The sequence below is a fragment of the Methylobacterium sp. Leaf93 genome, assembly GCF_001422345.1.
In the GTDB taxonomy this organism is placed as follows: domain Bacteria; phylum Pseudomonadota; class Alphaproteobacteria; order Rhizobiales; family Beijerinckiaceae; genus Methylobacterium; species Methylobacterium bullatum.
The window spans coordinates 786-57967 of sequence record NZ_LMMS01000031.1 but is presented as its reverse complement, the minus strand read 5'-3'; the positions used below and the strand labels follow the sequence as shown (position 1 = coordinate 57967).

The window sequence follows — 57182 nt, the reverse complement described above, 5'->3', positions numbered from 1 at the left end:
AACCGGCGCAACACGGCGGGCTCGTCGGAATACATCGACAGCACCTACGGCATGGCCGCCGGCCGGATGGAATACGACATCCTCCCGGAGACGACGCTCTACGCCGCCGGCGGCATCAGCCGTTACCGCGAGGATTCGCTGAGTTCCTATTACCTGATCACCGGAGCCTCGGGGCAGGCCACCAACACGCTCGCCATCGCCCCCCTCGAATTGCAGGGTCTGACCGGCGAGATCGGGCTGCGCTCGCATTTCCACACCGGCTTCATCGGGCATCACGTCGCGATTTCGGCGACCGAGGCCGTGAACAAGAACTTCTCGCGCGGCTACTTCCCGCCAAGCCTGCCGAGCTTCCAGACCAACATCTACGATCCGACCTATCTGCCGTTCGGATCCGTCGCCACGGGCATCTATCCCCGTTCCAGCCGGCAGCCGCTCTTCAACGCGCTCACCGCGCGCAGCGTGGCCGTGGCCGACACCCTGTCGCTGGGCGAAGATCGCTTCATGCTGACGCTCGGCGGGCGTTTCCAGGACATCGCGCTGAACAGCTACTACACCCGTCCGGCGGCCAATCAAGGTGAGCTGGCATCGAGCTACGACAAGGGCCGGTTCAGCCCGGCCATCGCCCTGGTGATCCGCCCCTTCGAGAACCTGTCGTTCTACGGCAACTACATCGAATCCCTCGACGCAGGCCCGAGCGCGCCGGTCACTGCGGTCAATGCCAACGAGGTCTTCGCCCCCACCGTGAGCCGGCAGAAGGAGGTCGGCGCCAAATACGATTTCGGCGCCGTCTCGGTCACCGCCTCGCTGTTCGAGATCGAGCAGCCGAGCGCCTTCACCGATCCCGGCACGAGACGCTTCTCCGTGAGCGGCCTGCAACGCAACAGGGGCGCCGAACTCACCGTCTTCGGCGAGCCCTTCGCGGGCGTGCGCCTGCTGGGCGGCATCACCTTTATTGATGCGCAGCTGGTCAACACCGCCGGAGGGCAGTTCGACGGGAACACCGCTCCCGGCGTCCCCGACATGGCGATCAACCTCTACGGCGAGTACGACCTGCCGCCGTGGCTCGCCCCCGGCCTGACCCTGACCGGGCGGGCCATCCATACCAGCCGCCAGTTCTACAATCAGGCCAATACCCAGTCGGTCCCCGACTGGACCCGCTTCGATGCCGGCCTGCGCTACGCCTTCGAGGGCGTCACGGGCAAGCCCGTGGTGCTGCGGGCCACCGTCGAGAACCTGTTCGACGATTCGTACTGGGCCTCCGCCGCCCGCGGGTTCCTCGCCGTCGGCGCACCCCGGACCTTCATCGTGTCGGCGTCCGTGGACTTCTGACGCATCGCACCGGGGCGGGGGACGCGATCGGCCCCCGCCGGATGTCCTCGATGCCCGCGATCCGAACTCGGCCTACGAGCCGAACTTGTAGTTCAGCCCGACCCGGACGACGCTTCCCTCCGACCGGAAGCGGGAGGTCGCCTCCACGAGAGACTGACCGAGTCCGCTGGAGCTCGTCAGCGGGACGCTGCGCCTGCCGAGATCGTAATGCAGGTATTCCACCTTCAGCGTCACCGCGGAGGAGCGGAAGACGTTGAGGACACTCTCGGTGGGCAGGGCGTATTCGATGCCCCCGCCATAGGCGAAGCCCGACTCTAGACGGTCGATCCCGCCGGCGAAGAGGTCGAGGGTCGGAACCCCCGCCACCTGGAAGCTCGACGCGTTCTGGTAGTTCACGTTGCCGTAGGCGAGACCGCCGGTGCCGTAGACCAGGACGCGGTCGAGCGCGTAACCGAGCCGGCCACGCACGGTGCCGAGGAAATCGAGGCTCTGGCGCGTGGTGGTGACCACGGCCGAATCGCTGCCTGAACCGAAGATGCCGCGCGACCTGCGCTTGGTCTCATCGAGATCGGTATAGGCGATATCGGCCTCGATGCCGAGGACGAGGCCCGCGCCGGGGGTGAGCTGGTAATTGTACCCGGCCTGACCGCCGGCCACGAAGCCCTGCTGACGTGAGGACAGCGAGGCGATGCCGGAGCGCTCGATGAAGAAATCGGTGCCGCTGCCATTCACCGAGGTCGCCGCCGTGCGGACGGTCTGCCGGTCGGTGAAGCCGTATCCGGCCTGCACGCCCGCATAGAAGCCGGTCCAGCTGAAAGCCGGGACAGGCACGAAGACGGGCGGCGGTGCGGAACGACGGGGCAGGTCCGCCGCAGCCACGGTTCCGGTCATCAGCCCGATCATCGCGCCGACACCCAACACAATCTTCGCCATCGTCCCCTCACCGCCTCCACTGAGGCAGCGACGTGAATCAAAGGCGTGATCCTGGGATAGTGCCGGGAAGACACAATTTCGGAACGACCGTCCGAAATTCTTAACCAAGACACGACGTGGCTGACTCTCCCTCGTGGCGGTACAAAAATGCCACTGTCATGTGCCCGGCGACCGGTTTCCACAGCCCGTTAGAGCCGCTCCTCGACGAAGGCGCGCATGAGCAGATGCGCGATCGCCATGGGCGGCGGCACGGTCAAACCCTCGCCATGGGTGCCGGCGATCATCGCGGAGACTTCGTCGCGGGTGAACCAGCGGGCATCCGCGAGCTCGGCCGGATCGATGGTGATCGCATCGTCCAGGGAGTCGGCCGCGCAACCGATCATCAGCGACGACGGGAACGGCCAGGGCTGCGAGGCGTGGTAGGCCACCGCGCCGATCCTCAGCCCCGCCTCTTCGAGGGTCTCGCGGCGGACCGCGTCTTCGATGGTCTCGCCGGGCTCAAGGAAGCCGGCGAGGCAGGAATACATGCCCTCCTTGAAGCGCGGCGAGCGCCCGAGCAGGCAGGATTCTCCCCGCCGGATCAGCATGATCACCACGGGATCGACGCGGGGGAAGTGATGCGTCTCGCAGGTCGGGCATTCGCGGCGGAAACCGCCGGCGGCGAAACGGGTGGCGGTTCCGCAATTGGCGCAGAAGCCGTGGCGGGCATGCCAGGCCAGGATCGATTTCGCCGTGGCGAGAAGGCCGAGCTCGTGCGGCGCCACCGCGTTCTCGGCGGCGAGGCTGCGCAGGTCGGTGGTGCGGAAGCCGGGATCGGACTCGTACCCGTCGGCGGCCTCCGGCGAGACCGCGCAGGCGAAGACGGGGGCACCGTCGAGGCGGCCGAGGAACAGCGTGAGATCGGCGTGGCAGGCGCTCGCCGCCTGCCCGGAGGGGAGGAGCGCCGTATCGCCGGCAAGGACGATGCGGTCCCCCGCCACGAGCACGATCCGAGCCTCCGGCGCGTCCGGCTTCGGCACGAGGTCGCTGCTCTCGGCCGAATGGCGGACGAGCCGGCTCTCCGCATAGCCGAGTTGGTCGAGGCGCGCGCTCATCAGGCGGCCGCGAACAGGGCGCCGATGCGCTCGATCATCTGGGCGCGGGCGTGGTGCGGATAGGGCTGGCCCGTGCCGACGCCCCAGACCGGCGAGGGCCAGGCCGGATCGGACAGGAAGCGCCCGATCACGTGGACATGGAGCTGCGGAACGACGTTGCCCAAGGCGGCGACGTTGACCTTGTCGGGCTTGGCGAGGGTCAGCATCACGCCGGTGGCGATCCGGATCTCGTCCATGAGGTCGCGCGCATCCTCCGCCGACAGGTCGGTGAGTTCGCTGGCACCCGTCCGGCGCGGCACCAGGATCAGCCAGGGAAACCGGGCATCGTCCATCAGCAGGACGCTGCACAAGGCGAGGTCGCCCACCGGCACGGTGTCGGCGACGAGGCGCGGGTCGAGGGTGAATTCGTCTGTCATCGCCGCTCAAGCTGGGATGCGTCGGGAATGCGGAGTTCTCGCCGGTTCGGCCTCGTAAGTCACGCGGGCGCGGGCCGCTCGGTGTCGAGGAAGCGGAACAGGGCCGGCGCGTTGGCATGCGCCACGTTGAAGCGCAGCCACGGGGTCGGCTCCTGATCGGCGCGGAACAGGTGTCCGGGAGCGAGCATGATGCCTTTGGCGGCAGCCCTTTGCGCGAGGCCGGCCGTGTCCGGATCGCCGCCGAAGCCGGCCCAGAGGAAGAGCCCGTTGGCGGGGCGGTGGAACAGCGACAGGCCTACCGAGAGCAGGGCGTCGGCCACAATCTTCTGCTCGGCGGCGAGCTTTTCGCGGAGCCGCGCGATGTGGAGGCGGTACTGGCCTTCAGTCAGGATCGAGTGGACGATGCTCTCGGAAATCTCCGAGCTCGTCAGGCTCGCCGCCATCTTCATGCGCAGGAGCCGCTGCGCATTCTCGGGGTTGCAGGCGAGATAGCCGACCCGCAGGGCGGGCGAGATGGTCTTCGAGAAGCTGCTGATGTGGATGACGCGCGCGAGCTGGTCGAGGCTGGCGATGCTGGGCGCCGTCTCCTCGACGAAGCTCGCATAGATGTCGTCCTCGACGATCTGGAAGTCGTGTTTCTCGGCGATGCGGAGGATCTGGTAGGCGGTGGCCGGGGAGCAGGACGTGCCGGTGGGGTTGTGGAAGCTCGTATTGGTGAAGAACAGCTTCGGCTTGTGCCGCTCCGCCAGTGCCTGGAGCGCGGGGATCGACGGCCCCTGGAGGGTCCGCTCGACGCCGACGATGGTCACCCCCATGGCGTGGAGCGAGGGGTAGAGGTTGCAATAGCCGGGATCGTCCACGAAGGCGACGTCGCCCGGCTGCAGGAAGGTCCGCATGGTCAAATCGAGGGCCTGGCTCGCCCCATGCGTCAGCAGGATCTGGTCCGGCTCGCACTCGATGTTGCGCTGGGCGAGGAGCAGCTGGATCGCCCGGCGCAAGGGGGCGTGGCCGAGGGGATGCCCGTAGCGCGAGACCAGCCGGTCGGGGCGCCGCGCCAGGGCGGCGAGGGCCTGCTTGATCCCGTCGGCGAACAGGTGGCTGTCGGGCAGCCAGCCGCAGCCGGCTTTGACGGTGAAGGCGTCCTCCTCGTAGACCCGCTGGAGCAGCCAGCCGGAATCCACCGAGATCTGCACGGGTTTCCGCCGAGGGACGACGGATTTGCGATCAAGTAGCCGGGCCGAGACGAAGTATCCGCTGGCGCGCCGGGCTTCGAGCAGGCCGTCCGCCACCAGCCGATTATAGGCGTTCGAGACGGTGAGCGTGCTCACGCCGCACTGAACGGCGAGCTTGCGCACCGAGGGCAGTCGGGCGCCCGGCGCCACGCTTCCGCTGCGGATGCGCTCGGAGACGGCCTCCACCAGCTGAGCGACGAGGGGGGCGGTGCTGGCGGGGTCGAGGCTGATCATGGGCCGTCATCCACGGGCGAGGCCGGACTCGGCGATCCGACTGTATGGGCGGGTGAACAGATACAGCTGCGCGTGCCAACCCGCCAACTGTCGATAGTCGGTGAGCCTGGGCCGGGCGATAACGCAGCGCGGCGAGGGTCGGGTTCTTGCATCGCGGATCGGCGGAGAGACACATGGACCATGCGATCATCGACCAGGCGGCGGACCGGCAGCTCAATGTCGAGCCGTACTGGATGCCGTTCACGCCCAATCGTCACGTGAAGGCCGACCCGACGCCGCGCATCATCACCTCGGCCAAGGGCGCCTATTACCGCACCGCCGAGGGACGCGAGCTGTTCGACAGCCTGTCGGGCCTCTGGTGCTGCCCCCTCGGCCATGCCCAGCCGCGGATCGTCGAGGCCCTGCGCCGGCAGGCCGAGACCCTCGATTACTGTACCGCCTTCCAGATGAGCAACCCGGTGACGCTGCGGCTGGCCGAGCGCATCGCCGACATGGCGCCGGCCGGGCTCGACCGGGTGTTCTTCACCAATTCCGGCTCGGAGGCCGTCGATACCGCCCTCAAGATCGCCCTGGGCTATCACCGCCTGCGCGGCGAGGCCGGCCGCTTCCGCATGATCGGCCGCGAGAAGGGCTATCACGGCGTCGGCTTCGGCGGCATGTCGGTGGGCGGCATGGTGGCCAACCGCAAGATGTTCGCCACCGCCATGATCCAGGGCGTCGACCACCTGCGCCATACCCACGATTACGCCGAGATGGCCTTCTCGAAGGGCCAGCCCGCCCGGGGCGCGCATCTCGCCAACGACCTCGAACGGATGGTGGCGCTGCATGACGCCGGCACGATCGCCTGCGTCATCGTCGAGCCGCTGCAGGGGTCGGCCGGGGTCATCGTGCCTCCGCTCGGCTATCTCCAGCGCCTGCGCGAAATCTGCACGCGGCACGGCATCCTGCTGATCTTCGACGAGGTGATCACCGGCTTCGGGCGGCTCGGCGCTCCCTTCGGCGCGGACCGTCTCGGCGTGATCCCGGACATGATCACCTTCGCCAAGGGCATCACCAACGGCATCGTGCCGATGGGCGGCGTGATCGTCCGCAAGGAGATCTACGACACGTTCATGACCGGGCCGGCCGCGGCGGTGGAGCTGTTCCACGGCTACACCTATTCGGGCCATCCCCTGGCCGCAGCCGTCGCCCATGCCTCCCTCGACCTGATGGAGGAGGGCGACCTGTTCGCCCGCGTGCGCGAGTTGGAGCCGATCCTGGAGGGGGCCGTCCATACCCTCCGCGACGAGCCGGGCATCAAGGACATCCGCAATTTCGGCCTCACCGCGGCCGTCGATCTCGAGCCGACACCGGGCCAGCCCGGCGCACGCGCTCTGCGGATCTTCGAGCGCGGCCTGCGCGAGGGCATCCTCCTGCGCTTCACCGGCGACACCATCGCCATGGGTCCGCCCTTCATCTCGACCGCCGCCGAGATCACCGGCATGATCGAGATGCTGCGCGGCCTCATCCGCGCCGAAGCCTAACCGGCGGACGGCCCACGACCCTTCCCATCCCCCTTGAAGGTTGAACCGACATGCCCCTGATGCGCTTCGATATCCTGGAAGGCCGCACCGATTCCGAGCTGAAGACGCTCCTCGACGCCGCGCACGAGGCGATGCTGGAGGCGTTCAACGTCCCGCCGGGCGACCGCTACCAGATCGTCACCGAGCACAAGCCCTCGCGAATGATCGTCGAGGATACCGGGCTCGACATCCCGCGCACCAAGGACGTGGTGGTGGTCCAGATGATCACCCGGCCGCGCGGCAAGGAGAAGAAGCAGCTGTTCTACAAGCTGCTGACCGAGAAGCTCGAAGCCGCCTGCGGCATCGCCCCGGCCGACGTCATGGTTTCCACGGTGGAGAACACCGACGAGGATTGGTCTTTCGGCCACGGCCGGGCGCAGTTCCTCACCGGCGAACTCTGACAACCGGTTGATCGGATTTCTCAGCGGCTGCTCAAACCCAAGTCGATCATCCAATCCGACCACCTCATCCTGAGGTGCCCTTTGCGCGAGCAAAGGGCTTTGAGGGAGCCCTCCAGTCATCGCGCGATCTCTGGAGGGCTCCTTCGAGGCCGCTACGCGGCACCTCAGGATGAGGTTAAGCCTTGGAAAAACAACTCAAACAGGCCCTGGCCGGGTTTCGCAACGAGGGTCGCCGCTTCCGCGGCCTGAAACCTGCGACACGCCATGAGGACTGACCCAGGTGACGTGTTGGCCCGCCAATGCGAACCCGCTCCGAGCGCCAAGCTCATTCCGGACCCTGCCCCGACCCTCTACGGAACGCCGGCCATGCATGTCCTCATTCTCGGTGGCGGTGTCGTCGGCGTCACCTCGGCCTATTATCTGGCCAAAGCCGGCCACCGGGTGACCGTGCTGGAGCGTCAGCCGGCGGCGGGGCTCGAGACGAGCTTCGCCAATGCCGGCCAGGTCTCGCCGGGATATTCGGCGCCCTGGGCGGCGCCCGGCATTCCCCTCAAGGCGATGAAGTGGCTGATGATGCGCCACCGGCCCCTCGTGGTCTGGCCGAGCTTCGAGCCGCGTTTCTACGGCTGGCTCGCCCGCATGCTGGCGAATTGCACGGAGGAGGCCTACCAGCGCAACAAGGGCCGGATGGTGCGTCTGGCCGAATACAGCCGCGACGTGCTGCGCGACCTGCGCGCCGAGACCGGCATCGCCTACGATCACCGCGTGCAGGGCACGCTCCAGCTGTTCCGGACGCAGAAGCAGCTCGATCATGTCGGGGACGATACGCGCGTCCTCGACGCCTATGGCGTTCCCTACGCGGTGCTGGACCCTGCCGGCTGCATCATGGCCGAGCCCGCCTTGGCGCGGGTGGCCGGGACCTTCGTCGGCGGGCTGCGGCTGCCCGGGGACGAGACCGGCGACGCCCACCTCTTCACCCAGCGCCTCGCCGCGCTCTGCGAAGGCCTCGGCGTTGTCTTCCGCTACAGCACGGCCATCACCGGCCTGCGCAGCGAGGGTGACCGGATCGGCGGCGTGGCGACTGCAGGCGGCGATGTCCTGACCGCCGACGCCTATGTGGCGGCCATGGGCAGCTACACACCGGCTCTGCTCCGGCCCTTCGGCATCGATCTCCCGATCTATCCGGTGAAGGGCTATTCCCTCACCCTGCCGGTCACCGATGTGGAAGCGGCGCCGGTCTCGACGGTGATGGACGAGACCTACAAGGTCGCGATCACCCGGCTCGGCGACCGCATCCGGGTCGGCGGCACCGCCGAGCTCGCCGGTTTCAGCGCGGTCCTGCGCGGACCGCGCCGGGAGACCCTGGTCCGCTCCGTCGGCGACCTGTTCCCGGCGGGTGGAGACCTCTCGCAGGCAACGTTCTGGACCGGCCTACGGCCGATGACGCCGGACGGCACGCCCATCGTCGGCGGAACGCGCCTGTCGAACCTCTACACCAACACCGGCCACGGCACCCTGGGCTGGACCATGGCCTGCGGCTCGGGGCGGGTGCTGGCCGACCTCATCTCCGGCCGCACGCCGGACATCGCCACCCCGGACCTCGCCGTCAGCCGATACGCCGCCGGCGCATGACGATGGGGTGATGCCCCCTCGCGCCGGGGCGCGAGAGGGCGGAGCGAGGCGGCCTATTCGGCCGCCTCCACGTAGAGCTTGCCGCCCTCGGCCTGGAATTCGGCGGATTTCGCCGCCATTCCCGCCTCGCGCTCGGCTTGGCTCATGGGAGTGGCCTCGCCGAGCACCTGTCCGGCCGCCTCCATGGCGAGCACCTCGGCGCGCAGATCCTGCGTGATCTTCATCGAGCAGAATTTCGGCCCGCACATCGAGCAGAAATGGGCGACCTTGTGGGCGTCCTTCGGCAGGGTCTCGTCGTGGTAGGCCCGCGCCGTATCGGGATCGAGGGACAGGTTGAACTGGTCTTCCCAGCGGAAGTCGAACCGGGCCCGCGACAGGGCGTCGTCGCGCAGCTGCGCCGCCGGATGGCCTTTGGCGAGATCGGCGGCATGGGCCGCGATCTTGTAGGTGATCACGCCTTCCTTGACGTCGTCGCGGTTGGGCAGGCCGAGATGCTCCTTCGGGGTGACGTAGCAGAGCATGGCGCAGCCGAACCAGCCGATCATGGCGGCGCCGATGCCCGATGTGATGTGGTCGTAACCGGGGGCGATGTCGGTGGTCAGCGGGCCGAGGGTGTAGAACGGCGCCTCACCACATTCCTCAAGCTGCTTTTCCATGTTCACCTTGATCTTGTGCATCGGCACGTGGCCGGGGCCCTCGATCATGGTCTGGCAGCCCTTGTCCCAGGCGATCTTGGTCAGTTCGCCGAGGGTCTCGAGTTCCGCGAACTGCGCCGCGTCGTTGGCATCCGCGATGGAGCCGGGGCGCAGACCGTCGCCCAGCGAGAACGAGACGTCGTAGGCCCGCATGATGTCGCAGATCTCATCGAACCGCTCGTAGAGGAACGATTCGCGGTGCCCGGCGAGGCACCAGCGCGCCATGATCGAGCCGCCGCGCGAAACGATGCCGGTGACCCGGCGCGCGGTGAGCGGCACATGGGCGAGGCGGACGCCCGCATGGATGGTGAAGTAATCGATGCCCTGCTCGGCCTGCTCGATGAGCGTGTCTTTGAAGACCTCCCAGTCGAGTTTCAGCGGATCGCCTCCGACCTTCTCGAGCGCCTGATAGATCGGTACCGTGCCGATGGGGACCGGTGAGTTGCGCACGATCCACGAGCGGATGTTGTGGATGTTGCGGCCGGTGGACAGGTCCATCACCGTGTCGGCGCCCCAGCGGGTCGCCCAGACCAGCTTCTCGACTTCTTCCGCCGCCGACGAAGTGACGGCCGAGTTGCCGATATTGGCGTTGATCTTGACGAGGAAGTTGCGGCCGATGGCCATCGGCTCCACCTCGGGGTGGTTGATGTTGGCCGGGATGATGGCGCGGCCGCGCGCCACCTCGTCACGCACGAATTCCGGCGTGATGAAGGCGGGCAGCGACGCGCCGAAGCTGTTGCCGTCGGCCAGTGCGGTCTGCGCGCCTTCCAGCATCGTCTCGCGGGCGAGGTTTTCGCGGTGGGCGACGTAGATCATCTCCTCGGTGATGATCCCGGCTTTGGCGAATTCGTACTGCGTCACCATCTGGCCGGGGCCGGCCTTGCGGATCTGGCGTGTGGCCGGACAGGGGGCGACGAGCTTGTCCTCCGGTACGAAGCCGTTGTCCTCGGGCTTGACCGCGCGCGGCGTGATCGTGGCGTAGCCGCGCTTGGCGATCCACGGGTCGCGCAGCAGGGGCAGGCCGGCATTCAGGTCGATCCGGGCATCGGTCTCGGTATAGGGGCCAGACGGATCGTAGACCCGCACCGGGGCTTCCTTCGGATCACTCAACGTGACCTCGCGGAACGGCACCCGGATGTCGTCACGGCCGGCCACGCTCGCATAGACCTTGCGCGAACCCATGATCGGTCCGGTGGTCACGGCTTGCGGCTGGCCCTTGGCGGGTTCTTGTCCGGAAAGGTCTTTGGGGAGGACGGGTGCGTTCATATCGGATTCGCTCCTGGCGTGGGAGGCGATCCGGTTCGCAACGGTACGTTAGGACGACGGGCACCCGCTCGTTCGGAGCAGACAACCCAAGCGTAGTTCCCGTCCCTCCGCCGGTATGAGCCGGATCAGGTTCAAGGGTCAGGGCTGCGGCCCTATCTCAGCCCCCTGAACGGGGCCCCCCTCGGAACGATTCGAAAGTCTGCGTTCGCCGCGCCTTTGTCAATCGCCCTGAGAAACATCCCCGCCGGAGTGAATTGTCGCCTGTCTCGAGCGAGCCTCGTGCCGCCCGGATCGCGGCTCTTCCGATTCATGCGGTCATTCCGCCGTTGATCGAAGTCTCGTATTTAGTTCGTTAGGACTGATCTATTTTGGCGTGACTTTTGTCGGACGGTAAAACGGTCTCGAATAATGGAGCCATCCCGATCGGCGACGCGTTGTCGATCATAATCTCTTCCAGACGATCAGGTTGGTGTTCCATGAACAAGCTTATTCTCGCATCCGCCGCATTGCTCGGCGCCGTCACATTCTTTCCGGATACGGCCGATGCGCGTGGCGGCGGACATGGCGGCGGACATGGCGGCGGCGGTCACGGTGGCGGCATGAGTCGTGGCGGCGGTGGCGGTGGCGGTGGCTTCGGCGGCGGCGGCTTCGCACGCGGCGGTGGCGGCGGCGGTGCCTTCGGCGGTCATGGTATCGGCGGCGGCGGACGCGGGCACGGCGGTATCGCGCACGGGCCGAATGTCGGCGGCGGTGGCTTCGGTGGGGGCGGTGGCTTCGGCCGGGGCGGCCACCACCATCATCACGGCCATGGCTACAATCGCGGATATGGGCGGGGCTATGGTGGGCTTGGCCTCGGCCTGGGCCTCGGTCTGGCGGGCGCCGGGATCGGCTATGGCTACGGTAGCGGGTACTACGGCAACGGCTACGACAACGGTTATTACGGTGGCGGCTATGCGCCGGCCTATTACGGCGGCGCCGTGGACGTTCAGCAGGATGTCGGCGGGTCCGACCAGGATGTGGCCTACTGCATCCAGCGCTTCCGCTCCTACGATCAGCGGACGGGCACCTATCTCGGCAATGACGGCCTGCGTCATCGCTGCCCGCAATAAGCTCTTTCGCCCTGACACTCTGCGCTCGGGCGGGATCGCCTGAGCCTCCTCGCTTCGAGAAGCCCCGCAGCCCCCCGCTGCGGGGCTTCCTCGCATTTGGGGCCGGGCGTTCGCTTGGTCGATGAGGAATGGCCTTGAAACCGGAGGCCATGCCACTGCCCCCGGCATCTCGAACCCATGGCCACGCCCAAAACGGCGCATCTTCCGGTGCCGGGCAGCATGGCGTAACGCCCTGTCATGGTCGCCTCCGGTCCCTCCCTCGCTCCCGACGACATCGCCCATGTCATTCAGATCGCGCTCGCGCCCGCCTTCCTGCTGACGGCGCTGGCGACGCTGCTCAACGTCTTCTCCACGCGCCTGGGGCGGGTGGCCGACCGGGTCGATGACGCCGCCGACCGGCTGCAGAAGGCGGATGCGGACGAGGCCGCCCGCCTGTCGTACCAGTTGGCCTATCTGCGTCGGCGTTCCTTCGTGCTCGACGTTGCGGTGGTCCTCGCCTCCCTCGGCAGCATCATGACCGGCATCGCGGTGCTGACGCTGTTCGTGGGGGCCTTGCGCGATGCGGCCACGGCCTCCGTCCTGTTCGGCTGCTTCGGAATCGCCCTGGTCTGCACGGTTGCGGCCATCGTCGCCTTCCTCATCGAGATCCTGATGGCGGGCCGCCGCGTCCGGGACGAAGTCGACCGTCAGACGGTGGAGGCCTCGGACCGTGAAGCGGGCGGACCCGAGATCTCCCACCGCTCACCTCGACCGGGCCGGTTTTGACTAAGCAGGTTTAGCAAAAGTGGTCACCGGTTTTGCGTTCCAAAACCTGCGACACGTCAAAGACCTAAGCGAGGTGAAGCGTTGGCTTGCCAATGCGAACCTGCTTAGGGCCGGCGACCTCACGCCCCGGCGGGCGCGGCGGCGTGCGTGTCGAGCCATTGCACGGCGCCGCTGAGGTCGAAGCCCCGCTCCCGGCCATAGGCCATGAGGTCGTCGCGGCGCAGCCGCCCCGCCAGCACGTCGGACAAGGCCCACAGGGTGAGCGAGCGCGTGCCGCTGCGGCAATGGGCGAGGACCGGGCCGGGTGCGCCCTCCACGGCCTCGCGGAAACGCGCGATGTCCTCATGGGTGATGCCAGGGCCGGTAACGGGAAGGTGCAGATAGGCGAGACCCGCCGCCTCGGCCGCCGCCGCTTCGGCCTCGCTGCCCAACTGGTCCGGCTCCTCGCCTTCGGGACGGTTGTTGATGAGCAGGGCAAAGCCCTTGGTGGACAGGTCCGCGATCTCCGTCTCGTTCGGCTGGCCGGAGACCGACAGGCGCGGCTCGATGGGCGTGATCGTCATGTGGTCTCTCTCGTTGGCTGCCTTCGCGCCGTGCAGGTTCCCCTTGCCGGGGGAGGGCGCTCTGCCGGGGACGAACGGGGCATGTTCATTCCACCGCACCGCCCATCGTGAACCCGCGACGGGGCTCGTCCGTTTCCAATCCGATCCCTCAACCCGCCTTCAGGACGACTACCATGGCCGATGCAAGACAGATCGTCGATGCGCTCGTGCGCTCACGCAAGGGGGGAATCGCCGCCACGGCCGCCCTCGGCGGCCTCGCCCTCGTCGCGGGTCTGGCCCTGCGGGCACTCCGTCCCTCTGCGGCGTCCGAGACCCCCGATCTGAGCCAGGTCGACGAGGACGAGGCGCGCATCATGCTGCGCGCCATGGTGGCCGCGACCCTGGCCGACGGCATCGTCGACCAGCAGGAGCGCCGGCGCCTCGACGCAGCGGTGGAGGCGGCCGGTATCGACCGGGATGGGCGCGCCTGGCTCGAAAAGGAACTTACCGACCCGGCCGAGATCGACGAACTCGCCGAGCGCGTCGAGTCGCCGGAGCAGGGCGCGCGCCTCTATGCGGCTGCGCGTCTGGCCATCGATGCCGATACACTGCAGGAGCGGGAGTTCCTGAAGCGATTGGCCGAGGCCCTGGACGTCTCACAGGACGTGGCCGCGCGGGTCGATGCCGGGCTGGAGGAGGCCTGAGACCGGAGCGGGATTACTTCCCCACCCATTCGTGCCCGGCCACCAGCGCCTCCACCGAGCGCGTCCAGGTGCCGGGCTGGTCGGTGGAGCCGGTGCCGAGCGCCCGCTGGACCATGACGCTGTCGCTCCAGCGGCCGTACTTGTAGCCCACCGCCGGAAGCAGACCGACGCGGACGAAGCCGCAGGCTTCGTGGAGCCGCAGGGACGCCTCGTTCTGCGCGTCGATATAGCCGATCATCTGGCGGTAGCCGCCGGCGGCGCAGGCCTCGATCAGCGCGGGGAGCAGGCGCCGGCCGATGCCGGCGTTCAGGTGCTCGTGATGGACGTAGATCGAGTGCTTGAGCGTGTAGCGATAGGCCGGGCGCTTGCGAAACGGGACGGCATAGGCATAGCCCGCCACCACCCCGTCGCGATCGGCCACGAGATGCGGCAGGCGCCTCTTGCGCATGGCCTTTCGGCGGCGCTTGAGGTCGTCGGGATGGAGCGGATCCTCCTCGAAATCGCCGACATCCCCCACGCCCCGCCGGATATGGTGGGCGTAGATCGCCACCATGGCCGGCACGTCCGAATCCGAGGACGGCCGGATGATCACTTCGGGATCGGAGGCGGTGGGCGGCCCGTCCGGACTCACGGGCGGTTCTCGCGCATGACGTAGGTGTAGAACCGGATCGTCCCGTCGGGGTCGACGTTGCGGAACACGCCCTGGATCTCGGCTTCGAAGCCCGGGAACAGGTTCGCCGAGCGTTCGAACATCTTGAAGTAATCCAGCATGGGTTTCGCCCGCTCGTCCAGTCGCTCGCCCGGCAGCACCGTGCCGATGCCCGGCGGGTAGACCAGAAGCAAGGTCGTCGCCACACGGCCCTCGGCTTCCGCGATCGGCACGTAATCGACGTTGTTGCGGGTGAGTTGCTGTACCGCCTCCTTCGGGGTCATCACCATCTCGGGCAGGTGCCCCGGCTCGAACTGCTTGCGCTGGAGCGTGCTGGTGCCGTGCTCGCGGTGGAAGGCGTGGAAATCCGCGCAGAGGTCGCGCAGGCGCACGCCCTTGTAGCGGTTGGGCCGGCGCCGGACGAATTCCGGCATGGCATCCTCGAGCGGCACGTTCTCGTCATGCAGGCGCTTGAAGGCCACGAGGCCGGAGATGAGCGTGCCGGCCTTGGAGGATTCGACGCCCGGGGTCAGTAGGAAGAGGAGCGAGTTGAGGTCGTTCTTCTCCGGCACGATCCTGTTTTCACGCAGATACTGGGCGACGATCGGGGCCGGTACGCCGTGATCGGCATATTGCCCCGTGCGGCGGTCGAAGCCGGGGGTGAGCACGGTGAGCTTGTTCGGGTCGGTCATGGCGTAGTTCGGCGCCACATGGGTGAAGCCGTGCCAGGCGGCACCGGGGGTCAGCTCCCAGTATTTCGCGTCGCTGGCGAGCTCGTCCGTCGAGACGCTCTCCCACGGCACCTTACCCTCCGGGCCCTTCACCGTGTCCGGCACGAAGGGGTCGAAGAACCAGCGGCGCAGGGGATCGCCCTCCTTCTCCTCGAATTCGCGGCGGATGGCGCGGACCTTCTTGCGCCATTCGATGCCGAGCCGGATCGTGTCGTCCCACAGGACGACGCCCGAGCGGCCCTTCATCATCTGCGCGCCGACATCCAGCGACGCGAAGAGCGGGTAGAACGGCGAGGTCGAGGCGTGGACGAGGAAGGTCTCGTTGAAGCGCCGGTGCTCGATGCGCCGGGTCTGGCCGCGGATATGGCTGTCCTTGGTGTGGATCTGCGAGGCCTGGGAGAAGCTCGCCAACTGCTTGTGGGTCGATTGCGTGGCGATGATGCCCGGCGAGGTCTCGTCGAGGCCCTTCAGTCCCATGGCGAAGCGGCCGGCGAAGAGGGGGTGGAACTTCATGAAGCCCGCCCAGGCCTCGTCGAACAGGATGTAGTCGCAGAGATGCCCGATCTTCTCGAGGATCATCTGCGCGTTGTAGATCGTGCCGTCATAGGTGCATTGCTCCACCACCGCCACGCGGAACGGGCGTTCGCGCTTCCAGGCCTCCTTGTCGGTGATGAGGGGGTTGGTGCGGATCTTCTCACGGATGGCCGCCTCGTCGAGGGCCTCGTGATACATCGGGCCGATCAGGCCGAAGCAGTTGCGGTCGGTCTCCAGGAAGACCGGAACCGCGCCGCCGAGGAACAGGGCGCCGTGATGGGCCGCCTTGTGGTTGTTGCGGTCGAACAGGACGAGGTCGCCCTCCGCCACCAGGGCCGAGAGCACGATCTTGTTGGAGGCCGAGGTGCCGTTGAGGACGAAATAGGTCTTTTCCGCCCCGAAGATGACGGCGGCTTCCTTCTGCGCCTTCAAGGCCGGGCCTTCGTGGACCAAAAGGTCGCCGAGATCGAGCACGGAATTGTCGAGGTCGTCGCGGAACACGGCCTCGCCGAGATGCTCCACGAAGATGCGCCCGATGGGGGAGCGGTTGTAGAAGATGCCGCCGTTATGGCCGGGGCAGGTCCAGAGCTGGTTGCCCTGCTCGGCATAGTCCACCAGCGCGCCGAAGAAGGGCGTCTTCAGGGTCTCGGCATATTGCTTGACCCGGCTCACGAGGCCGCGGGCGATGTAGTCCGGGGTCTCTTCCGCGAGGAAGATGTAGCCGTCGATGAAGTCGAGCACTTCGACGGGGATGTCTTCCAGGCGCTTGCGCCGGACCATGATGACGATGGGCATTTCGAGCCCGCGCTTCCGCATCAGGTTGATGAGGGCGGCGGCCTTGCCGTCGAGGCCGCGCTTGCCCCAATCCACCACCATGCAGCCGATGGCGGCATCGGTCTGGACCGCGATGGCCGCGTCCTCCACGCGGCGGGCGCGGACGACCTCGAAGCCGAGCTTTTCCACCGAGCCTATGATCTGCTGGACGCGCACGCCCTCGAGATCGTCCGGGTCGAAGTTCGGCGCGCACATGAGCACGGTGAAGCGGCGAAAGAAGTCCATGCGGGGGAAGGCTCCGGTGGTCGGATGAATCGAGGGGGGTGTGGGCGCGTTCGCGTTCCGGATCAACCGGGCCGGGCGGCGAGACTGAGCCGGCGGATGACGAGGTAGACGGCGAGCGCCGCGAGCGCGCCGATTCCCAGCGCGAGCAGCGACCCATTGTCGGATTCCGAAAAGAACAGGCCCTTGGTGTTCATGCCGAACACGCCCGTCACCAGGGTGGGCGGCAGGAACAGGGCCGTGAGGATCGACAGGGTGAAGAGCTGCCGGTTGGTGAGCGCGGTGGTGCGGGCGGCGATCTCGTCCTGCAGCAAGCGGCTGCGTTCGGACAGGACATGCATGTCGCGGTGGAGGGAATCGAGACGTTGGACCACCCGCGCGGCCATGGCGCCCACCGCTTCGGGCAATTGATCTCCCTCCGTGCCGGCTTCGTCCTCGAGCCGGTGGAACACCGCCCGCAACCCGGCAAGCTGCCGGTGGGAGCGCACGGATTGGCGGCGGATCGGTCCCAGGGGCCTCGGGTCGTCCGCCTTGGCCTCGTCGAGCATGTCGTCCTCGATGGCGTCGAGGGAGGAGGACAGGCGCTCGGCCGTGGCGATCAGCGCTTCGACGGTGCTGCCGACGAAGCGCTCCAGCAGCTTGGCCGGGCCGGGGACGAGGGTGCCGGACAAGACCGCGTCGCGGGCGGCCACCGCGCAGGCCGTGGCGTGGCGACGGCCGCTGACGAGGAAGCGCGGGCCGAGGATGCAATGGAGACGGCCGTTCGGCTCCTCGCTCGACGAACCGTCGAAGGCGCGTTCCCGGTCGGCGATGACGAAACCGGCATGGGGCCCGTCCACGACGACGCGCTGATGCTCGTCGCGGGCGAAGGTCGCGGCGGCGAGCCGGGCCGGGCCGAGGCGCCCTTCGAGGATGAGCGCCTCGGTCCGCGCATCGACGAGGTCGACATGGAGCCAGACGAAGCCGTGATCCGGGTCGTCCAGCGAGGGAATCCCGTCCCCTGGTCCAACCTGGCGTCCCCGTCCCTCCGCGTCGAAGGTGAGGGCGAAGATCAGCCCCGGGAGGGGGGATTCCTCAATGAGAAGGTGCTGCATGGTGCGGTCGCGGCGATCATGGCCGGCAAAATGCCGGCTCACTATCGCGCTGGATCGCAACGCTGGGCGACACTGTGATGACGGAGGGGCACCTCCGCCGATCGATGCTCGACCTGCGGGTCAAGCGATCCGCAGGCGGGGGCGACGACGATTGGCTATCCTCAGCGGGTCACGACGCCCTTGTCGGCTTCCTTGACGCTGCCGTCGGCTTCCTTGCGGTTCAGACCCTTGTCCGCTTCCTTGCGGAGCTCTTGTGTGAAAGCGGTGGCCTGATGTCCGACGAAGACCTTCATATCGGCCGGAACGACGGCCCAGACGACGGCAACGATGAACACCGTCGCCGCCATGCCGTAGGCGAACATTTCCATGATGCCGAGCCAGCCAAGCAACAACGGGATGCTGCTCACGATCAATCCGATGAAGGAACTTCCGGTCAGAAAATAAACTGAGAAGAAGGTGATGACAGCGAGGGATACCGGCTTGACGAAACGGACTATGTAACGTTCCATGGTATTTTATCTCCTATTATGTAGCTGATGAAAGAGCCTTTTGCTCCTCTGGGCATGTATTTGTTACGCATCGACAATGAAGTGCGTCTTCTAAGACCGTTCAAATCATTGTCTTGCCGCTCAGGTGTCGGCGAAACTCGTATCGATTCAATAAACGCCGCATACCAGAAGCTGAGCAGGAGTCCAGCGATTCTTAATCCCCCGGCCTTCGATGCTGAATTAAACGATTCTAATAAAGAAATTTGTTTGCTGCTGCCGGCAGGGTCTCCTCACTGTCATACAGTTGTGATCCAAGCGCCCGGATGATTCCCATTCATCAGGAAGGCAATACTATGGATGGCACGCGCGCCGGGACTCGCCCTTTCGATATCGAGGCTATTCGTCGAGAGATGGCGGACGATTTCGATGAAGAGCTCGAGATGGAGCTCGAAGACGAGCGCCTCGAGCAGCTCGTTAGCGAAATCGATGCCAAACCTCGTCTGCCCACCATGGACCGGAAGATCTATTTCCGGGAGCTGTTCCGGCTGCAACACGAGCTGGTTCGTCTCCAGGATTGGGTCCAGGCCCAGAAACTACGCGTGGTCGTGATCTTCGAGGGACGGGATTCGGCCGGCAAGGGCGGCGCGATCAAGCGCATCACTCAGCGTCTTAATCCCCGCGTCTGCCGCGTGGCTGCGCTCCCGGCTCCGAACGAGCGCGAGCGCACGCAATGGTACTTCCAGCGCTACGTGGCGCATCTGCCGGCGGGCGGCGAGATCGTGCTGTTCGACCGCTCCTGGTACAATCGGGCCGGCGTCGAGCGCGTGATGGGCTTCTGCACCCCGGACCAGTACGAGGAATTCTTCCAGTCCGCGCCGGAATTCGAGCGCATGCTGGTGCGGTCCGGCATCATCGTGCTGAAATACTGGTTCTCGATTACCGACGAAGAGCAGGAGCTGCGCTTCAACATGCGCATCCACGATCCCCTGAAACAATGGAAGCTCTCGCCGATGGACGTCGAATCCCGTCGCCGCTGGGAGGATTACACCAAGGCGAAGGAAGTGATGCTCGCCCGCACGCATATTCCCGAAGCGCCCTGGTGGGTGGTCGAGGCCGTGGACAAGAAGAAGGCCCGCCTCAATTGCATCAGCCATCTCCTCACGCAAATCCCTTATGGCGACGTGGAGCACCCGCCGGTGCATCTGCCCGAGCGCATGCGCCACGAGGATTATGCCCGCCAGCCGGTGCCGCAGGAGATGTTCGTCCCCGCCCTCTTCTGACCAAACGGGGGTACTGCTCGGCCGGATGCGGTTGCCCAAAGCGGCCGGGATGGGCAAGACCCGTATCGGACGGGCCGATTCTCGGCCGGTCCGGCATGGGAATCCCGCATGAGCGCCACCGACGAGATCCTGTTCGCCACCGACGAGGCGGGCATCGCCCGCATCGTTCTCAACCGGCCGCAGGCGCGCAACGCGCTGACCTTCGCGATGTATCAGGGCCTCATCGACCTCTGCGACAGGATCGAGGCGGACGAGCGGATCAAGGTCCTCGTCATCACCGGCGCCGGCGAGAAAGCCTTCGCCGCCGGCACCGACATCAGTCAGTTCCGTGATTTCTCCCGTCCCGAGGATGCCCTCGGCTACGAGCGCTTCATGGACAGGGTCCTGGGCGCGCTCGAGCGTCTGCGCGTGCCCGTCATCGCCGCCGTCGCCGGCGCCTGTACTGGCGGCGGGACCGCCATCGCCGCCTCCTGCGACCTGCGCATCGCCACGCGTGACGCCCGGTTCGGCTTTCCCATCGCGCGGACTCTGGGCAATTGCCTGTCGATGTCCAACCTGCGGCGCCTGTCCGGCCTCATCGGTCCCGCCCGGGTGAAGGACATGATCTTCACGGCCCGCCTGTTCGGCGCGGAGGAGGCGCTCGCGGCCGGCCTCGTCGGCGAGGTGGTGGAGGATGCCGCCGCCCTCGCCGCCAGGGCGACGGAACTCGCGACGCAGCTCGCCGGCCATGCACCGCTGACCCTGCGGGCCACCAAGGAAGGCCTGCGCCGGCTAGACGCCGAGGCAGAGGCGGAGGGCGAGCGCCCCGGCGATGACCTCATCCTGATGTGCTACACCAGCGCCGATTTCCGCGAGGGCATGGAGGCCTTCCTGGCCAAGCGCCCGCCGAACTGGACCGGCCGGTAAAGCGCTGTTTCCAGCGCTGTCCCGATGCGGATGTGGGCAGCGTGACACACCGGACGGGGAAAGCCGCTGGTCGCCCAGCTGCCTCGGCTCGGTTGCAGCCCTGTCATGCTCGTCGTGATAGAGCACGAGCGGGGACGGTCGCCCCGGGACATGCTTTTTTCCGAGGGATGATGCTCCGCTCGTTTCCTCTCGCGGCGTCCGCAGCCCTGTTATCGGGCCTTGCTGTGTCGGGCGCCCACGCCCAGACCGCCGCCGAGATCGCGGCGCGGCAGGCGCGCCTGGCCCTGGAGGGGCTCGACATCGGCTCGCCGCGCGGCGCCGGCGGCGATCCGCAGACATCGGTGGCGCAGTCGGTGACCTCGGCCAAGCCTTCGGCCAACCTCAACACCTCGATCCAGGACCAGCTCGGCCCCTATGGCGATCCCTACGGCCTGCGCTCGTTCCTGAAGACCAAGGGCATCGAATACAGCCTCACTTATATCGGCGAGAGCTTCGGCAATGCGACGGGCGGCGCGCGGCGCGGTGGCATCGTTGAGGGACGGCTCGACGTCCAGTTTGATGCCGACCTCGAAACGCTGGCGGGCTGGTACGGGGCGGCTTTCCACACCAACCTCTACCTCATCCACGGCACCGGCCTGTCGCGCTACTACGTCAACAATTTCATCACCGTGAGCGCCATCGAGGCATTGCCCTCCTCGCGGCTCTACGAGCTCTGGCTGGAGCAGAAACTGTTCGACGGCCAGTTCAGCCTGAAGGTCGGTCAGATCGCGGCCGATACCGAATTCGCCGTGAGCCAGACCGGCACGTTGTTCATCAACTCCACCTTCGGCTGGCCCAACATCATGGCCGAGGTGCTGCCGAGCGGCGGGCCGATCTATCCCCTGGCGGTGCCGGCGATCCGCGCGAAATACGTGCCCAATCAGAACTTTTCCCTTCAGGTCGGCCTCTTCGACGGCGATCCGGCGGGGCCTTTTCCCAGCGATCTCGATCCGCAGCGCCGCAACCGCACCGGCACGAACTTCCGCACCAACGATCCCGCTCTGGTCATCGCGGAAGCCGCCTACGCCTACAACATCGCGCAGGGCGATGTCGGCGATCCCGGCACGGTGACCCTGGGGGGGTGGCACCATTTCGGCCGGTTCGACAGCCAGCGCTTCGACACGGCCGGGCGCTCGCTGGCAGATCCGTCCACCACCGGCATCGCCCGACGCTTCCGGGGCGACAGCGGCCTCTACGGCATCATCGACCAGACCATCTACCGCGAACCCGACGATCCCAACGACGGCGCCAGCGTGTTCCTGCGCGTGTCCGGGGCGCCCTCCGACCGCAACATCGTGGATTTCTACGCCGATGCCGGCATCGCCTATAAGGGCCTCTTCAAGGGCCGCTCCGATGACACGATCGGGGTCGCCGTCGCCATCGCGCGGATCTCGGACGCGGCGCGCGGTTTGGACACCGACACGATCCTACTGGCCGGGACGAACATGCCCCGGCGCAGCAGCGAGGCGGTCCTCGAGGCGACCTATCAGGCCGTGCTGGGACCGGGCGTGACCGTGCAGCCGGACGTTCAGTACGTGTTCCGTCCCAGCGGCGGTGTGCCCAATCCGCGCGATCCCAATGGCGCCCGGATCAAGAACGCGGCCGTGTTCGGCCTGCGGGCGACGGTGCGTTACTGAGAACCATCGACAGAGCCAGTGTGCTCAGGCCGTCCGAAGCCTCGCCTCGGCACGAGGCGAGGATGGGGTGACCGGCTTCGTCTCACGAAGCGCATGCGGTTCATCGGAATTGACGACGTCGATATCGGTTATCGATACCATCTGTTTGATGAATGGTGCGACGCAAAATATATCCCTCTCATGCAACGGGGCATTGGCCCCGGAACAGCTGAGGGATCCTCGTCATGACCGTTCGTAGCCTTGTCCTCGCCGCTCTCGCCTCCGCCACCCTGGTCGGTACCGCGACCGCCGACGAGCGCATCACCGTCACCCCCACGCTCTATCGGGAGCAGGCCCGCGTCACGGCTGCCGTGCGCCCGGCCTCCGAACTGACCACCACGCCGGCCCTGACCCCGCGTGCTCCCGCCACCCGGCGCATCGTCGCCGAAATCGTCGACCCCGCGACCCGCTAAGGCGGTTACCGTGAGCGGGGCCGGAGCAACGGCGTACATCATCGCTCCATGGGGTCTGCCCCATGGAGCGTTTTGCTTGTCGAGCCTACCGAATGCGGGTGTTCAGGCGCTTGCCTGGCTCACGAACTTCGTCGTCAGATAGGCCTCGATCGCCTCCGAGCCGCCCTCGCTGCCGTAGCCGGAATCCTTGATGCCGCCGAAGGGGGTTTCGGGGAAGGCGAGACCGTGATGGTTGATGCCGAGCATGCCGCTCTCGACCCGAGCGGCGATCTCGGTCGCGCGGGAGGCGGAGCGGGTGTAGGCGTAGGCGGCCAGACCATAGGGTAGCCGGTTGGCCTCGGCGAAGGCCGCGTCGTCGTCGGAAAAGCGCTGGACCAGGGCCACGGGGCCGAACGGCTCCTCGTTCATGATCCGCGCGGTGAGCGGGGTCTCGGCGAGCACAGTCGGTTCGAAGAAATGGCCGCGGTTGCCGATGCGCTTGCCGCCGGTGCGGAGTTCCGCGCCCTGCGCCACGGCGTCGGCCACGAGGGATTCCATCGCCTCGCGCCGGCGGGCATGGATCAGCGGCCCCATCTGGGTCTCGGGATCGAGCCCGTCGCCGACCCTGATGCCCTCTGCATGCGCCACGAATCCCTCGACGAAGCGGTCGTAGACGGAATCGTGGATGAGGAAGCGCGTCGGCGCGACGCAGACCTGCCCGGCATTGCGGAATTTGTTGGCGCCGAGCACCGAGACGGCCTTCTCCACATCCGCATCGGCGAAGACCAGGGCGGGGGCGTGGCCACCGAGCTCCATGGTGATGCGCTTCATGTGGCGCCCGGCCAAAGCCGCGAGCTCCTTGCCCACCGGAGTGGAGCCGGTGAACGAGATCTTGGCGATGACCGGATGCGGGATGAGGTAGGACGAGATCTCGGCCGGATCGCCGAAGACCAGGGACAGCACGTCACCCGGAACCCCGGCATCGAGGAAGGCGCGGACGAGCTCGGCGCAGCTGGCCGGTGTATCCTCCGGCCCTTTCAGGATCACCGAGCAGCCGGTGCAGAGCGCCGCCGACAGCTTGCGAACGGCCTGGTTGATCGGGAAGTTCCAGGGTGTGAAAGCCGCCACGGGGCCCACCGGCTCGCGCAGAACCATCTGGGTCACGCCCGGCACGCGGGCGGGGATGATGCGGCCGTAGGCGCGTTTCCCTTCCTCGGCGAACCAGTCGATGACGTCGGCGGCGGCAAGCGTCTCCACCCGCGCCTCCGCCAGCGGCTTGCCCTGTTCCAGGGTCATCGTCCGGGCGATGTCGTCGACGCGCGAACGGAGCAGATCGGCGGCCCGCCGCATCACCTTGGCGCGATCGAAGGCAGCGACCCTTCGCCATTCAGCGAATCCGCGACGGGCGGCCTCCAGGGCGCGGTCGAGATCGTTGCGCGTCGCCACCGCCACGGTGCCGATGGCGTCGCCGGTGGCTGGGTTGAGGACGGGAATGGTCCGCGCGTCGGAACCGGGCGTCCACGCCCCGGCGATGTGAAGGGTCACGTCCGTGTCGGTCATCGGCGGCTCACGCTCTCGAAGGAGCATGGGTTGTCCGCCCTTCGCGCCAGCGCCGCAACCCTTTGTGCCGCAACCCTCGGGAGCGGTCTCAGGCGGCGATGCGGACCCGCGCCTCGTCGGCGCCCTTCACCGTCACCGTGCCCCCGCGCGTGGCCTGCAGCGTGCCGCCGCGCGGGATCACGATCCAGCCCTCCTTGCAATCGTCGATGGGCTCGGAGACCACCACGAGGCCGGTCTCGGTCTGGCGGTAATAGAGACTCGGCGGGCGGCCGTCGCAGGCCCAGCGATAGGCCGTCAGGGTCTCGCCGTCGGTGACGACGGAGGTGAAGCGCAGGGCCTCGGTGATTCCGGCCGCCTGCATCAGGTCGCGGACCGTGGAGAGAGTTTCGGCCATGGCGCCGATCGGGTCTTCGGCGAGGCCGTTGGCCAGGGCCAGGAGGAAGATCGCCTCGGAATCGGTGGTGCCGCGCCGCGCTTCGTAGAGCGCGTCCGGGATCAGGGCCTCGATCCGCCGCTTGATGCGGTGATAACCGCCGATCTGGCCGTTATGCATGAACAGGTGCCGGCCATGGGCGAAGGGGTGGCAGTTCGCCCGCGTGGTGGCCGTGCCGGTGGAGGCGCGGACATGGGCGAAGAACATCCGCGCCCGGACCTGCTGGCAGAGGTTGACGAGGTTCTCGTCCGACCAGGCCGGGCAGACGTCGCGATACTGGCCGGGATCGGCCCGCTCACCGTACCAGCCGATGCCGAAACCGTCGCCGTTGGTCTCCGTCTTCGCCTCGGTGGCGTGCAGCGACTGATGCACCAGCGAGTGCGTCGGGGCGCAGACGAGATCGGTCAGGAAGACCGGATCACCGCTATAGGCGAGAAAGCGGCACATGACTGAGCAACAACCCCCTGTTTCGGCACCCCTCCCCGGATCGGGAAACAGAAACCGTTCCATGATCCAGCTTGACGGTCGTTGAACTGTAACATTCGATCTTTTGCGGTGAACAGATCGTTAATGCATCGCAGCATGCCTGAACCTTGTGCGTCTGCGCGGACGATGCGCAAGCGTGCCCGATTTCGTGCATGCCGGTATCATAGAGGGCCACCATGCCCGCTTTGAGGCGGTTCCCTGTCTTTCGTTGCGGGAGGCGCATGGCCGTGGCGGCGCATCATACCCTTGCCGATCCCGGCCCGGCGGCGCAGCCTCGGCATCATCGAATCATCGACCGGGCGCACGACGCCCCGCAGGGCCGGCATCGTGCCTGGCCTCATTCCTTGGAAAGTGACCTCATGGATCGCACAATCCGCTCGACCGATGGCGCCGCAGCGCGGGCTCAGATCGATGGCCCCGTTGCCCTGGTGGTGGAGGACGATGCGGCGGTCCGCGACCTCGCCACCGCCATTCTCGAAGAGACCGATCTCGACGTCATCGCCTGTGACAGCGCCGAGGCGGCCATCGGCGTCCTAGAGCGCAAGGGACTGAACGTCGCCCTCCTCTTCGCCGATGTGCGCCTCGGCGGGGCCATGGACGGCATCGCCCTGGCGCGGACGGTGGAGCGGCGCTGGCCCGACGTGCGCATGGTCCTGACCTCCGGCTACGACGAGCGCAGCACCGGCCGCCTGCCCGAACAGGCGGTCTATATGCAGAAGCCCTGGCGCGCCCTCGACGTGCTGGTGGAGGCGGAGCACGCGTCCGCTGCCGTGGGCATCGCCTGAAACGACACGACGCCCGGGCCGCTTCCGCGGCCGGGCGTCGTGTAGGATCGAAGAAGGGCCGGTGCGAGACCGGCCGCTCGGCCTTACGAGGCGACGTTGGTCGAGGGAGCGGCGCTCGGAGCGAAGGGCGAGCCGCCCGGACGACGCGGTGCACCGGCGCCGAAACGGGGCTTCGGCTTCGGAGCGGCGATCAGGCCCTCACGGATGGCGGTCTTGCGGGCCTGCTTGCGGGCGCGGCGCACGGCCTCAGCCTTCTCGCGAGCCTTGCGCACGGAGGGCTTCTCGTAGGCCTTGCGCTGCTTCATCTCGCGGAAGATGCCCTCGCGCTGCATCTTCTTCTTGAGAACGCGGAGTGCCTGGTCGACGTTGTTATCGCGAACGAGTACCTGCAACGGACTTGATCCTTTAGAGACGTATGATTGTCGAACGGCGCCCTCTCCGAATACCCCCGCCTGTCCGACGAGGGCAAACCGCCAATAGCCCCAGACCCTGGATCGCTCCAGGGAGGGACCTATGTGTGACGGTCTCGAATCGACGCTGAAAACTCACTTGGGGCAGGCTCATACACCAAGCGGACACGAGTTCCAACCACCCTCGGCTAAATCCTGAGCCGGACCCGCATCTTCATGCGTGCGACTGGATGAAGTTGCGCACGAGGGGGTAGGTCTGGCCTTCCCACTTGCGGCCGGTGAAGACGCCGTAATGGCCCACGCCCGCCTGTAGATGGTGGCTCTTCATGTGCGAGGGGAGGCTGCTGCACAGGTCGTGCGCCGCCATGGTCTGCCCGACGGCGCAGATGTCGTCGCGCTCACCCTCCACGGTCATCAGCGCGGTCTTGCGGATGGACCGCATATCGATGGGGTTCCCGCGATAAGTCAGCTCGTTCTTGGCGAGGGTGTAATCCTGGAATACCGTCTGGACTGTTTCGATGTAGAACTCGGCCGCGAGGTCGAGAACGGCGAAATACTCGTCGTAGAAAGTCTCGATCTGGTTGGCCTTGTCGGTCTCGCCATTGGCGAAGTGCCAGAACAGGTCGGCATGGCTCTGCTGGTGACGCTTGGCGTTCATCGAGACGAAGGCCGAGACCTGCATGAAGCCGGGATAGACCCGCCGGCCGGCCCCCGCATGACGCTGGGGCACCGTGGCGATGAGGTTCTTCTCGAACCACGCGATCGGCTTCGAGGTGGCGAGCTTGTTCACCGAGGTCGGGCTGATGCGGCAATCCACCGGCCCGGCCATGAGCGTCATGCTGCGCGGATGTGCGATGTCCTTCGACTGGGCCATGACGGCGGCGGCGGCGAGCGCCTGGACCGCCGGCTGACAGACCGCCACGACATGCGAGCCCTCGCCCATCACGCCGAGGAACTGCACCAGGTGATCGACGTAATCGTCGAACCCGAACGGGCCGTCGGCGAGCGGCACGTCGCGGGCATTGTGCCAATCGGTGATGTAGACGTCGTGATCGGCCAGCAGGGTGCGCACCGTGCCGCGTAGCAGCGTGGCGAAATGGCCCGAGAGCGGCGCGACGACGAGCACCTTGGGCTGCTCGGAATCGATGTCCTTCCTGAAGCGCAGCAAAGTCCCGAACGGGGTCGAGAACGTCGCCTCCTCGGTGACCGGAACCTCGCGGTTGCCGACCCGGATGCTGTCGATGCCGAAGGCGGGGCGGGCGAAGGTCAGTCCGGCGCGCATCATCATCCGGGCGCCGGCCGACCACCAGTTCATCGGAGCCGCGTTCCCGGATCCGACCCAGGGCGATACGGCATCGTGGACGAGCTTGCCCCAGGAGCGGGTGCGCTGGGCGAGGTCGGACTGCACTTCGAAGGCATCGTAGAGCATGAAGCTCGAACTCCTGCGCGAACGATCGGATAGCGAACCATTCGCTGTGTCGTGCACGGCTGCCGGATCGTCTCCGGACGGTCGTTCACGGCCTGCTAGGCTGAGCCACGGTTGCGCACAACGCAATCGGCTCAAAGTACGATCTGTAATAAATGTTGTGAGAATGCACCACTGTTCCATCCCCGTAACAGGAAAGGTTTATCTCTCGCGGCAGGGGGGTGGCTCGGCGCGGCACGAGACTTGGATGTCCCTTGCGCATCCCGGGCCGAGAACTCCATGGACATTCGGGGACAACGACAACAGGGGATGGACATGCCGGTCGCCACGCTCACGATCTCGAGCCGGAACTACTCCTCGTGGTCGCTGCGGGGATGGCTGGTCTGCCGCATGGCCGGGCTCGATTTCGAGACCGAAATCCTGCCCGGTGACGACGCCTCCACGCGGGCCGAGTTGCTGCATCTGTCGCCGTCCTTCCTCGTGCCCCGCCTCGTCCATGGCGAGATCGAGGTCTGGGACACCCTGGCCCTCGCCCAGTATCTCAACGAGACCTATCCCGATGCGGGCTTCCTGCCGAAGGATCCCGTGGCCCGGGCGCGCTGCCGCTCAATCTCGGGCGAGATGCATGGCGGGTTCATCAACCTGCGCTCGGCGCTGCCGATGAACCTCCGGGCCCGTCACACCGATTTCAAGATCTTCAACGGAGCCCGGGGCGATATCGAGCGGATCATCACGATCGTCGAGGATTGCCTGTCGCGCTACGACGGCCCGTTCCTCTTCGGCACGCGCCCGAGCCTGGCCGATGCCATGTTCGCGCCGGTCTGCACCCGGTTCCAGACCTACGACGTCCCGCTGCCGCGCAAGGTCGCCGCCTATCGCGACACCATCCTCGCCTGGCCGCTGATGGTGGAGTGGACCGAGGCCGCCGCTGCAGAGCCCGACGAGATCGAAGAACTCGACATGGAGTTCTGAGGGACCGGCCCCGCCGACAATCCGAAACATCCCGATGCGACAATCACGGGGCGGCCGGTGCATCGGCCCCGTGGTTCGGCATCGGGGCCGCGCACGGCGGCGTTCCTTGAGCGACGGCGAGGGGCAGGTCGATGCGGGCCACGAGGCCGCGGGGCGCCTTGTTCGACAGGCTGAGCCGTCCGCCATGCCCCTCCACGATGGCGAGCACGATCGACAGGCCGAGGCCGAAGCCGCTGGCCTCGTCGAGGTTGCGAGTCCGGTCCCCGCGCACGAAGGGCTGCACCATGGCGTCGCGCTCGGCCTCGGGGATGCCGGGGCCGTCGTCGGACACTTCCAGCGCCACGCCCTGTTCGGATGGATGCATCGTCAGGCGCGCCGAGCCGCCATACTTCACCGCATTGTCGACGAGGTTGACGATGGCCCGCTGCAGATCGTCCGCCCGGCCGCGCACGAGGACGTGGCGCGTCTGTTCCAGGCGCACGTCGGCGCCCACATCGGTGAAGCCGTCGCACACGGTCTGGACCAAAGAGGCGAGGTCGACGAGGCTGTGCGCGCCGCCCGACTGGCCGTCCCGGATGAAGGACAGGGCGGCTTCCACCAATCCGTTCATCTGGTCGAGGTCGCGCAGGGTCATGGTGCGGGCGTGGTCGTCCTCGATGAACTCGGCCCGCAGGCGCAGGCGGGTGATGGGGGTCCGCAGGTCGTGGCTGATCGCCGCCAGCATCTGGGTCCGGTCGTCGATCAGGCGGCGGACGCGCCCGCGCATGGTGTCGAGGGCGCGCGAGACCGCCGCCACCTCCTTCGGCCCGTTCCGGGGCAGGGCCACGAGGTTCATGCCCGTGCCGAAGGCGTCGGCGGCCTCGGCGAGCTTCGCCAGCGGCGCGGTCAGGGCCCGCGTCGCCCAGATCGACATGAGCGACAGGGTGATGCCGAGGAGGACGAAGGTGAACACGATCGGGCCGGGGCCGAAGGGCGGTCGGTCGTCGTCCGGCAGGGTGGCCCGCAGGCTCGCCCCCGAGGGCGTCAGAATGCCGATGCGGATGCCGCTCCCCGGCTCCCTCCGGCCCGGCGGAGACAGATCGGTGACGACGAGCGGGCGGCCGGCCCCCTCGCGCATGCGCTGGACCATGGGATGATCCGGCCGCCCGCCCCCGGAGGCGGCGGGCGTCGCGGCCGGGGGCTCGGAGGTCGCCGGTGCCGGTTCGATCCGGAGGGAGGGCAGGCCCAGCGCCGCGTCCCGCAGCAGGCTCGCCCGGTCCCCGGGCGGAGCGACGTCGAGGAGGCGCACGATGGTGGCCAGCCGGGTCGCGGCCACGCCCGGATGGTTCTCCGGACGCCAGGGCTCGCGCAGCAGGAAGAAGGCGAGGGTCGCCACCGCGTGGCTGACGACGATGGCGGCCACGCTGAGGACCGCGATCTGGCCGGCGATGCTGCGGGGCGGGGTGCCGACGAGGCGGCGCCAGCGGCCGTTCCCCTCGGTGCTCACGAGCGGGTCACCGCCGGGGTGAACAGGTAGCCGCCCGAGCGGATGGTTCGGATGATCTCGGGATTGCGGGGGTCGGCCTCGATCTTCTGGCGGATGCGGCTGATGAGGACGTCGATGCTGCGCTCGAACGGGCCGGCGGCACGCCCCTGCGTCAGGTCGAGGAGCTGATCGCGCGAGAGCACCCGGCCCGGCCTGAGACAGAGCGCGTGGAGGAGGTCGAACTCCGCACCCGTAATGGTGATGCGGGCCTCGTCCGGACTGAGCAGCTGGCGCAGGGAGACGTCGAGGGTCCAGTCGAGGAAGCGCAGCCGGCGGGCGCCGTCGTCGCCGGCGGCCTCCGTGGTCGCGCCCCGCCGCAGGATCGCGCGGATGCGGGCGAGGAGCTCGCGCGGGTTGAAGGGCTTGGCGAGGTAATCGTCCGCACCGATCTCGAGGCCGACGATCCGGTCGATCTCCTCGGCCTTGGCGGTGAGCATCAGGATCGGGATCGAGGACCCGGCCCGCAGGCGCCGGCACAGGCTCAGCCCGTCCTCGCCCGGCAGCATCAGGTCGAGGACGATGAGGTCGACGCGCGCATCCGCCAGTGCCTTGTCCATCTCGCGCCCGTCCCCGGCGAGACTCACCCGGCACTCGTTGGCGCGAAGATAGCGCGCCACCAGGGCGCTGATCTCGCGGTCGTCCTCGACCACGAGGATATGCGGCGTGGCGGAATTCGTCTGCGTCATGTCTCGTCCATCCGGGGGCCGTTTATGGCGCGTCGGCGGAGGGATTCGAAGGGGATCGCGAGACCAGAATTGTAAACGTCTGTTTCGGTCCCGTATCCGAGACACGTTCGGCAAATGTCGTCGGCCGCAAGAGTGCGTCCGCGCCGCCTCTACCGCCTGCGAAACCCGAAATACCCGCCATCGGCGTCGTAGAGCACGTCGAAGCCGTTGAGGAAGCGCAGGCCTGTGTTCACGAAGGGCTCCGGGCGACGGGTATTGAGGGTCACCTTGCCCGGCGAAAGCGGGGACTCGTCGCCGATGACGATGTCGTATTCCGCGGCCGGTTCGGAGCCTCGGCCGGGGAAGACGAAGCCGAGGCGGGTGCCGGGCAGGAACTGGCTTCGACCGTCGTCATCGGGAGTGACGGCACCGTTCACGGCCCCTGTCGGCAAGGTCAGGTACATCACCGAGACGCCGGTATCGACGAGCGCCCGGCCGCAGGCGCCGGGGGCTTGGCCGTCCACCGCGATGCAGACGGGTACGCCCTGCCATTCGCCGGAAATGTCAGGGTGCGGATCGAGCTTCACGAAGCGGATGTCGCCGCGCGTATTGGCTCCGGTGAGGCCCGCATGGATTCCCGCCCGCGTCACCACGTAGCCACGCCGGGCAGGCCCCCGGCCCTCGGGCGCGAGGTTGAGGAGAGGGTTGGTGTCGGGCGTGCTCTGGCTCTGCGCGTCGCCCTCCCGTCCGAAGCCGATGCCCAACATGGCGACATGCTCGGGCATCGTCTCCGGCGTGCAGGCGCGGGCATTGTCCGTGCACGCAATCTCGGTGACCGCCAGGACGGGGAGGGGCGCGGTAGTCACGCTGGCCCCGTTGCCGCCGACGAGCGTGACGGGCAGCGTCACCCAGCGCCCGATCATGATCCGCCCGGAACTGCTGTAGGTCAGCCGCCCCGGCCGGGACGGCATCGCGTCGAAGCCGGGGATGCGGCTCGCCGAGACCACGATTCCGGTGGAACCGGTATCCATCAGCACGGGGCGCACCTCTCCCCCGAAGGACAGGCCAAGTCGCGGCGAGCGCGTCATCTCGGCGCCATCCTCCAGTGCGTTGAGGTAGGAGAGATATGTGCCTTGGCGGAAGCCGTCGTAATCCGGCCTGTCGGCGGCATGGGCCGGGTGCGCGGCGAAGCTCAAGGCGACGATCCCGAATGCGACATGCGAGGCGATCCTCGATTCCCCGGCCCTCTTGTGCGCGATGCCGACGCGATATCCGCGGCCCCTGCTCATCATCCGCCCCTCCCGCGCAACGAGGATGCGGCAGCGAGGCCGACCGGATCATCGTCACTCCCTCCGTTCTTCGGTCGAGCTTGGCAGATCGGCGCTTAAGGGACGATTAGTGTCTCCCACGAAACTCTCGCTGCGCTGTCGTGCTTGGAGCGAGAACCGACCGTGATCGGGAGTTTTGTGAGGCACTCTTACGCGGAGGCGGCGACGGCCCGGGCCACCGACGCGATGGTGGCGCTGCGGGCCTCCGGCGACGTCCTCGCCCCGGTCAGGTAGACCGTCAGGACGAGGGGCGCCCGGCGCGGCGGCCAGATCACGGCGACGTCGTTGGCGGTGTCGTTCTCTCCCGATCCGGTCTTGTCGCCGATGCGCCAGTCCTTCGGCAGGCCGGCGCGCAGGCGCGCATCGCCGGTGCGGCAGCCGACGAGCCAGGCGGTGATGAGGGCGCGCGAGGCGGGCGAAAGCGCGTCCGCGAGGACGAGGCGCCGGAGCGTCTCCGCCATGGCCAACGGGGTGGTGGTGTCGCGCGGATCGCCGGAGGCGGCCTCGTTAAGGTCCGGCTCGGTACGGTCGAGCCGGGTCGTCGCATCGCCGAAACCACGGATATGACCGGTGAGCCCGGCCGGGCCACCCATCGTCCCGAGGAGCAGGTTGGCGGCGGTGTTGTCGCTGAGCGTGACGGCCGCTTCGCAGAGCTCGGCGATGGTCATGCCCTCGCCCCCCGCCCTCGGCCCGCTCACGGGCGAATACGGCACGACCTCGCGCGGTTCGTAGCGCAGGCGCCGGTCGAGGCGGTCCTCGCCCCGGTCCACCCTCGCCAGCACCGCGCCGGCGGCGAGGACCTTGAACGTGCTGCACAGGGGGAAGTGCTCGTCCCCGCGATGCGCCGCATGGGCGCCGCTGCCGGTATCGAGAAGACCGATCCCGAGCCGCCCGCCGCTCGCCTCCTCGATCGATGCGAACCGGCCGGCGAGATCCCGGCGGAACGCCCCCTCCGCCAGGGCTGGGCCTCCCGCGCCGAACCACTTCCCCGCGGCCCAGGCGGCCGCGCCGAGGGTGAATTCGCGTCGCCTGACCATGCATGTCCTCGATGGGGATCGGTATGCGATTGAAGCGGATCGTCGCCGAGCAAGGCGGCGGCTTTGCGGTGTCATCCTGGCCACCGGAATGGGGCTTCGGCTCGTCCGTCCGTCGATTCCTCAGCCCCGAGGCGGGGGATCGGATTGCCTCGCGGGCCGTCGATTCTTATTTCACCCTCTCAGGTGCCGGCGCGATGTCCGACGCGGGCCTCGATCTCGGGAGACGACGATGCAAGGCTCTAAGGACGGCACGGGCCGCGGTTCGAACCGGTTGTTCGACGATTTCGCCCGGCTGATGACCGACGCCGCCGGCGCGGCGCAGGGGGTGAAGCGCGAGGCGGAGACGGTTTTCAAGGCGCAGGTGGAGCGCCTGATCCGCGACATGGACATCGCGTCGCGCGAAGAGGTGGACGTCCTGCGCGATCTCGTCTCGGCGCTGCGCAGCCAGAACGATGCCCTCGCCGCCCGCGTCTCGGCGCTCGAGGGCCGGCTCGGTACGCAGGATACGCCGCCTGCGCCCGCTACGCCGGTCTGATTCGGACGCGCCGCTCGGGTTCAAGCTTGTGCACAGGAAGGAATGGTGGAAATCCGCTTTCCTGTTCACCGCTTCTCCCGAGCGCTTTGAAACGCGAGTCCGCCACGGTCTATAGTGAGTGAAGCACTGATTCGCTTCGCCCCCGGACCCGACCTTCGACCCTTAAACTTCTCGCCGACCAAGCTCTGCCTTGCCTATGTGGGGATTCAGCTTGGGAACGGTGACTCGTAAGCGGGATCGATTGTCGTTCACCATTATCGGCGCCCCTCCCGGGACGCCAACCTGGACCGCTATGACCCAACTCCACATCGAAGGCCTCGACCGGAACGAGCACCCCCTCGACATCGTCGAGCGGCTCGCCTCCCTTCGCGACTGGATCTTCGACCGGGCCGAGACCGACGAGATGTCGGTGGCCGTGGCCGGCCGCTGGTCCGACTACCATGTCGCCTTCACCTGGATCGAGGACGTGGAGGCCCTGCACGTGGCCAGCGCCTTCGACCTGAAGGTGCCGGCGCATCGCCGCACCGAGATCCTCACCCTCATTTCCCTCGTCAACGAGCAGCTCTGGGTCGGCCATTTCGACCTGTGGTCCACCGACAGCGTGGTGATGTTCCGGCACTCGCTGCTGCTCACGGACGGCGCCGCGCCGACCCAGAGCCAGTGCGCGATGATGCTGAAATCCGCTGTCGATGCCTGTGAGCGCTACTATCAGGCGTTCCAGTTCGTGCTCTGGGCGGGCAAGTCCGCTCGCGAATCCCTGGATGCGGTCCTGTTCGAGACCGAAGGCGAGGCGTGAGCATCCCGTCTTCCTCCACTCTCCCCGCGTCCCTCACCCTGGTGGGGGCGGGCAAGATGGGCGGTGCGATGCTGGCGGGCTGGCTCGCGGGCGGTCTCGATGCAGCCAGGACCTGCGTCGTCGATCCGCAGGCCTCGCCCGAGATGGTGCGGCTCTGCGAGAGCCACGGCATCGCCCTGAACCCCGGCGACGTACCGGCGAACGATGCGCTGATCCTCGCGATCAAGCCGCAGGGGCTGGAGGGCGCGGCAGGCCTCCTCGACGGGTTGATCGCACCCCACACGCTGGTGGTCTCGATCCTGGCGGGCAAGACCATCGCCGACCTGCGCCGCCGCCTGCCCTCCGCCCGCGCCATCGTCCGCGCGATGCCGAACCTGCCCGCGAGCATCGGGCGCGGCGTCACCGGAGCGGTGGCGAGCGCCGACGTATCCCCCGATCAGCGTGCCCAGGCCGATGCGCTGCTGAAGGGCGTCGGCGCGGTGGAATGGCTCGACGACGAGGCGCTCATCGACGCTCTGACGGCTTTGTCCGGCTCCGGCCCGGCCTACGTCTTCCTCCTGGCCGAGGCCATGGCGGAGGCGGGCGTGGCCGCCGGCTTGCCCGCCGACATGGCCGCCCGGCTCGCCCGTGCCACGGTGGCGGGGGCAGGGGCGCTTCTGTCCGCCAGTCCCTACGAGGCGGGGCAGTTGCGGCGCGACGTGACCTCGCCCGGCGGCACCACGGCGGCGGCGCTGGCCGTGCTCATGCGCGATGGCGGCGTGCCGGACCTGATGCGTGAGGCGGTCGCCGCGGCGGCGGTGCGGGCCGGCGAGCTCTCCGGCTGAGCCGCCCCTAACCGATCCGCCTGCGCAACCTACATGGTAGGGAACAGACACGAGGATCGAACGACCATGGCAAACACCACAGGTGCGAAGCCCAAGGGCGGTGACGAGACCGCTGGGACCGACATCGCCGTCGCTGCCCCGCGGCAATCCCCGCGCGAGGCCGCCGTCGAGGCCCTGATGCGGCTCGCCGCCGTGCAGCCCTGGAACGACATCGAGATCGGCGACATCGCCCGTGAGGCCGGCCTGTCGCTGGCCGAGTTCCGAGAGCTATTCCCCTCCAAGGGGGCCGTGCTCGGCGGCCTGTCGCGGATCATCGACCGCAAGGTGTTGGAGGGCGATTCCTCCGACCTCGCCGAGGAGCCCACCCGCGAGCGTCTGTTCGACGTGCTCATGCGCCGGCTCGACGCGATGACGCCCTACAAGGACGCCCTGCGCCGGATTTCCTATGCGTTGCGTGGCGATCCGCTTTCCCTTGTCGCCCTGAACGGTGTGGCGCTGAACTCCCACCGTTTCATGCTGGCGGCCGCCGGCATCGACACCGAGGGGCCGCTCGGCCGGATCAAGCTTCAGGGCGTGGTCATCGCCTTCGCCCGCACGGTGGAAGTCTGGCTCGACGACGACGATCCGGCCCTCGCCCGCACCATGGCCCGGCTCGACAAGGAGATCCGCAACGGCGAGCGCTTCATGGAGCGCGCCGAAGACGCCCGCCGCCTCACCGCGCCGTTCCGCGCCCTGGGCCGCTCGCTCCTCGATCGCGGCGCCCGCCGGCGCCGGGGCACGCGTCCCGAAGACGAGGTCGAGCAGCAGACGGTGTGACGGAACGGTTTCCCTTCCCCCTATGCGGGGGAGGGTGGACCGCGAAGCGGGGCGGGAGAGGGGAGCGCCATCTCCGGAGAGGTCGCCCAATCCACCTTCTCCCCTCTGTGGAAGAGGGTGGATTGGGCGCAAACGAAAAGGGCCGCCCCATTGGGGCGGCCCTTTCCTGTTTCACGAGTGAACGATTCAGCCGCCGATACGGTCGGCGAGGACGGCCGAGTGGCCGTGCTGGTTGGCGATGTAGGGGAGCGCCTGGTTGGCGAATTCGCGGCCCTGGGCGTTGTCGCCGTTGCGCGAGTAGGACTCGTAGAGGCCGAGGGTGCGGGCATCCGAGCGGGCCTGCTGCTGCACGAAGGTGCGGTCGAACTCACGGCCGGTGCGGGCATTCTTCAGGCGGTCGATCCGGGCCTGACCGTCCGGGCCGATGGCGACGCGGCGGCCGGGCTCACCGGGGGTGTTGTCGATGATGCCGACGCCGCCGAGGACGCCGCCGACGATCTTCGAGGCGATGCCGGCCGAGATGGTCACCGGTGCCAGCACGACGCCGACGGGATTGTCGAAGCGGGTCTCGAAGGGCTGGGAATCGGACACGACCGTGCCGCCGGCCGTCAGCGAGGTACCCTCTGGCAGCAGCGCCTTGGTGGTGGCCTCACGCTCGACCAGCACGTTCTTGGCGTAGTTGCGGACGTTCGGGTTGCGCGAGCGCTCCAGGGCGATGCGGCTCGACTCGATGCTCACGGCATCCGAGCGCAGGGCGGCGGCGCGGAACGAGGAGGTGTCGCGGGCCTCGGGGGCGTTGGCGTCGAACTGGGGAGCGACACGGATACCGAGGGGCTCCTGCGCGAGGGCCGGGGTCGTGATCGCCGCGACGGTGAAGCCGAGGGCGGCGAGAAGCTTGGTGTTGATCATGGCGGAGGTTGTCCTCACACGCCTTTACGGCGCTTGGTTGAACGAACGTTTCGTCCGGCATGAACGTTTCGTTAACGTGGCGGTTCCTGCTTGGAGGGCATGGCTGTGGTGCGGTGCGCCATGCTTCACCTATTTGTGACATGGCTATCGTGAGCCCTCCCACCCGATCACCTCGTCGTGAGGCACCGCGAAGCGGCCTAGAAGGAGCGGGCCAGGGATCGCAGTGGTTTCTGGAAGCCTCCTTCGAGGCCTCCGCTACGCTCCGGCACCTCAGGATGAGGCGGGTGGGTTGGGCAAATGTTGAGCGGCGGGACGTTTCGAAAGGTACTTTAACGCGACCCAATCACTGGCGATGAGCGCTTCCTTCTTCGCCCGGCTCTAGCCTTTTACCTGACGCTCGAAGGCAATCGCCTCGGTGATCCGTTCGAACTCCTCGGCGTAGACAAGAACCACGGGACGGCGCTTGCTCGTGTAACCCTGGAACGTCCCGGCGTGATGCTCGCCGAGCCGCTTGCCCAGGGTCTCACCGCGAGCCGATCCGACGTAGTAACTGCCGTCGGCACAGCGCAGGATGTAGACGAAGGCGGCCATCCCGAACTCCTACCCAATCACCTCATCCTGAGGTGCCCGCGGTAGCGGGCCTCGAAGGAGGGCTCCAGAACACGCTGAGCGAACTGGAGGCCGCCGCCTTGGGATAAAAGGTGAGAGAGCAGCACAACGCTCAATGCGCCTCCTCCCAGTTCCCCGCCGCCTGCGCCTCCACCACCAGCGGCACGCGTAGGGTCAGCGCCGGGGAGGGCGCCTCGACCATCACCCGGCGGATGACGGGGAGGGCCTTCTCCACCTCGTCCTCGGGGGCCTCGAACACCAGTTCGTCGTGCACCTGCAGCAGCATGGTCACGTTGAGTTTTTCCGCCCGCAGCGCCGCTTCCATCCGGGTCATGGCCCGGCGGATGATGTCGGCGGCCGAGCCCTGGATCGGGGCGTTGATGGCCTGGCGCTCCACCGAGGCGCGCTCGTTCGGGTTGTTGGAGCGGATCTGCGGATAGTGGCAGACGCGGCCGAACAGGGTGGTGACGTAGCCCAGATCGCGGCAGAGCTTCTTGGTGTCGTCGATATAGGCGCGGATGCCAGGGAAGCGCTCGAAATACTGCTTGATGAAGGCCGAGGCCTCCTCGCGGCCGATGCCGAGGCGGTCGGCGAGACCGAAGGCCGAGATGCCATAGATGATGCCGAAATTGATCGTCTTGGCGCGCCGGCGCAGGTCCGAGGTCATCTCTTTCAAGGGCACGCCGAACATGGCGCTGGCGGTGGCGGCATGGATGTCCACGCCGTCCTCGAAGGCCTGGCGCAGCTGCGGGATGTCGGCGATGTGAGCCAGGATGCGCAGCTCGATCTGGCTGTAATCGGCGGAGATCAGCTTCCTGCCCTCCGGCGCCACGAAGGCGCGGCGGATGCGCCGGCCCTCCTCGGTGCGGATCGGGATGTTCTGCAGGTTCGGCTCCGAAGAGGAGAGCCGGCCGGTGGTGGTGGCGGCCAGAGAAAACGAGGTGTGGACCCGGTCGGTCTCCCGGTCGGCGTGCTGCTGCAGCGAATCCGTGTAGGTGGATTTCAGCTTGGCGAGCTGGCGCCATTCCAGAATCTTCTTCGGCAGTTCGTGGCCCGCCTGGGCGAGTTCCTCCAGCAGGGTCGCGGGCGTGGCCCATTGGCCGGACGGCGTCTTCTTGGCGCCGGGCAGGCCCATCTTGCCGAACAGGATGTCGCCGATCTGCTTCGGCGAGGAAACCTGGAAGCGCTCGCCGGAATCTTCCTGGATCTCCTCCTCCAGCCGCACCAGGATCTGCGAGAAATCGCCCGAGAGCCGGCTCAGCATGTTGCGGTCGACACGGATGCCCGCCGCTTCCATCCGGGCGATGACCGGGATGAGGGGGCGCTCCAGGGTCTCGTAGACCGTCACCCGGCGCTCGGCGACGAGGCGGGGCTTCATCATCCGCCACAGGCGCAAGGTCACGTCCGCGTCCTCGGCGGCGTAGGCGGTGGCCTTGTCGAGGGGCACTTTGTCGAAGGTGATCTTGCCCTTGCCGGTGCCGGCCACGTCTGAGAAGCTGATCGGCTGGTGGCCGAGATGGCGGCGGGCGAGTTCGTCCATACCGTGCCCGCCCTTGCCGGCATCGAGCACGTAGGAGATCAGCATCGTGTCGTCGAACGGCGCGATCTCGATGGCGACGCTCTGGCGCCGGAACACCAGCCAGTCGTACTTGATGTTCTGTCCGACCTTGAGGACGCCCGGGTCTTCGAGGAGCGGCTTCAAGGCCGTCAGGGCGGCATCGATCGGGATCTGGCCGCCGACGGGGCTGAACTGCCCCGTGGCCGCCTTGGCATCGCCGAACAGGTCGCTCGCCTCGGACGCCGCCACCGGCTCCAGATGGGCGAGGGGGATGTAGGCCGCCCGCCCCGGTGCCACCGCCAGGGAGACTCCGACGAGGGCGGCGTTGTTGGCGTCGAGGGAGTCGGTCTCGGTATCCACCGCCACCACCCCGGCGTCGCGCGCCTCGGCGATCCAGGCCTCCAACTGAGCGAGGCTGGTGATCGTCTCGTAACCCGTGGTGTCGATGGGGTTCGTCCCCTCCGCCGCACGGGTCGCGACGAGGCCGGAGGGCGTCGGTTCGGAGGGGCCGCGCGGCTTCGCTTCGCCCTCCGGCAGGTTCAGATCGGCGAAGGGGTCGACCTCGCCGCTCCCAGCCCCTCCCTCGAACGGCGGCGCCTCGGCCCCGTCCGAGCCCGGCAGCAGGGCAGGGTCGGGCTTCACCGCCTCGGGGTCCACATGCAGCATTGAGGCGATGCGGCGGGTGAGGGTGTTGAACTCCATCGCCTTCAGGAAGCCCACGAGCTTCTGCGGGTCGGGGGCCGGCAGGCGCAGGTCGTCGAGGGCCACGGGGAGCGGCACGTCCTCGACGAGCGCCACCAGCCGGCGCGAGAGCTTCGCTTGGTCGATACTGGCCAGAAGCGTCTCGCGGCGCTTGGGCTGCTTGATCTCGCCCGCCCGTTCCAGCAGCGCGTCGAGGCTGCCGTATTCCTTGATGAGCGCGGCGGCCGTCTTGAGTCCGATGCCGGGCACGCCGGGCACGTTGTCGGACGTGTCGCCGATGAGTGCCAGGGCGTCGCCGATCTGGTTCGGCTGCAGGCCTTCCCATTTGGCGATGATGGCGTCGAGGTCGAGGTTGCGCTCGGGCCGGTGGCCGGGCTTGCCCTTCACGCCGGATTCGAAATCGTAGAACCGCACCAGCGGCCCGACGAGCTGCATCAGGTCCTTGTCGGAGGACACGATGATGACGCCGGCGCCCCGCGCTTCGGCCTGGCGCGAATAGGTGGCGATGAGGTCGTCGGCCTCGTAGCGCTCCAACTCGATGGGTTGGAGGCCGAAGGCGCGCACCGCCTCGCGCATCAGCGGCATCTGGCGCTTGAGGTCGTCGGGCGCGTCGGGGCGGTGGCCCTTGTAGTCGGGGAAGAGCTCCTTGCGGAACGAGCCCTCGGACTTGTCGAACACGATGGCCAGATGCGTCGGCTTGATCCCCGCCGCCCCGTCCTGAACGAACTGGGCGATCTTGGTGCAGAACAACCGGACCGCCCCCGTGGGCAGGCCGTCCGAGGGGCGGGTGTTGTACTTCTGGTCCTGGTTGATCGACTGGAAATAGGCCCGAAAAATGAAGGATGACCCGTCCACCAGGATGATCTGATCGCCGGGGCCGACGGGGGCGGAGGGAGAAGTCGGCGTGCTGGTCATTGCGCAATCGTGTCGAAGAAAGGGAAGGTGGTCGCCGGACACGTCATGACCCGCCGGGCGATCGCGTCAGCTCGGCCCTGCAGACGATCAGGAGGTCCGGGAGATCCTCCTGGACGGTCCGCCAGATCATGCCGGGCGATACGATATCGTATTCGTGGCGATAAACATTGCCTGCGTTGGCGATCTGCCGCCAAGCGATGTGCGGATGCCGTTCTCGCGTCCCCGCATCGACGCGGCGGCTCGCCTCGGAGACGATCTCCAGACAGCGCGTGACGGCATAAAGATTACGCCGGTCGGTCGAAAACTCATCGAGGCGCAATCCGACGACGAAATCCTGTGCCGCCTCGATGCTCTCCACGATCCCGAGAAGCGCGCGTCGGCCGCGCTCAGAAAGCATGGATGGCGTCGCGTTCCGCCGCAGGGCGAACATGCGGCTTGAGCATGTCCTTGTTGGACACGTCGACGGAGATCGGGAAAAGCTCGCCGATGAAGTCGATCACGCCGACATAATCGTAAACGCTGCGGATCGTCGTCTCGTCGATTTCGATCATCACATCGATATCGCTTCCGGCATGGCTCTCTCCGCGCGCGACAGAGCCGAATAGAGCGGCGTGACGAACGCCGCGCCGCTGCAACTCGCCTTCATGCGCACGAAGGATATCGATGGCCGTCCTAGAATCCATGCGACGACGATAGCGCAAGACCGGGCTTTGCTGAAGAGGCTGCGAGCGGTCGCGCGAGAGAACGAGTGCAAGTGTCGCGTGCCGGAACAGCCGATTCCGGGGCCGCGTTCCCGATGCATTCCTCATAGCCCCGGATAGTGTCCCACATGATTCAGATCCGCCGCCCGGCGCATCTCGCCCTGACCCTCGCCCTCTCCGCCGCCCCGCTGCCGGTCCTCGCTCAGGCGCTCCAGAATCCCGGCACCGCGACGATCGAAGCCCATGTGGTCAAGGCCGCGCCACTCGAGGCGACACCGGAGCGGATCGCCGCCCTGAAACTCCCCGCAGGGTTCAGAATTGAGGCCTTCGCACGCGATCTCGGCGCGCCGCGCGTCATCGTCGTGTCCCCCGACGGGGCGCTCTATGTCAGCGACCGCGATGCCGGCACGGTCACCCGGATCGACGCGGCCGACGCGTCAAAGCGGCAGGTCGTCCTGAAGAAGCCGGACGTGCACGGCCTCGCCGTCCATGACGGCACCCTGTTCTACGTGACGGTGAAGGAGATCTTCTCCGCGCCGATGAAGGCGGACTCCAGCCTCGGACCGGAGACGAGGCTCGTCTCCGACTTGCCCGATGCCGGCCAGCACCCGAACCGCACCATCGGCTTCGGGCCGGACGGCTGGCTCTATGCCAGCCTCGGTTCCACCTGCAACGAATGCGAGGAGCGCAACCCCGAGAACGCCACGATGGTACGGATGAAGCCGGACGGGTCGGGCCGGGAAATCGTCGCCTCTGGACTTCGCAACACCATCGGTTTTGCCTGGGAGCCGGGGACGAAGGCCCTCTACGGCTGGGACGACGGCGTCGACTGGCTCGGAGACAACGAGACGCCGGAGGAGCTGAACCGGATCGAGCCGGGCAAGAAATACGGCTGGCCCTACATCTTCGGCGCCGGCATGAAGAACCTCTATCGCGAGGTCCCCAAAAGCTCCCTGGAGCAGTGGGACAAGGACAGCGAACGGCCGGTGCTCACTTGGACGGCGCACGCCTCCTCGATGCAGTTCACCTTCTACGACGGCGCGCAGTTCCCGGCCGAATACAAGGGCGACGCCTTCGTCACCATGCACGGCTCTTGGAACCGCAAGCCGCCGAGCGGCTACGAGGTTCTGCGCGTGCATTTCGAGAAGGGGCGTCCGACGTCGATCACCCCGTTCGTGTCGGGCTTCCTCACCGAGGGCGGCCCGAGCGGCTGGTCGCGCTTCGCCCGGCCGTTCGGTCTGGCGGTGGCCAAGGATGGAAGCCTTTTCCTTGGCGACGACCAGCACGGCATCGTCTACCGGATCAGCTACAAGGGCTGATCCGGGCGAGGAGACACGGTGGGCGCCGCTCAGCGCGCGGCGCCCACCGTGTCGGCCATGCGGGCGTCGCGGGTGCCGAGCGGCTGTTCCCGTCCCACCGTGGTGTCGATCTCGGTCTGGTGCTCCATCTCGGCGTTGATCTCGGCGCCGAGCAGCACGATCGTGGTCGAGATCCAGATCCAGGTCATGAAGCCGACGACGGCACCGAGGGAGCCATAGGTCTCGTTGTACTTGCCGAAATTGGAGACGTACCAGGAGAAGCCCAGCGAGCCCGCGAGCCAGAGCACGCCGGCGATGGCGCTGCCCCAGGTGACCCAGCGCCAGCGCGGCGCATCCCGGCTCGGACCGTAGCGGTAGAGCAGGGCGAGACCGGCGAGCACCGCCAGCAGCAGCACCGGCCAGCGCAGGAGCGAGATGTACCAGGCCTCCGCGCTGAGACCGACGACGTTGATCACCGCCGGCACCACGACGATGGCCACCAGCGCCAGGACGATGAAGAGCAGGGCGCCCGCGGTGAAGGCGAGGGAGCGCAGGTTGAGCCAGAAGAAGTTCCGGGTCTCACGCTCCTCGTAGACGATGTTGAGGGCCTGGAAGACCGCCTTCATCCCGCCATTGGCGCTCCAGATCGAGAGGCCGAGGCCGGTGAAGAAGGTCAGGCCCAGGGTGGTGTCACCCTTCTCCGCGATGCGCTTCACCTGCTCGCCGACGATGTCGAGGGCGCCGGACGGGATCACGCCCTGGAGATTCTGGAGGTGATCGTTGATGGTCGCGACTTCCGCCACCAGCCCGTAGCAGGCGACCAAGGCAGCAATGGCCGGGAAGATCGCCAGGAGGACGTAGAAAGTCACGCCGGCGGCTACCGAGACGAGGTTGTTCTCGCCGACATCGTGGAAGACCCGCAGGCCGATGTCCTTCCAGCCCTTGGCCGGGATTTCCGAGGGCTTGGATGCCTGCCGCCCGCGTTCGGTCTCCATCCTGGCGACGTGCTTGGCGTCCCTTCCCTCATGGGAGGGGGAGGGCTCGCTCGTACGCGGGGCGGATGGAGACGGGTCCGACAACGACCCGGCCGAGGATGGCCGCGCGCCCTTCCTCGGCAGGACGACGAGACCGACGAGCGCGGTCACGAGCCCCAGCGTCCATAGGGTGGAGCCCGCTCGTTCAGGGTCCGCCGCTCCCGCCGGTTCGTGATGTGGTTCGGCCATCGGCGGTTCGTCCTGTGGGGCGGAAAGTGAATACAATTCCCTTCGACAACCGTCCGGCACGCGGAGGGTTTCATGCCGCGCTCCTGACGGTCCGTCAGGGCATAGAACGGTCTTACAGCGTACAGAGAAGACCGCGGGGGAACCGCCGGAGCGCCGTTCGGCACGGTGCGTGCTCCCAGGCACGGACTGCCAACCCGTCTGCGGTTACGAGCCGCCATTCGGCGCTTGCCCTCGGCCGCCGTTGCCCTCACCGTTTTCGCGAAATTTTCCAAACGAGGACACGACCGCCCCGTGCCGCACGCGACAGAGCTGATCGCCATCATCGCCCTCGGTCTCGTGCTGGCCTTCGCCTGCGGGATGTTGGCCCAACGCCTGCGGCTGCCTCCCCTGGTCGGTTATCTCCTCGCCGGCGTGCTCGTGGGGCCGTACACCCCCGGCTTCGTCGGCAACAGCCAGCTCGCGAGCCAGCTCGCCGAGATCGGCGTGATCCTGCTGATGTTCGGCGTTGGCTTGCACTTCTCGATCAAGGACCTGATGGCGGTGCGCACCATCGCCCTGCCGGGGGCCATCGTGCAGATCGTGGCCGCCACCGCCATGGGCGGCCTGCTGGCGCATCTCTGGGGCTGGGGGATCGGTGCCGGCCTCGTCTTCGGCCTCGCCTTGTCGGTGGCGAGCACGGTGGTGCTGCTGCGGGCGCTGGAGGAGCGTCGGCTCCTCGACAGCGACAAGGGCCGCATCGCGGTGGGGTGGCTCATCGTCGAGGATCTCGCCATGGTCCTCGCCTTGGTCCTGCTCCCCGCCCTCGCGCCGTCCCTCGGGGGAACCAGCGACGGCGCGGCCCACCATGTCGCCGACGGCAACATCTGGCTCACCCTGGCGCTGACGCTGGCCAAGGTCGCGGTGTTCGCCCTGGTGATGCTGGTGGGCGGGCGCCGCGTGGTACCCTGGCTCCTCGATCAGGCGGCCCGCACCGGCTCGCGTGAGCTCTTCACCCTGGCGGTCCTCGCCTTGGCGCTGGGCATCGCCTTTGGATCGGCTGAGCTCTTCGGGGTCTCCTTCGCGCTGGGCGCCTTCTTCGCCGGTATGGTGCTGGCCGAATCCGACCTCAGCCATCAGGCGGCCGCCGATTCCCTGCCGCTGCAGGATGCCTTCGCGGTTCTGTTCTTCGTCTCCGTGGGCATGCTGTTCGACCCCGGCATCCTCCTGCGCGAACCGCTCTCGGTCCTCGCCGTCCTCGGCATCATCCTCCTCGGCAAATCGCTTGCCGCCGTGGCCATCGTGCTGGCCTTCAAGCATCCCATCGGCACGGCCCTCACCATCGCGGCAAGTCTGGCGCAGATCGGCGAGTTCTCGTTCATCCTCGTCAGCCTCGGGCTCTCGCTGAAGCTGCTCCCCACCGAGGGGCGCGATCTCATCCTCGGCGGCGCCATCCTCTCCATCACCCTCAACCCGCTGTTCTTCGTGCTGGCCGACCGGGCGACGCGCTTCTTCGCCGAGCGGCCGGACCTCGCCGCACGGTTCGAGCGGCGAGGTGCTGCGGCGATGGCCGTCACCGAGGAGGCCAAACCCCATCGCGGCCACGCCATCGTCATCGGCTACGGCCGTGTCGGCAGCACCATCGCCAACGCCTTCGCCACCTGGGACATGCCCTACCTCGTGATCGACCGCGACCGCCGCCGCGTCCTCGACCTGCGCAAGGACGGCGTCGAGGCGGTGTTCGGGGACGCCACCGCGCCCGGCATCCTCGAAGCCGCCGATATCGGACAGGCGAAGCTCATCGTGATCGCGTCGCCCGAACCGCATACGGCGCGGCGCCTCGTCGAACTCGCCCGCGAGGCCAATCCCGGCATCGACACGCTGGTGCGCACCCACAACGATGGCGAGCGCCACTATTTCGAGGAGCAGCGCGTCGGCCTCGTCCTCATGGCCGAGCGCGAACTCGCCTACGGGATGACGCTCTACGCCCTGCGCAGCCTCGGGCTGAAGGAGGGCGAAGCGCGCATCTTCGTCGACAGCACCCGCGTGGAAAGCCGCTCGGCCCCCGTGGAGGCCGAAATCGACCAGGGCGCTCCGGAACTGCGCCCGCACAAATCGGACGTGGTGGAGGGGAAGGGGTAGGCGCGCGGCTCCTCCCGTCGGCCATACGACGGGAGCGCGCCGGCGGCGACATCCCGACCGGTGAACCGACCTCGAGGGGCGCGCTCATCTGCGGCTCAGCCCGGCACGGACAAGGCGCTTTTCGGCAACAGCATGTGGACGCCCTTGTTGCCGTCGACCGTCTGCGTGATGCGCAGATTGCCGGCCAACGAGCACAGCATGTAGGCCTGATTGCGGGTCAGTCCGCTGCGTGCGCAGACGTGACGGACCATCTCGCGCACCGCCTGGCGCATGGCCTCGTCGAGGCTCTCATGCAACCCGATCGTCATGAGGTCGGTGGGCGTCTCGGCGAAGGGCCACCCATAGCCGAGATCCTTCCGCACGGTGAGCCGGAAGGTGCCCGAAAGCCCCGTCTCGAGGGCGGTGATGCAGACCTCGCCGTCGCCCTGCACGCCGTGGCCGTCACCGGCATAGAATCCGGCGCCGGGGTTGAAGACGGGCAGATAGAGCGACGTGCCGACCTTGAGCTCCTTGTTGTCCATGTTTCCGCCGAATGCGCGGGGGACGGGCGAACCGACCCGGCCCCAGGCGGCGGGAGGCGCCGTGCCCATGATCCCGAAGAACGGATCGAGGGGCAACTCGGCGCCCCAGGGCAGGATCGCGACGCCGCGGGCGACATCGATGTCGGGATGGATCGTCTCGTAATCGGTGAATTCGTCCGGCAGGGTGCCGAGCAGGGGCAGGATCGCCACGAAGCCCCAATCCATGCGGAATTTCAGATCGAGGATATCGACCTGGAGCACGTCGCCGGGTTCGGCCCCGCGGACATGGACCGGACCGGTAACGAAATGTGGCCCGGGGCCGGTGGCGAGGGTATCGAGGGCAGCGAGATAATCGGCCGGCACCCGGGCCGGGTCGGGATGGAGCGATTCCCTTCCGCCGGCCGGAAACGAATGGAGCGTGACGGTATCGCCGGACTCGATCTCCAGGACCGGCGGCAGAGCGGCGTCGAAATAGCCGAGCACCATCGTGTCGGGAGTCGCGGGAATCTCGTGATGCGTCGGCATGAGGGATCCTTTCGGAGATCTGATGGGAAGCGTGCCGGACGGTGACGTACCGGTCGAGGGTGGCGTGGCCTGAGCGCACCCGTGAGCCCCGATCGACCACCCCGCCGCGCGTGAGCACGGCGAAGCAATCGGCGAGCCGGAGCGCAAACTCGCGATCCCGCTCCACGAAGACCACGGTGATCCGGCTCTCAATCGTCGAGACGACGGAGGTCCGGATGCCCTCGTTTGAAGAGGACGACGCGGGAACGGCTGCCTGAGCGAACGGGCGATGGCGATCTGCCGCGTCGTCATGGCAGGCGCGCATGGCCGGACGATGCGCCCGGCCATGCGTGACTGCGATGACCGCGCCGACGGGATGGCCAGACAGGAGGCGGAACCTGCTCATGCCGGTATTGATTGCCGCCGAGCCCCATATCGTTCCCGAACATCGGCAACCTGGCGACATCCCCTGGCCGCCCGGGCACTCTTCGAACGTCCCATGGCCAACGACATTGTTGCGCGCGGCCACGGCTTGGGTTAGGTATCGTCCACGGTCAGCACCCGTAGCTCAGCTGGATAGAGCGTTGCCCTCCGAAGGCAAAGGTCACACGTTCGAATCGTGTCGGGTGCGCCAATCATTTCAATAACCTAGCCGATCTTAATGAGTCGGCGATTCCACCAGACTGTCACCGGATCAGCCCAGCGGCAGTTCTGCCAGCGCGACCTCGATCGTGTGTGATGCGAATCGTCGCTCGCCCCGCGCTCTCCGTAACAGCAGAAATCTTGGTGACGTATGACGGGAACCGTCATCGAGAATTTAGACAGTCCGGGGCGAATAAATCCGACATGAAATTGCTTTAGACGGAATGCGGCCGAGCTTCCTGCGAACAAGTTAAGCCCGGCGAGAGGGCCTCAAGCCGGGATTTTTGAAGATTGCAGGATAAAGTCACGTGCATGCGGATCTCTTGACAAAGTAAATTTTATTGAAATTTAGCGATCTTATCGCCGTTCACGTTGCTGTTGAATATTGTGCTGCCGCCAGATTTCTGAAAACGAAGTCACCCACTGATACCGTTGAAGTCGTCGCTGCCGATAAAGATGAATATCTGGCGGACCCGTGCGGCGGCAAGCTCCTTCAACCGCATCCGCAGCGCGTTCTGCGGGCCGGAGCGCTTCCTGTAGCGCCGGGACGAACGGCCGAAGCCGATGGCCTGACAAACCCGATGCTCGCTGATGTCGTAGGCCACCTGCAGGTGACCGGCGACCTCGCGGCGAACGGCGGGCCTCACCACTTTTGCTTCAGGACATCCTGCAGCATGGTGCGGTCCGGCGTCAGGTCTGCGACCAAACGCTTGAGCTCGCTGTTCTCGTCCTCCAGCTGCTTCAGCCGACGGATCTCCGGTACGCCCATGCCGACGAACTGTTTCTTCCAACGGTAAAACGTCGGCTCGAACACGCCCATCTCGCCGCATAGACCTCGTTCACCGTCGCACCATTCTCCACTTGCCGTAGCGCAGAGGCGATCCGTTCGTTCGTGAAGCGTTTGCTAGGCATGGCATCCACTCTCATTCAGGGTTCAGGATGCCCGAAAAACTTGCGCTCAGCGCGGACCAGTTTTCTGGGTCAGGGTCAGCGCGCTTGGATCGCTCCTGTGTTCGGCAAGCGTCACTTTCGATGCGAGGCGGCCTCCAGGCACGCATGTCGCCGCTCGGAAGACGGAGTGGAGATCGTTCGGTAACCCCCACGAGTGAGAGTTCGTGACGCGTCAAGCCGGCAAGCCGAGTGCAACGCCGACGACTGGGAGCCCCTTGGCGACCGGGTTTTCGAGAATCTCGCCGTATCCGCTCAGCCGTTCGCCTGCTGCCTCTTCCATGCGAGGGGGGCCATCGTCTTGTAGCGTTTGAAGGCGGCCGAGAACTGGCTCGGATCGTCGTAGCCCACGAGTGCCGCGATCGCAGCGACGGGAAGGGGAGAGTGGGTGAGGAGCTCGGCCGCCCGATCGAGGCGGCGGCGGGTGATGAAGGCGTAGGGCGGCACGCCGACCGAGGCCTGGAAGCACCGGCTGAAATAGTGCTCGCTCAATCCCGCGATGCGGGCGAGGTCGGCCACGCGCAGGTCGTCGCCGAGACTGGCGTCGATGAACGCCGCGACATCGGACATCTGCCGCGTCGTGAGCCCATGCGCCGAGACGGGTCCGGGCCGGGAGGCGGCATGGGCCAGCCTGTGCACCACGATGGCCAGGGCGTGATCGAAGAACGCCGTGGCGAACCCGTGAAGCCCGGCCTCCTCCCACATGGCGGTCAACGTCGCCGTCAGCAGGGCATCGTCGTGATAGGTCGATGCCAGCGCCGCGATGTCCAGCCGGCCCCCCGGCAGTTCGGCGGCCAGCCGTTTCAGGCGTCGCTCGGAGATCCCGAGGGCGAGCAGGCTCATGCGCGGCCCGAACCCTTCGCCGCCGTCATAGGGCGCCCCAAGGCCGACGCGCCCCGGCACGAACAGGCCGTCGAGTTTCTGGGTCCGGCTGTTTCGAAGCAGGCGACCGCCGCCGCTCGTGCAGAGATGAATCCAGAGGATGTCCGTATTCTCGTAGGCGCCCTCGAAATCCTCGTACTCCGCACGGGTCATGATCGTATCGAGATTGAGATCGGCCCGGACGATCTCATGGTTGGCTTCAATGATCCGTGGGGGAGGGTCTGTGGTCATGCATTCGCTGCGGTTGGACGATTGGCCCGTCGAAGCACAACCGGGAGTGGAGCGTTGAACCGCGATGGACAATCACTATCCGACGGACGAGTTTGTAATTATTCAAATGATATTGTGTAATCCCGCAACAGAGGCTGCGTATCTTCGTTTTATCTTCTCGAATGGCAGACTAGGCGTATTTTTCGCAGGAATTCAATACCGCGTCCCGGCCTTCGATGAGTAATCAGGTCGCCGCGCCGGTAGAGCACGATCGCCGGCGATGGTGCGAGAGGCGACGATGCGGGACGATTTCGAGACACTCATCCGTTCGGTCCTGAGGGGGGCCGCGCTCGGGACACTCATCACGGTCGGCATTGGGCGTTCGGCCGCCGCCCAGGATGCCCCGCGGAGCGTGACCCTCGATCAGTTAAGCGTCGATGCCGTCGCGGCCCGCGTCCCCAACGGGATCATCGGCGCGTCGCCGCCCCCCTATGCCGGCGGCCAGGTCGCCAGCGGTACGCGGGTCGGAGTGCTCGGCACCAGCAGCGTCTTCGATACGCCCTTCAACATCACCGGCTATACCGACACCCTCGCCCGGGACCAGCAGGCCCAGAGCCTGATCGACATCGCCACGAACGATCCGTCCGTCCGCGCCGTCACGTCCAGCACGAGTGCCGCCGGCAACCAGTTCTACATCCGCGGTTTCCCGGTCTATGCCAGCGATATCGCGTTCGACGGGCTCTACGGCGTGGTCGATAGCCGCCGGCCAACGATCTACAACGTGGAGCGGGTCGAAATCCTCAAGGGTCCGAGCGCCCTCGTCAACGGCATCGCCCCCATCGGCGGCATCGGCGGCAGCATCAACCTCATCCCCAAGCGGGCCTATGACGAGCCGCTGACCCGGATCACCCCGTTCTTCATCTCCCAGGGCCAATTCGGCACGGCGGTGGATATCGGCCGGCGCTTCGGAGATGCGAAGGAATGGGGCGTGCGGGTCAACGGCGTCTATCGCAACGGCGAATCCGCCATCGACCGCGAACGGCTCGAAGTGGGCTTCGGCTCGATCGGCCTCGATTATCGGGGCGACCGCGTCCGCCTCTCCGCCGATTTCGGCTATCAGGTCGACGATTACCACCGGAACCGGTCGTTCCTCACGGTGGCGCCCGGCATCCAGATCCCGAGGGCGCCCAATCTCACCCTCAACCAGAACCAGCCCTACGAATTCCAGCGGACCGAGACCCGGTTCGGCACCTTTCGGGCCGAGTACGACCTCACCCCCGACACCACGCTCTATGCCGGTTTCGGCGGACACTCGACCCAGGAAAGCGCCCTCGCCAGCTTCCAGACCCTGGTGACGCCGATGGGCGGTGTCGCCGGCCCGTTCGCCCGGCAGCAATACGTCACCGAATCCTACTCGGCCGAGGCTGGCCTGCGCACCCGGCTCCAGACAGGACCGATCGCGCACCGGGCCACCGTGTCCGCCGTCGGTTTCTGGAGCACGACGAGCTATCCGAAGGCGGTGCAGTTCCTGCCCGGCGGCGTCTCGAACATCTACAGCCCGCTCTCCATCGCGGCTCCGGCCTATACCGAAATCGGCATCGGGAATGCCCGCGGCTCCATGCAGATCAACCGCAGCGTCGCCTTCGCCGACACCCTGTCGTCCCTGGACGAGCGGGTGCTCCTCACCGTGGGCGGCCGCTTCCAGCAGATCGGGGTCAAGGGCTACGACTTCTCCCCCGGCAGCCCCAGCTTCGGCGATGCCACGTCGAGCTACGACAAGGTCGCTTGGACGCCGGCGGTCGGCCTCGTCGTCAAGCCCCTGGAGCACCTCTCGCTCTACGGCAACTATATCGAGGGCCTGCTCTCGAGCGGTGCCTCGCCGGTCACGGCCAGCAACCCGAACCAGGCGCTCCCACCGACCATTGCCGACCAGAAGGAGATCGGCGTGAAGTACGATTTCGGTGTCGTCGGCGTCAGCGCCGCCCTGTTCGAGATCAACCAGCCCAACGCCTTCCAGGACCCGGCGACGCGGAACTACGCGCTCAACGGCCTGCAGCGGAACCGGGGGATCGAGTTCAGTCTGTTCGGCGAGATCGCGCCGGGCGCGCGCCTCATCGGGGGCATCGCCTTCACCGACGGTCGCCTGGTCCGTACCGAGGGCGGGGCTTTCGACGGCAAGGTCGCGCCCGGTGTCCCCGGCACCACGCTCAGCCTCTACGGCGAATACGACCTGCCGCCCTGGTTGCCGCGCGGCCTGACCCTGACAGGCCGGGTCATCCACACGGCGTCCCAATATTACGATCAGACCAATCTGCAGCCCATCCCGGATTGGACGCGGTTCGATGCGGGCCTCCGCTACACGTTCCTCGGCACCTGGGGCAAACCCGTGACGTTGCGGGCCACCGTGGAGAACGTGTCGGGCGAGAATTATTGGGCGTCCACCGGAAACGGGTTCCTGACCCTCGGAGCGCCCCGGACCTACCTCGTCTCGGCCCAGCTGGACTTCTGACGATGGCGACGGGCCCCGACGCGCCGCGCCTGCGAGCCTTCCGGCTCTGGTCGTTCGTCCATACCTGGACGAGCCTCATCAGCATGGTCTTCATGCTGATGCTGTGCCTGACGGGCCTGCCGCTGATCTTCCATCACGAGCTCAACGGCGTCCTCGGCTACGAGCCCGAAGTGCCGGCGATGCCGGCGGGGACGGCGCACGTGTCGTTGGACACGGTCGTCGCCTCGGCCCAGGCCATGAAACCCGGCCTCGTGGTCCAGTACCTCGTCTTCGACCACGACGAGCCGGATGTCGCCTTCGTCAATCTCGCCCGGGACGTCCGCTCCCCTCCGTCGGACATGACGATCCAGTCCCTGGACCTGCGCAACGGCGCGCTGCTCCGGGAGCCCAAGCCGAACGAAGGCCCGGTCGGCTTCCTGCTGCAGCTGCATGTGGACATGTTCCTGGGCCTCGGCGGCAAGCTCTTCCTCGGGGCGATGGGCTTCCTCTTCGTGCTGGCCATCGTCTCCGGCATCGTCCTCTACGGTCCGTTCATGCGAAAGCTCGATTTTGGCACCGTCCGGCGCACCCGGACGCGGCGGATCCGATGGCTCGACTGGCACAACCTCGTGGGCGTCGCGACCTTGTGCTGGGCGCTGATCGTCGGGGGAACGGGCGTGGTGAACACCTGGGCCGACCTCATGCTGAAGCTCTGGCAATTCGGCCAGCTCGCCGAGATGACCGCGCCCTATCGCGACGCTTCGCGCCCCGTCCGCCTCGCCTCCATCGCCGAGGCGGTGGCGACGGCCAAGGCCGCGGCACCGAACATGAGCCCGCGCTTCGTCGCCTATCCCGGCACCGTCGTGAGCAGCAACAACCACTACGCCGTGTTCATGGCCGGCGACACGCCGCTGACCTCGCGGCTGCTCAAGCCCGCCCTCATCGATGCCGAGACCGGCGCGCTCACCGACATGCGCGCGATGCCCTGGTACATCCAGGCCCTGCTGGTCTCGCAACCGCTGCATTTCGGCGATTACGGAGGCCTTCCCCTGAAGATCGTCTGGGCGCTTCTCGATTTCGCGACCATCGTCGTGCTCGGCAGCGGGCTCTATCTCTGGATCGCCCGCAGACGTTGGAAGACGGCCGGCGAGCGGGTGCAGCCCGGTGCGAGGCCATCTGGCGCAGGAGCCGCGGAATGAAGACGCGCCCGCTCATCCGATCCCGTGTCTGGGCAATCCCATCGATCCTCGCCGCCCTGACCCTGCTCAGCCTAGTGATCGCCCTGATCGTCGACGGAATCTGGGACAGTCTGGCCAGCGCCGTGTTGGCCGGAATCCTGGTCTACATGTCCTACGAAGGGGGCCGTTCGCGAACGAAGTAGCAGAACGACAAGTGTCGTGAGATCCGCTCCCCCCCCTCATCGCGTTCATCCTGCAGCTCCGCGCGGATCCCTCGTCACGGCGTCGTCACGCGGCAGGCCTTCGACACCCTCTCCAGCAAAGCGCCGGTGCCGGGCCGCGGGCCGACGGCCGAGAACCTCCCGCCCGTCGAGGCGCGGGGCCGAGAGCAGGGCGATGCGGGCTGCAGGCCGTGTTCGAGAGGCCGGGATCGCTCGCCGGCGATCACGGCAGGTTCAGACACCGTAACGGCATCGAAGCGTGACGGACCGATCGAGCCCTCACCTGGGCCCACACACGCATCACGTCCCTCGTGAATCTGCCATCCGCATCCGCGCGGGGAACGCACGGCGTCGATGCATCGCGCGGATTTTTTTAATGCCGCCTCCCTCAAATGAGTGATGTGCCGAGACTTTGAAGCTCCTACCAAACCGCCTAAGCCGTCGGAGCCGCGTGTCGAGGGCGATAAGTTTATGCAAGGCATGTGGATTGATCCGTGTGCATTGGGTCTTGTTTCGTGAGTATTCGATTTATTGACTCTCTTTAAGCCAAAGCAGGGATAGTCCTGCGGTCGTGGCTTACGTTGGTCTGTGACTTCCAAGTATGATGTGTACTGATCTGTTGCTTCGTCTCGTGCTTCGCTTCGCATAAAACATCACGCCTCTTCAAAGCGTCCGCCGCTTCGAGAGATTGAGCCGCAAAGCGGCCGCTCTCCCACAGGGTTCAAGGGAACATCGTCATGGCCATCAGCATCAGCGGCTTCTCGACAGGGCGCAATTTCTTCGAGAACGCCCTCAATGCGAACAGCGCATTGCTCGACGCTGACGGTGGCGTGACGGTGATCGGCGCTAATTTCAGCGGGGGCGGCATTCTTTCGATCGGAAGCGCGACGAGTGCCTCGCAGGACAATATTTCTTTGTCCGGTGCGCCCATCACGGTCGGAGGCGTAGAAGGGAAATTTGAGATCGTCGGTTCCAGCGTTCGCTTTGCCCCAACCGTTGGCGATTCCGTGACCATCGGTACGCTCAGCAATAACGGTCAGGCCGGCAAGGCCTTCGCGCTGTCGATCGCCAGTGGTCTGGATCCGGTATATATCGAAGCTCTTCTGGATCGCGTCACCTACCAGAACACAAGCGACACTCCGACCGACACCCGCTCCTACGCGGTCACCCTGACCGATTCCAATGGCGGCGAGACCTCGGTGAGCACGAGCGTTTTCGTTCTCGAGCAGAACGATGCTCCGGTGAACACGAAGCCGGGCGCGCAGACCGTGGCTGAGGACACGTCCCGTGCGATCTCGGGCGTGTCGGTGGCCGATGTGGACGGTGACAGGCTGACGACGACGCTGAGCGTCACCAGCGGTGTGCTGACCGTGACGGGCACTGCTAGCGCGATCAGCGGCAACGGGACGAACACCGTCACGCTGACCGGCACGGCGGACGAGATCAACACGATCTTGTCGAGCTTGAACTACCAGGGCACGGCGAACTTCAACGGCACCGATCAGCTGACGGTCGTGACGACAGACATCAGGCAGACCGGTTCTCTGAGCGACACCGACACGGTGGCGATCACGGTGACGCCGGTGAACGACGCGCCGGTTCTGGCTGTCGTAAGCCCGGCCACCTATGCCGACACCGTTGCCGGCGACACATTTGATCCGATTGTCGGTACGCTCTCCGCGACGGATGTCGACGCTGCCGATACGAAGTCGTTCGGTATCGATGGCGGCACTGTCGCGGTCGCCTCCGTCAACAACGTCATCTACAACGTCATGAAGGTGGGAACGTACGGCACGCTCTACGTCGCCAGCAGCAGCGGCGCCTATACCTTCGTGCCCAACAACACGGCCATCAATGCGCTGACGCCTGGGCAGACCCCCAGTGACACGTTCACAGTGCAAGTGACCGATTCCGGCGAGCTGATCAGCTCTCAGACGTTCGTCGTCAATGCCACGGGCGCCAACGACGCGCCGGTCGGGATGGACAAGACGATCACGATCGCCGAGGGCCCCGATGGTGATGGAGTTGCCAGCCACGCGTTCGTTGCCACCGATTTCGGCTTCACAGATGTGGATGCCGGTCGCGTCTTCATGGCGGTTCGCATCGATACGCTTCCCGTCGGCGGCGTTCTGACCCTGGACGGCGTTGCCGTGGCGGCGCGGCAGACGATCTCCCTTTCCGACCTGACCAAGCTGCTGTTCACCGCCACGGACAATGCGGGCGACACCACCGCCAGCTTCACCTTCTCGGTCCGGGACGACAGGATGGAGACGGGAACGGACAAAACCGTCGCGATCACGGAGCCGGGCGCCGGCGCCGCGACGCACGCCTTCGCTGCGTCCGACTTCGGCTACGCCGATGCCGACCGCGATCAGACTGCGTTGAGCGCTGTCCGGATCGACACGCTACCCACGGGTGGCAGCCTGAAGCTGGACGGTGTCGCCGTGACGACCGGTCAGGTGATCCTGGCCGCCGACCTGACGAAGCTGGTGTTCGCGGCTACCGACGACGACGCCAACGGTTCGACGAGCTTCACCTTCACGGTGCGGGACGCCAGCGGCGATTTTGCCTTCACGCCCAACACCTTCACGATCAACACGACCGCCGTGAACGACGCTCCCGTCGGGACCGATAAGACGATCCCGATCTCCGAGGGCGCCAACGGCGAGGGCGTCGCCGGCAAGGGGTTCTCGCCGTTCGATTTCGGCTTCACCGATGCGGATGCCAGCAGCGAGTTCACAGCGGTTCAGATCAACACGCTACCCGTCGGCGGTCTGCTGACCCTGGGCGGCTCCCCCGTAACGGTCGGGCAGGTGATCTCGGTCAACCTTCTTGACGGCCTGATTTTCGAAGCCGCGGACACTGCCGGCGTCGCCAGCGTCAGCTTCACCTTCTCGGTCCGGGACGAGAACGGCCTGTCCTCTGCTGCTCCGTCCACCCTGACCTTCACCGTCACCGGCACCAACGANCGTCGCCAGCGTCAGCTTCACCTTCTCGGTCCGGGACGAGAACGGCCTGTCCTCTGCTGCTCCGTCCACCCTGACCTTCACCGTCACCGGCACCAACGACGCGCCCACGGGAGCGGACAAAACCGTCGCGATCACGGAGCCGACCCCCGGCGCCGCGACGCATACCTTCTCGGCATCCGACTTCGGCTACGCGGATACCGACCTCGATCAGACCGTGTTGGCCGGTGTC

48 protein-coding genes, 1 tRNA gene, 1 pseudogene and 1 riboswitch (1 of these 51 only partly in view) are annotated in these 57182 nt (G+C 67.0%); of the genes and pseudogenes, 23 read left to right on the top strand and 27 right to left on the bottom strand.

All coding sequences use genetic code 11. The features are described 5' to 3' along the window. Positions 1–1329, top strand: partial view of a TonB-dependent receptor gene (locus ASF26_RS21160; protein ID WP_056258986.1) — the 3' portion only. 1248 nt of this gene lie to the left of the window's left edge; only the last 1329 of its 2577 coding nucleotides appear in the window; its start codon lies off the left edge, out of view; the stop codon is at positions 1327–1329. Between the two features lie 72 nt (positions 1330–1401). On the opposite strand, the gene ASF26_RS21155 is transcribed toward ASF26_RS21160, so the two are convergent. The 4 genes from ASF26_RS21155 to ASF26_RS21140 all read right to left on the bottom strand — a co-directional run bounded on the left by ASF26_RS21155 (position 1402) and on the right by ASF26_RS21140 (position 5238). Continuing rightward, positions 1402–2262, bottom strand: a complete 861-nt coding sequence (locus tag ASF26_RS21155; protein ID WP_056258984.1) for a porin family protein — start codon at positions 2260–2262, stop codon at positions 1402–1404. 188 nt (positions 2263–2450) lie between these two features. After that, the gene (gene nudC / locus ASF26_RS21150) at positions 2451–3356 is read right to left on the bottom strand and encodes an NAD(+) diphosphatase (RefSeq protein WP_056258982.1); all 906 of its coding nucleotides are present in this window, start codon (positions 3354–3356) and stop codon (positions 2451–2453) included. Beyond that, the gene (locus tag ASF26_RS21145) at positions 3356–3772 is read right to left on the bottom strand and encodes an HIT domain-containing protein (RefSeq protein WP_056141116.1); all 417 of its coding nucleotides are present in this window, start codon (positions 3770–3772) and stop codon (positions 3356–3358) included. Before ASF26_RS21145 ends, nudC begins: the two co-directional genes overlap by 1 nt. 59 nt (positions 3773–3831) lie before the next feature. Further along, positions 3832–5238: a PLP-dependent aminotransferase family protein gene (locus tag ASF26_RS21140; protein ID WP_056258980.1), complete on the bottom strand. Its 1407-nt coding sequence runs from the start codon at positions 5236–5238 to the stop codon at positions 3832–3834. A gap of 173 nt (positions 5239–5411) precedes the next feature. Between ASF26_RS21140 and ASF26_RS21135 the strand changes: the two genes are divergently transcribed. From ASF26_RS21135 to ASF26_RS21125, 3 genes are all read left to right on the top strand, one after another. Next, positions 5412–6761 (top strand): aspartate aminotransferase family protein, encoded by a 1350-nt coding sequence (locus ASF26_RS21135; RefSeq protein WP_056258977.1) that lies wholly within the window; start codon positions 5412–5414, stop codon positions 6759–6761. A gap of 50 nt (positions 6762–6811) precedes the next feature. Continuing rightward, complete coding sequence (locus ASF26_RS21130; RefSeq protein ID WP_056141108.1) at positions 6812–7201, top strand: tautomerase family protein; 390 nt, start codon at positions 6812–6814, stop codon at positions 7199–7201. 366 nt (positions 7202–7567) lie between these two features. Then, positions 7568–8833 carry a D-amino acid dehydrogenase gene (locus ASF26_RS21125; RefSeq protein ID WP_056259277.1) on the top strand — a complete coding sequence of 422 codons (1266 nt, stop codon included), beginning with the start codon at positions 7568–7570 and terminating at the stop codon, positions 8831–8833. 53 nt (positions 8834–8886) lie between these two features. Here ASF26_RS21125 and thiC read toward each other — a convergent pair whose 3' ends face one another. Then, entirely contained in the window at positions 8887–10794 is a 1908-nt protein-coding gene (gene thiC / locus ASF26_RS21120) for a phosphomethylpyrimidine synthase ThiC (protein WP_056258974.1), read from the bottom strand. A gap of 85 nt (positions 10795–10879) precedes the next feature. Beyond that, positions 10880–10986, bottom strand: a riboswitch (TPP riboswitch). 284 nt (positions 10987–11270) lie between these two features. On the opposite strand from thiC, the gene ASF26_RS21115 reads away from it, so the two are divergent. Both ASF26_RS21115 and ASF26_RS21110 read left to right on the top strand, forming a co-directional pair. Further along, on the top strand, positions 11271–11903 hold the full coding sequence (locus ASF26_RS21115; protein ID WP_056258970.1) for a BA14K family protein: 633 nt from the start codon (positions 11271–11273) through the stop codon (positions 11901–11903). A gap of 237 nt (positions 11904–12140) precedes the next feature. Continuing rightward, the gene (locus ASF26_RS21110; RefSeq protein WP_056258967.1) at positions 12141–12668 is read left to right on the top strand and encodes a DUF2721 domain-containing protein; all 528 of its coding nucleotides are present in this window, start codon (positions 12141–12143) and stop codon (positions 12666–12668) included. A gap of 119 nt (positions 12669–12787) precedes the next feature. Here ASF26_RS21110 and ASF26_RS21105 read toward each other — a convergent pair whose 3' ends face one another. Continuing rightward, the gene (locus ASF26_RS21105; RefSeq protein ID WP_056258962.1) at positions 12788–13231 is read right to left on the bottom strand and encodes a TIGR01244 family sulfur transferase; all 444 of its coding nucleotides are present in this window, start codon (positions 13229–13231) and stop codon (positions 12788–12790) included. Positions 13232–13404: 173 nt separating this feature from the next. On the opposite strand from ASF26_RS21105, the gene ASF26_RS21100 reads away from it, so the two are divergent. Continuing rightward, a complete protein-coding gene (locus tag ASF26_RS21100; protein ID WP_056258959.1) occupies positions 13405–13914 on the top strand; it encodes a DUF533 domain-containing protein in 510 nt (169 codons plus the stop codon). 13 nt (positions 13915–13927) lie between these two features. Here ASF26_RS21100 and ASF26_RS21095 read toward each other — a convergent pair whose 3' ends face one another. From ASF26_RS21095 to ASF26_RS21080, 4 genes are all read right to left on the bottom strand, one after another. Continuing rightward, a complete protein-coding gene (locus tag ASF26_RS21095; protein ID WP_056258956.1) occupies positions 13928–14545 on the bottom strand; it encodes a GNAT family N-acetyltransferase in 618 nt (205 codons plus the stop codon). Next, positions 14542–16887 (bottom strand): Orn/Lys/Arg decarboxylase N-terminal domain-containing protein, encoded by a 2346-nt coding sequence (locus ASF26_RS21090; RefSeq protein WP_056258953.1) that lies wholly within the window; start codon positions 16885–16887, stop codon positions 14542–14544. The genes ASF26_RS21095 and ASF26_RS21090 overlap by 4 nt, the downstream gene beginning before the upstream one ends. Positions 16888–16949: 62 nt before the next feature. After that, on the bottom strand, positions 16950–17978 hold the full coding sequence (locus ASF26_RS21085; RefSeq protein WP_056259276.1) for a CorA family divalent cation transporter: 1029 nt from the start codon (positions 17976–17978) through the stop codon (positions 16950–16952). 161 nt (positions 17979–18139) lie between these two features. Next, a complete protein-coding gene (locus ASF26_RS21080; RefSeq protein ID WP_244476023.1) occupies positions 18140–18385 on the bottom strand; it encodes a hypothetical protein in 246 nt (81 codons plus the stop codon). Positions 18386–18819: 434 nt separating this feature from the next. Here ASF26_RS21080 and ppk2 point away from each other — a divergent pair, with 434 nt between their 5' ends. The 4 genes from ppk2 to ASF26_RS21060 all read left to right on the top strand — a co-directional run bounded on the left by ppk2 (position 18820) and on the right by ASF26_RS21060 (position 22780). Further along, positions 18820–19746, top strand: coding sequence for a polyphosphate kinase 2 (gene ppk2, locus ASF26_RS21075; protein WP_056258949.1), 927 nt, complete (start codon positions 18820–18822; stop codon positions 19744–19746). 108 nt (positions 19747–19854) lie between these two features. Beyond that, complete coding sequence (locus tag ASF26_RS21070; protein WP_056258947.1) at positions 19855–20652, top strand: enoyl-CoA hydratase/isomerase family protein; 798 nt, start codon at positions 19855–19857, stop codon at positions 20650–20652. Between the two features lie 167 nt (positions 20653–20819). Then, positions 20820–22328, top strand: coding sequence for a carbohydrate porin (locus ASF26_RS21065; RefSeq protein ID WP_156463085.1), 1509 nt, complete (start codon positions 20820–20822; stop codon positions 22326–22328). A 224-nt stretch (positions 22329–22552) separates the two neighbouring features. Further along, positions 22553–22780, top strand: coding sequence for a hypothetical protein (locus ASF26_RS21060; RefSeq protein ID WP_056258944.1), 228 nt, complete (start codon positions 22553–22555; stop codon positions 22778–22780). Positions 22781–22882: 102 nt separating this feature from the next. Here ASF26_RS21060 and ASF26_RS21055 read toward each other — a convergent pair whose 3' ends face one another. Both ASF26_RS21055 and ASF26_RS21050 read right to left on the bottom strand, forming a co-directional pair. After that, entirely contained in the window at positions 22883–24319 is a 1437-nt protein-coding gene (locus ASF26_RS21055; protein WP_056258942.1) for an NAD-dependent succinate-semialdehyde dehydrogenase, read from the bottom strand. An 88-nt stretch (positions 24320–24407) separates the two neighbouring features. Next, entirely contained in the window at positions 24408–25199 is a 792-nt protein-coding gene (locus ASF26_RS21050) for a class II glutamine amidotransferase (RefSeq protein ID WP_056164170.1), read from the bottom strand. A gap of 398 nt (positions 25200–25597) precedes the next feature. Between ASF26_RS21050 and ASF26_RS21045 the strand changes: the two genes are divergently transcribed. After that, on the top strand, positions 25598–26023 hold the full coding sequence (locus ASF26_RS21045; RefSeq protein ID WP_056259270.1) for a response regulator: 426 nt from the start codon (positions 25598–25600) through the stop codon (positions 26021–26023). Between the two features lie 83 nt (positions 26024–26106). On the opposite strand, the gene rpsU is transcribed toward ASF26_RS21045, so the two are convergent. Beyond that, complete coding sequence (gene rpsU, locus ASF26_RS21040) at positions 26107–26415, bottom strand: 30S ribosomal protein S21 (protein WP_018045519.1); 309 nt, start codon at positions 26413–26415, stop codon at positions 26107–26109. Positions 26416–26647: 232 nt separating this feature from the next. Continuing rightward, entirely contained in the window at positions 26648–27862 is a 1215-nt protein-coding gene (gene phaZ, locus ASF26_RS21035; protein ID WP_056258940.1) for a polyhydroxyalkanoate depolymerase, read from the bottom strand. A gap of 312 nt (positions 27863–28174) precedes the next feature. Between phaZ and ASF26_RS21030 the strand changes: the two genes are divergently transcribed. After that, complete coding sequence (locus ASF26_RS21030) at positions 28175–28831, top strand: glutathione S-transferase family protein (RefSeq protein ID WP_056259268.1); 657 nt, start codon at positions 28175–28177, stop codon at positions 28829–28831. 43 nt (positions 28832–28874) lie between these two features. Here ASF26_RS21030 and ASF26_RS21025 read toward each other — a convergent pair whose 3' ends face one another. The 4 genes from ASF26_RS21025 to bla form a co-directional block, all read right to left on the bottom strand. Continuing rightward, positions 28875–30317, bottom strand: coding sequence for an ATP-binding protein (locus ASF26_RS21025; protein WP_056258935.1), 1443 nt, complete (start codon positions 30315–30317; stop codon positions 28875–28877). Further along, positions 30314–31042 (bottom strand): response regulator, encoded by a 729-nt coding sequence (locus ASF26_RS21020; protein WP_056258932.1) that lies wholly within the window; start codon positions 31040–31042, stop codon positions 30314–30316. The genes ASF26_RS21025 and ASF26_RS21020 overlap by 4 nt, the downstream gene beginning before the upstream one ends. Positions 31043–31191: 149 nt before the next feature. Beyond that, the gene (locus ASF26_RS21015; protein ID WP_056258927.1) at positions 31192–32313 is read right to left on the bottom strand and encodes a hypothetical protein; all 1122 of its coding nucleotides are present in this window, start codon (positions 32311–32313) and stop codon (positions 31192–31194) included. 185 nt (positions 32314–32498) lie between these two features. Then, positions 32499–33386, bottom strand: a complete 888-nt coding sequence (gene bla, locus ASF26_RS21010) for a class A beta-lactamase (protein ID WP_056258924.1) — start codon at positions 33384–33386, stop codon at positions 32499–32501. A gap of 229 nt (positions 33387–33615) precedes the next feature. Here bla and ASF26_RS21005 point away from each other — a divergent pair, with 229 nt between their 5' ends. The 4 genes from ASF26_RS21005 to ASF26_RS20990 all read left to right on the top strand — a co-directional run bounded on the left by ASF26_RS21005 (position 33616) and on the right by ASF26_RS20990 (position 36357). Next, positions 33616–33921, top strand: a complete 306-nt coding sequence (locus ASF26_RS21005) for an accessory factor UbiK family protein (RefSeq protein WP_056258921.1) — start codon at positions 33616–33618, stop codon at positions 33919–33921. A gap of 292 nt (positions 33922–34213) precedes the next feature. Continuing rightward, complete coding sequence (locus ASF26_RS21000; RefSeq protein WP_018045511.1) at positions 34214–34717, top strand: YbjN domain-containing protein; 504 nt, start codon at positions 34214–34216, stop codon at positions 34715–34717. Further along, a complete protein-coding gene (gene proC, locus ASF26_RS20995; protein WP_056258918.1) occupies positions 34714–35541 on the top strand; it encodes a pyrroline-5-carboxylate reductase in 828 nt (275 codons plus the stop codon). The genes ASF26_RS21000 and proC overlap by 4 nt, the downstream gene beginning before the upstream one ends. 66 nt (positions 35542–35607) lie before the next feature. Further along, complete coding sequence (locus ASF26_RS20990) at positions 35608–36357, top strand: hypothetical protein (RefSeq protein WP_056258916.1); 750 nt, start codon at positions 35608–35610, stop codon at positions 36355–36357. A gap of 186 nt (positions 36358–36543) precedes the next feature. Here the strand turns inward: ASF26_RS20990 and ASF26_RS20985 are convergent, their stop codons facing one another. The 5 genes from ASF26_RS20985 to ASF26_RS20965 all read right to left on the bottom strand — a co-directional run bounded on the left by ASF26_RS20985 (position 36544) and on the right by ASF26_RS20965 (position 41751). Further along, positions 36544–37266 carry a DUF4142 domain-containing protein gene (locus tag ASF26_RS20985; RefSeq protein ID WP_056258912.1) on the bottom strand — a complete coding sequence of 241 codons (723 nt, stop codon included), beginning with the start codon at positions 37264–37266 and terminating at the stop codon, positions 36544–36546. Between the two features lie 378 nt (positions 37267–37644). Beyond that, positions 37645–37857 carry a GIY-YIG nuclease family protein gene (locus tag ASF26_RS20980; protein ID WP_348271105.1) on the bottom strand — a complete coding sequence of 71 codons (213 nt, stop codon included), beginning with the start codon at positions 37855–37857 and terminating at the stop codon, positions 37645–37647. A gap of 130 nt (positions 37858–37987) precedes the next feature. Then, complete coding sequence (gene polA / locus ASF26_RS20975; RefSeq protein WP_056258910.1) at positions 37988–41050, bottom strand: DNA polymerase I; 3063 nt, start codon at positions 41048–41050, stop codon at positions 37988–37990. Between the two features lie 43 nt (positions 41051–41093). Then, a complete protein-coding gene (locus tag ASF26_RS20970; RefSeq protein WP_056258907.1) occupies positions 41094–41447 on the bottom strand; it encodes a HepT-like ribonuclease domain-containing protein in 354 nt (117 codons plus the stop codon). Next, the gene (locus ASF26_RS20965; RefSeq protein ID WP_238253842.1) at positions 41437–41751 is read right to left on the bottom strand and encodes a nucleotidyltransferase domain-containing protein; all 315 of its coding nucleotides are present in this window, start codon (positions 41749–41751) and stop codon (positions 41437–41439) included. The genes ASF26_RS20970 and ASF26_RS20965 overlap by 11 nt, the downstream gene beginning before the upstream one ends. A 128-nt stretch (positions 41752–41879) precedes the next feature. On the opposite strand from ASF26_RS20965, the gene ASF26_RS20960 reads away from it, so the two are divergent. Then, positions 41880–43070, top strand: coding sequence for a PQQ-dependent sugar dehydrogenase (locus tag ASF26_RS20960; protein WP_056258901.1), 1191 nt, complete (start codon positions 41880–41882; stop codon positions 43068–43070). 29 nt (positions 43071–43099) lie between these two features. Here ASF26_RS20960 and ASF26_RS20955 read toward each other — a convergent pair whose 3' ends face one another. Then, positions 43100–44272 (bottom strand): YihY/virulence factor BrkB family protein, encoded by a 1173-nt coding sequence (locus ASF26_RS20955; RefSeq protein ID WP_056258896.1) that lies wholly within the window; start codon positions 44270–44272, stop codon positions 43100–43102. Positions 44273–44563: 291 nt separating this feature from the next. On the opposite strand from ASF26_RS20955, the gene ybaL reads away from it, so the two are divergent. Beyond that, on the top strand, positions 44564–46390 hold the full coding sequence (ybaL, locus tag ASF26_RS20950; protein WP_056258893.1) for a YbaL family putative K(+) efflux transporter: 1827 nt from the start codon (positions 44564–44566) through the stop codon (positions 46388–46390). Positions 46391–46485: 95 nt separating this feature from the next. Here the strand turns inward: ybaL and ASF26_RS20945 are convergent, their stop codons facing one another. Next, entirely contained in the window at positions 46486–47436 is a 951-nt protein-coding gene (locus tag ASF26_RS20945) for an acetamidase/formamidase family protein (protein WP_056258890.1), read from the bottom strand. A gap of 536 nt (positions 47437–47972) precedes the next feature. On the opposite strand from ASF26_RS20945, the gene ASF26_RS20940 reads away from it, so the two are divergent. Next, positions 47973–48049, top strand: a tRNA-Arg gene (locus ASF26_RS20940). A 475-nt stretch (positions 48050–48524) separates the two neighbouring features. Here ASF26_RS20940 and ASF26_RS22330 read toward each other — a convergent pair. Beyond that, positions 48525–48969, bottom strand: a pseudogene (locus ASF26_RS22330) (transposase); the annotation flags it as partial. 291 nt (positions 48970–49260) lie between these two features. After that, the gene (locus ASF26_RS20925) at positions 49261–50118 is read right to left on the bottom strand and encodes an AraC family transcriptional regulator (protein ID WP_056258881.1); all 858 of its coding nucleotides are present in this window, start codon (positions 50116–50118) and stop codon (positions 49261–49263) included. 277 nt (positions 50119–50395) lie between these two features. Between ASF26_RS20925 and ASF26_RS20920 the strand changes: the two genes are divergently transcribed. The 3 genes from ASF26_RS20920 to ASF26_RS20910 are packed head-to-tail and all read left to right on the top strand — an operon-like array spanning position 50396 to position 53966. Then, positions 50396–52606, top strand: a complete 2211-nt coding sequence (locus ASF26_RS20920; protein WP_082477749.1) for a TonB-dependent siderophore receptor — start codon at positions 50396–50398, stop codon at positions 52604–52606. A 2-nt stretch (positions 52607–52608) separates the two neighbouring features. After that, positions 52609–53784: a PepSY domain-containing protein gene (locus tag ASF26_RS20915; protein WP_056258875.1), complete on the top strand. Its 1176-nt coding sequence runs from the start codon at positions 52609–52611 to the stop codon at positions 53782–53784. After that, on the top strand, positions 53781–53966 hold the full coding sequence (locus ASF26_RS20910) for a hypothetical protein (RefSeq protein WP_056258873.1): 186 nt from the start codon (positions 53781–53783) through the stop codon (positions 53964–53966). Before ASF26_RS20915 ends, ASF26_RS20910 begins: the two co-directional genes overlap by 4 nt. The last annotated feature ends 3216 nt before the right edge of the window (positions 53967–57182 follow it).

What these genes read in the sequence shown, in the direction of transcription:
- ASF26_RS21155 (WP_056258984.1), bottom strand. Translation starts at nt 2,262, where the DNA reads ATGGCGAAGATTGTGTTGGGTGTCGGCGCGATGATCGGGCTGATGACC.
- nudC (WP_056258982.1), bottom strand. Translation starts at nt 3,356, where the DNA reads ATGAGCGCGCGCCTCGACCAACTCGGCTATGCGGAGAGCCGGCTCGTC.
- ASF26_RS21145 (WP_056141116.1), bottom strand. Translation starts at nt 3,772, where the DNA reads ATGACAGACGAATTCACCCTCGACCCGCGCCTCGTCGCCGACACCGTG.
- ASF26_RS21140 (WP_056258980.1), bottom strand. Translation starts at nt 5,238, where the DNA reads ATGATCAGCCTCGACCCCGCCAGCACCGCCCCCCTCGTCGCTCAGCTG.
- ASF26_RS21135 (WP_056258977.1), top strand. Translation starts at nt 5,412, where the DNA reads ATGGACCATGCGATCATCGACCAGGCGGCGGACCGGCAGCTCAATGTC.
- ASF26_RS21130 (WP_056141108.1), top strand. Translation starts at nt 6,812, where the DNA reads ATGCCCCTGATGCGCTTCGATATCCTGGAAGGCCGCACCGATTCCGAG.
- ASF26_RS21125 (WP_056259277.1), top strand. Translation starts at nt 7,568, where the DNA reads ATGCATGTCCTCATTCTCGGTGGCGGTGTCGTCGGCGTCACCTCGGCC.
- thiC (WP_056258974.1), bottom strand. Translation starts at nt 10,794, where the DNA reads ATGAACGCACCCGTCCTCCCCAAAGACCTTTCCGGACAAGAACCCGCC.
- ASF26_RS21115 (WP_056258970.1), top strand. Translation starts at nt 11,271, where the DNA reads ATGAACAAGCTTATTCTCGCATCCGCCGCATTGCTCGGCGCCGTCACA.
- ASF26_RS21110 (WP_056258967.1), top strand. Translation starts at nt 12,141, where the DNA reads ATGGTCGCCTCCGGTCCCTCCCTCGCTCCCGACGACATCGCCCATGTC.
- ASF26_RS21105 (WP_056258962.1), bottom strand. Translation starts at nt 13,231, where the DNA reads ATGACGATCACGCCCATCGAGCCGCGCCTGTCGGTCTCCGGCCAGCCG.
- ASF26_RS21100 (WP_056258959.1), top strand. Translation starts at nt 13,405, where the DNA reads ATGGCCGATGCAAGACAGATCGTCGATGCGCTCGTGCGCTCACGCAAG.
- ASF26_RS21090 (WP_056258953.1), bottom strand. Translation starts at nt 16,887, where the DNA reads ATGGACTTCTTTCGCCGCTTCACCGTGCTCATGTGCGCGCCGAACTTC.
- ASF26_RS21085 (WP_056259276.1), bottom strand. Translation starts at nt 17,978, where the DNA reads ATGCAGCACCTTCTCATTGAGGAATCCCCCCTCCCGGGGCTGATCTTC.
- ppk2 (WP_056258949.1), top strand. Translation starts at nt 18,820, where the DNA reads ATGGATGGCACGCGCGCCGGGACTCGCCCTTTCGATATCGAGGCTATT.
- ASF26_RS21070 (WP_056258947.1), top strand. Translation starts at nt 19,855, where the DNA reads ATGAGCGCCACCGACGAGATCCTGTTCGCCACCGACGAGGCGGGCATC.
- ASF26_RS21065 (WP_156463085.1), top strand. Translation starts at nt 20,820, where the DNA reads ATGATGCTCCGCTCGTTTCCTCTCGCGGCGTCCGCAGCCCTGTTATCG.
- ASF26_RS21060 (WP_056258944.1), top strand. Translation starts at nt 22,553, where the DNA reads ATGACCGTTCGTAGCCTTGTCCTCGCCGCTCTCGCCTCCGCCACCCTG.
- ASF26_RS21055 (WP_056258942.1), bottom strand. Translation starts at nt 24,319, where the DNA reads ATGACCGACACGGACGTGACCCTTCACATCGCCGGGGCGTGGACGCCC.
- ASF26_RS21050 (WP_056164170.1), bottom strand. Translation starts at nt 25,199, where the DNA reads ATGTGCCGCTTTCTCGCCTATAGCGGTGATCCGGTCTTCCTGACCGAT.
- ASF26_RS21045 (WP_056259270.1), top strand. Translation starts at nt 25,598, where the DNA reads ATGGATCGCACAATCCGCTCGACCGATGGCGCCGCAGCGCGGGCTCAG.
- phaZ (WP_056258940.1), bottom strand. Translation starts at nt 27,862, where the DNA reads ATGCTCTACGATGCCTTCGAAGTGCAGTCCGACCTCGCCCAGCGCACC.
- ASF26_RS21030 (WP_056259268.1), top strand. Translation starts at nt 28,175, where the DNA reads ATGCCGGTCGCCACGCTCACGATCTCGAGCCGGAACTACTCCTCGTGG.
- ASF26_RS21020 (WP_056258932.1), bottom strand. Translation starts at nt 31,042, where the DNA reads ATGACGCAGACGAATTCCGCCACGCCGCATATCCTCGTGGTCGAGGAC.
- ASF26_RS21015 (WP_056258927.1), bottom strand. Translation starts at nt 32,313, where the DNA reads ATGATGAGCAGGGGCCGCGGATATCGCGTCGGCATCGCGCACAAGAGG.
- bla (WP_056258924.1), bottom strand. Translation starts at nt 33,386, where the DNA reads ATGGTCAGGCGACGCGAATTCACCCTCGGCGCGGCCGCCTGGGCCGCG.
- ASF26_RS21005 (WP_056258921.1), top strand. Translation starts at nt 33,616, where the DNA reads ATGCAAGGCTCTAAGGACGGCACGGGCCGCGGTTCGAACCGGTTGTTC.
- ASF26_RS21000 (WP_018045511.1), top strand. Translation starts at nt 34,214, where the DNA reads ATGACCCAACTCCACATCGAAGGCCTCGACCGGAACGAGCACCCCCTC.
- ASF26_RS20990 (WP_056258916.1), top strand. Translation starts at nt 35,608, where the DNA reads ATGGCAAACACCACAGGTGCGAAGCCCAAGGGCGGTGACGAGACCGCT.
- ASF26_RS20985 (WP_056258912.1), bottom strand. Translation starts at nt 37,266, where the DNA reads ATGATCAACACCAAGCTTCTCGCCGCCCTCGGCTTCACCGTCGCGGCG.
- ASF26_RS20980 (WP_348271105.1), bottom strand. Translation starts at nt 37,857, where the DNA reads ATGGCCGCCTTCGTCTACATCCTGCGCTGTGCCGACGGCAGTTACTAC.
- polA (WP_056258910.1), bottom strand. Translation starts at nt 41,050, where the DNA reads ATGACCAGCACGCCGACTTCTCCCTCCGCCCCCGTCGGCCCCGGCGAT.
- ASF26_RS20970 (WP_056258907.1), bottom strand. Translation starts at nt 41,447, where the DNA reads ATGCTTTCTGAGCGCGGCCGACGCGCGCTTCTCGGGATCGTGGAGAGC.
- ASF26_RS20960 (WP_056258901.1), top strand. Translation starts at nt 41,880, where the DNA reads ATGATTCAGATCCGCCGCCCGGCGCATCTCGCCCTGACCCTCGCCCTC.
- ASF26_RS20955 (WP_056258896.1), bottom strand. Translation starts at nt 44,272, where the DNA reads ATGGCCGAACCACATCACGAACCGGCGGGAGCGGCGGACCCTGAACGA.
- ASF26_RS20945 (WP_056258890.1), bottom strand. Translation starts at nt 47,436, where the DNA reads ATGCCGACGCATCACGAGATTCCCGCGACTCCCGACACGATGGTGCTC.
- ASF26_RS20925 (WP_056258881.1), bottom strand. Translation starts at nt 50,118, where the DNA reads ATGACCACAGACCCTCCCCCACGGATCATTGAAGCCAACCATGAGATC.
- ASF26_RS20920 (WP_082477749.1), top strand. Translation starts at nt 50,396, where the DNA reads ATGCGGGACGATTTCGAGACACTCATCCGTTCGGTCCTGAGGGGGGCC.
- ASF26_RS20915 (WP_056258875.1), top strand. Translation starts at nt 52,609, where the DNA reads ATGGCGACGGGCCCCGACGCGCCGCGCCTGCGAGCCTTCCGGCTCTGG.
- ASF26_RS20910 (WP_056258873.1), top strand. Translation starts at nt 53,781, where the DNA reads ATGAAGACGCGCCCGCTCATCCGATCCCGTGTCTGGGCAATCCCATCG.